Raw genomic sequence first — 42,865 nt, 5'->3', positions numbered from 1 at the left:
CACCCGCTCCGTGCCCTTCGCAGCGCCCTATTTTTTTTTTGGGTGTCCCGTTTTGTGATGTCCCTTTTTTGGATTTCGGGCGCGTAGCGCGCCCGAAATCCACACACGGGGTTTCGGCCCGGAAGCCGCCGCGCGGCGCTGACACCGGCCAGGTTCAGGGCGATCGTTCGGTTGCAGGCGTCCGGGGCTGGGTCGGGGAGGCTGGCGGTGGTCGCCGGGTGGGCCGGGGTGGTCGTCGGGTGGGCTGGGAGGCCGGAGTGGGCGCCGGGTGGGCTGGTGAGGCCGGGCATGGGTTAGGGTGCGGGTGTGATTCCGGTCGAGGCTGTCGCTGCCGCCTATGCGCGGTGGATCACGCCTGACCTGCCGCTCTACGGTAACGATCACGACCGGGCCGACTTCGCTCCCTGACCGGCGCTGCATCAGCGTCCTGTCCCCCCCTCACCCCGGGAGCGATCTGTCATGTCCACCACGTCCTCCGGCCTTCGGGCGGTGTTGCGCGCGCCGTTCGTACGCCGGCTTCTCGTCTTCAGCCAGATCGGCCGTCTGCCGATGGCTGCCGCGCCGCTCGCCCTGCTGCTGTTCGCCCGTGAGGAACACGGGCTCACCCTCGCCGGCCTGGTCGTGGCCGCCTACACGGCCGGGATGGCGGTGAGCGCACCCCTGCTCGCACGGGTGGTCGACCGCTGGCGGCAGCCGCCGGTGCTGTGGGGGTCGGCGGCGCTGTCCGGGATCGGGTTCGTGGCCGTCGCCGCCAGCGGGCACAGCGTGCCGGTCATGCTGGCCGGCGCGGTCTGCGCCGGCTTCGGGACGCCGCCGCTGGAAGCGTGCCTGCGGGCCCTGTGGCCGAACCTGGTTCCGCCCGACCGGGTCGCCGCCGCCTATTCGCTGGACCTGGCGGTGCAGGAGGTCATCTACGTGACCGGTCCGCTCGTGACGCTCGCCGCCGTCGGCGTCGCCGGCCCGTCCGCCGGGCTCCTCGCCGCCGCGGTGCTGCAGCTCGCCGGCGTGGCCGGGTTCGCCCTGACCCCGGTGGTGCGGACGTGGCGTGGTGAGGCGGGGGTGCGGCACTGGGCGGGGCCGTTGCGCGTACCCCGGTTCGTCGTGATCGTGGCCGGGGTGATCTGTGCGGGAGCGGCGATCGGAAGCCTGCCCGTCGTGGTGACCGGCTACGCCGAAGCGGCCGGAGACCGTTCGCTGAGCGGCTGGCTCCTGGCCGCGCAGGCGGCCGGAGCGCTGGCCGGTGGCCTGCTGTACACCCGCGCCACGCCGGGTGGCCCCACCGGGCTCCCACTGACGGCGGCCGCGCTGGCGGCCGGGTTCGTGCCGTTGTTGCTGGTCCCCGATCCGGCCCTGATGGCGGTGCTGCTCGCGGTCGCCGGGGTGTCGTTGCCGCCGCTGCTGACCGCGGTGTTCCTGGCCGCCGACCGGCTCACCCCGTCCGGCACCGCCGTCGAGGCCTTCGCCTGGATCATCACCGCCTTCACGGTGGGCAGCGCGGCGGGCGCCGCGCTGACCGGGCCCCTGGTCGCCGAGAGCATCCGCCACGGCTTCGCCTTCGCCCCGATCGCCGGCCTGCTGTCGGTGATCGCGATGCTGGCCGCCACCCTCACCCGCCGGGACCGCATCCCCGATCCGGCTCGGGGACGGGGGCTGGAGACCGGCGTCTGACCTGGATCGCCGCCTGACCGGAAATTCCCGGTTCGCCTTCGCGGAAGCATTCCGGGGGCCGAAGCTGTCCGGAGGGGGTGGTCCGATGGCGCGGAGGACGGGTTGGGCCGACCTGCCGGTCATGGGCAAGGTGCTGTGCGCGGTCCTGGTGGCCGCGCTGGCCGCGGCGCTGGCCGGCGGGATCGGCATCGCCAAGCTCGCCGCCGTCGACGACGCGGGCGGCGGCATCTACGAGCGGAACCTGCTGCCGATGACCAGGCTGGCGGAGATCGACGGGCTCGTCAACGAGGTCCGGTCGACGATCCTGCGGCATGTGGTCAGCGCCGACCTGGCCGGGAAGTCGAGGCTGGGCCAGGAGATCACCGGTTTTCGGGACGAACTGGATGAGATCTGGGCGGAGTACACGGCCGGTCCGGGGGACGCCGCCGAGGAGGCCGCGCGGCAGGAGTTCAGGGCGGCGCTCGACGAGATGTACGCGATCGCCGACGACGAGATGCTCCCGGCGAGCCGTTCCCAGCAGACCGCCCGGGCGGCGGCCGTCGAGGCGGAGGCGGCGCGGGCCGGTCAGCTGGGCAAGGGGTTCGCCGTGGTGGCCGGCGAGGTGAAGGAGCTGGCGCAGCAGACCGCGCAGGCGACCGAGGAGATCACCGCCCGGATCGGGGCGATCCAGCGGTCCAGCTCGGCGGCGGCCACCGCGATCGGGGAGATCACCGAGGTGATCGGGCTGATCGGGGACTACACGACGACGATCGCCTCAGCGGTGGAGGAACAGACCGCGACCACGGCCGAGATGAGCCGGTCGGTGGCGGACGCGGCCGGCAACAGCGAGGAGGTGGCACTGACCGTCTCGGGGGTGGCCGATGTGGCGACGTCGACGGCGGAGGGCGCCCGGACCACTCGGCAGGCGGCGGACGAACTGACCCGGCTGGCCTCCGAGCTGACCGGCATAGTCGGAGAATTCCGACATTAACCCCGATCCAAGGGTACGGGTGACAAGCTCACCGAGTCCGGTGCCGTCACCATCTCCATGATCCCGGTCGCGTCGACCGGGTGCGCCAACAGGTAACCCTGCGCGTACTCGCACCCGAGTTCGGCGAGCACGGCCAGGTCGGCGCGGTTGTCGACGCCCTCGGCCAGCGACGCCATGCCGAGCGCGTGCGCCATCCCGATCATGGCGTCGGCGAGTGCGCGGCGGGCCGGGTCGGTGGCGATCCCCTTCACGAACGTGTGGTCGATCTTGACGACGTCCCAGGCGTGGTCGGCCACGCGGGCCATCGACGAGTAGCCGGTCCCGAAGTCGTCGACGGCGATCCGCACACCGGCCCGGCGCAGCGAGCCGAGCGCGGCCTCGACGGTCTCCGGCAGGGCCAGGCCGAGTTCGGTGAGCTCCAGGGCGAGCGCGGACGGCGGGGTGCCGGTGCGCTCCAGGGCGGCGAGCACCACGTCGGCGGTGCCGGCCTCCAGCTGGCGGGGGGACAGGTTGACCGAGACCGGCATCCACCGGCCGGTGCGGTTGTACCAGGCGCGCTGCTCGTGCAGGGACTGGTCGAGGACCACGGCGAACAGTTGGCCGACCGTACCGGTGGTCTCGGCGACCGGCACGAACGCGCTCGGCGGCAGGATCCCGTCGGTGGGGTGCTGCCAGCGGGCCAGCGCCTCGACCGAGCTGAGGCTGCCGTCGCCGACCCGGAAGACCGGCTGGTAGACGCAGAACAGTTCGCCCGGGTGGGTCAGGGCACGACGGAAGTCCGCCTCCCGCCGCAGTCGCCGCGCGGCCTCGGTACGGCTGTGCGTGTCGAACCGGACCATCCGCCCCCGCCCGGCGGCCTTGGCCTGGTACATGGCGGTGTCCGCGTCCTGCAGCAGGCTCTCGGCGTCGGCGTTGAGCCGGCCGGTGGTGCGCAGACCGATCGACAGGGAGGCGAAGAAGTCGCTGCCGTCGCTGAGCCGCACCGGCCGGCCCAGATGCTCGGCGACCCGGTCGGCGACGGCTTCCGCCTCCTGGTCGGTGACGGCCGGCATCAGGATGACGAACTCGTCCCCGCCGAGCCGGCAGACCACGTCCCCGGTCCGGACCGCGCCGCGCAGCCGCTCGGCGATGGTGACGAGCAGGTGGTCGCCGGCGTCGTGGCCGAGGCTGTCGTTGACGTTCTTGAAATGGTCGAGGTCGCAGAAGAGCACGCCCACCCGGGTCGTCGCGTCGGCCGGCAGGGAGGCCAGGGCCAGGGCGAGCCGGTCCATCAGCAGGGCCCGGTTGGCCAGTCCGGTGAGCGCGTCGTGACCGATCCGGCGGGACAGGTCGTGGATCGGGCCGAGCAGCCGCAGCGCCACCAGGGCCATCGACACCCAGGCGCCGGCGACCATGGGCAGGCCGGACCCGGGCTCCCAGAACAGGTGCAGGGTGGGCAGCAGCAGGGCCGCGCCGAAGAGGGTGAGCGCTCGCGTCACGGTGAGTGTGGTGACCGTGGACCGGCGGGGCGTGGTGTAGACCATCGACGGGTGCAGGCCGGCCGTGGCGATCAGGATGGGCATCGCCATCCAGCCCAGGTCGATGAGTTTGCCCTCGGCGTACGTGCCGGTGAGGCTCTGGTGGGTGTAGAGGGCGTCCGACACGAACCAGGCGATGAGGCCGGTGAGCAGCCACCGCACGCCGGGGGCCCGTAGTTCCACGCCGAGCGCCACGGCGAGGGCGCAGTAGAGCACGACGAGGGTGGCGGCGGGCGAGGCGACCGCGAGGAACCGGGCGAGCGGGGTGCCGCCCGCGGTGACCAGCGGGTCGACCACGAGCAGCCAGGCGATGCCGGCGAACGGGGCGAGGATGACCGCCGAGTCGAGGAACGCGGTCCGCCCGGAGCGGGCCGCGAGCAGCGCCGCCCCGGCCGCGATGGCCAGGTGGGCGAGCAGGTAGAAGCCGTCGGCCGCGGACGGGAAGGGCGCCTGCACCCCGCGGGCGGTGTAGCCGGCGAAGATGATGTCACCGATCCCGGACAACGCCAGCCCGGCGGCGATGATCTGCCAGCCGAGCCGTCGCTGTGGCGCGTTGCGGGTGAGTCCGACCCAGGTGGCGATGGGCGCCGTGCAGTTCAGGATCACGTACACCCAGCGGGTGGCGGCGTTGAACGGGATGACCACATACGCCAGCGCCGCGACGGACGCGAGCGTGAGGTAGATCCACCACAGGTGGCGGAGGAACCCGCTCATACGCATGCCGGAGGTATCGGCGGCGCGGGGGCCCACCGAAGGAAACCCGGGTGATCACGGGACCGCGGCCGGGCCACCGAGCTCAGCCCGGCGGGCGCGGCACGGGCTGGACCGGGCGGCGCGGCCGCGGGGGACTGCGGGGCGGAGCCGTTGCTTCCGGGGACGGCTCAGCCCGTACCGGAAAAGGGGTTTCTCAGGTCAGTGACTGCCAGGCCGTGATCAGCGACTGGCGGAAGGCGGCGGCCTGTTCGTCGGTGAGTTTCGCGCGCAGGCGGTCTTCGAGGGCGCGCACGTCGGCGGCGACCGCGGCGAGCAGGGCGCGGCCGTCGGCGGTGAGGCGGATGAGCAGCTCGCGGCGGTTGCCGGAGTTGCGTTCGCGGCGGATCAGGCCGCGTGTCTCCAGGGCCCGGACCATGTCGGCCATCGACTGGGCGGTGACGAACGAGTCGCGGGCGAGCTGGGCCGCGGAGAGGCCGTCGTGGCGTTCCAGGACGGTGAGCGCCGTGTACTGCAGGGCGGTGACGCCGGCCGGGCGGACCAGGTCGTCGAGGTTCGCCCGAACCGCGAGCTCGAGCTGTTTCACCAGGTAGAGCAGGGATGGGCCGGTCGCCATGGCGGGGGTTCCTCTCGCAGGTGCCGCCAGATTACCCCGTTGACAGGAAACCTGATCGTCATCGAGACTCGCGATAAACAGGAATCCTGCTGATTGTGCCCGTCCGAGCGTCTGTGAGAGGTTGAAGAGCATGGATCTGAGCGGGAGGGTCGCCATCGTGACCGGCAGCGGCCGGGGCCTCGGTCTCGCCTACGCCGAGGCGCTCGCGGCGGCGGGTGCGTCGGTCGTGGTCAACGACGTGGACCAGGCGGTCGTCGACGCGGCGGTCGCCGCGGTCGGCGGCGGCGCGGTCGGTGTGGCGGCGGCCGTCGGCGACACCGCGAGCGCCGGCCGGCTCGTCGCCGCCGCCGTCGAGACGTTCGGCAGGCTCGACGTGCTGATCACCAACGCCGGCATCCTGCGCGACCGGGTGCTGTGGAAGATGACCGACGACGACTTCGACGCGGTCGTCCGCGTGCACCTGCGCGGCACCTTCACCTGCGCCCGGGCCGCCGCCGTCCGGATGCGCGAGCAGGGCGACGGCGGGCGGCTCATCCTGATCGGCTCCCCGGCCGGGCAACGCGGCAACTTCGGTCAGACCAACTACGCGGCGGCCAAGGCCGGCATCGCCGCCATGGCCCGCACCTGGGCTCTGGAACTGGCCCGCAGCGCGATCACCGTCAACGCGGTCATCCCGGTCGCCGCCACCGAGATGACCAAGACCATCCCGGCGTTCGGCCCGGCCATCGAGGAGGCCGAGCGCACCGGGCGGCCGTTGCCGGCCTGGATGCGGCACGACGAGGGCCTCGGCACCGTCGAGGACGTCACCGGCCTGATCACCTTCCTCGCCTCGGACGCCTCCAAGGACATCACCGGCCAGGCGATCGGCATCGGCGGCGACAGACTCACCCTCTGGGCGCACCCGAGCGAGAAACACATCGCGTACGCCGAAGGCGGCTGGACCGCCGAGGCGATCGCCTCCTCCTGGGACTTCCCGCCGGAGACCTACGGCATCCCGGCGCCGCGGCGATGAACCTCGGCGAGATCACCGCCATCGACGTGCACACGCACGCCGAAGTGGGCCGGGACGGGCGCACCTCGCTGAGTCCCGCCCTGCTCGGGGCGTCCGCCGACTACTTCAAGGCGCACGGCCACCGGCAGCCCACCATCGACGAGACGGCCGCCTACTACCGGGAGCGGCGGATGGCGGCGGTCGTCTTCACCGTCGACGCCGAACACGCCACCGGCCACCCGGCCATCCCGAACGAGGAGATCGCCGAGGACTGCGCTGCCCACCCGGACGTGCTCATCCCGTTCGGCGGCATCGACCCGTACAAGGGCAAGTCCGGCGCCCGCGAGGCCCGCCGCCTGGTCGAGCACTACGGCGTGAAGGGTTTCAAGTTCCACCCCAGCATCCAGGGCTTCGCGCCGGACGACCCGATCGCCTACCCGCTCTACGAGACGATCGAGGAACTCGGCGCGGTCGCCCTCTTCCACACCGGGCAGACCGGCATCGGCGCCCGGGTCCGCGGCGGAGGCGGAATCCGTCTCAAGTACTCCAACCCGATGCTGGTCGACGACGTCGCCGTCGACTTCCCCGACCTGCGGATCATCCTGGCACACCCGTCGTTCCCGTGGCAGGACGAGGCCCTCGCCGTCGCCACCCACAAGGAACACGTCCACATCGACCTGTCCGGCTGGTCACCGAAGTACTTCCCGCCCCAGCTCGTCCGGTACGCGAACAGCCTGCTGCAGGACAAGATGCTGTTCGGCTCCGACTACCCGGTGATCACCCCGGACCGCTGGCTCGCCGATTTCGAGACGCTCGACATCAAGGACACCGTCCGCCCCAAGATCCTCAAAGCCAACGCCGCACGCCTACTGTTCCGGGAGAACGCATGACCACCACCGTGAACGGCCTCGACGGCCTCAAGTCCCTCGTCGGCACGGACCTCGGCCGCAGCGAGTGGCTGGAGATCACCCAGCAGCGGGTGAACACGTTCGCCGACGCCACCGACGACCACCAGTGGATCCACGTCGACGTCGAGAAGGCCGAGCGGGGCCCGTTCGGCGCCCCGATCGCCCACGGCTACCTCACCCTCTCCCTGGTCATCCCGCTCTTCACCCGGCTGCTGCGGGTCGAGGGCATCACCATGGGCGTCAACTACGGCCTGGAGAAGGTGCGCTTCCCCAGCCCGGTCAAGGTCGGCGCGAAGATCCGGCTGGCGGCGACCGTGGTCAGCGTCGAGGACGTGCCCGGCAACGGCGTGCAGAGCGTCTTCGACTTCATCGTCGAGGTCGACGGCCAGGACAAGCCCGCCTGCATCGCCCGCCCGGTCTACCGCCACTACGCGTAGAGGAGACGTCATGCGCAACGCGGGGCTGGGGTCCTGGCCGGCCCGGCGGGCGGCCATGTCGCCCACCCGCACCGCCCTGATCTTCGAGGAGCGGCACACCACCTACGCCGAACTGCATGACCGCGCCTCACGCCTGGCCACGGCCCTGCGCGCCGCCGGGGTCCGGCCCGGTGACCGGGTGGCCTACCTCGGACCGAACCATCCGTCCTTCGCCGAGACCATGTTCGCCACCTGGATGCTCGGCGCGATCTTCGTGCCGCTCAACTTCCGGCTCACTCCGCCGGAGATCGAGTATCAGCTCCGGCACAGCGGCGCGGTCGCGCTGATCCACGCCCGGCCGGTCGCCGCGCCGGTCACCATCAAGATCGACATTGCCGGGTACGAGTCCCGGTTGCGCGAGCCCGCGGAATTCGACGAGCCGGTCACGCTCGACGACGTGGCCTGCATCCTCTACACCTCCGGCACCACCGGCCACCCCAAAGGGGCCGTGCTCACCCACGGCAACCTGGTGTGGAACTGCTACAACCTGCTCGTCTGCGTCGACGTGGCAGGTGACGAGGTCACCCTGCTCAGCGCCCCGCTCTTCCACGTGGCCGCGCTCAACCAGTGCCTGCTGCCCACCTTCCTCAAAGGTGGCGCCTCGGTCATCATGCCCGGCTGGGACGTCGACGGCTGCTTCGACGCCATCGAACGGCATGGCGTGACCTGGATGTTCGGTGTCTCCACCATGTTCGCCGGCCTCTGCCGGTCGCCCCGCTGGCCGGACGCCGACCTGTCGTCGGTGCGCTGTCTGATGACCGGCGGCGCGGCCGTTCCGGAAGCCCTGATCCGCACCTACCAGGAACGCGGGCTCGCCTTCTGCCAGGGCTACGGCATGACCGAGACGGCGCCCGGCGCCACCTTCCTGGAAGCCCGGGAGAGCCGCGACCACGTCGGCTCGGCCGGCCTGCCGGTCTTCTTCACCGACGTCCGCTGCGTCCGGCCCGACCTCTCCCCGGCCCCGCCCGGCGAACCCGGCGAGGTCCTGGTCCGCGGCCCGAACGTCACCCCCGGCTACTGGAACGACCCGGCCGCCATCGCCGCCGCCTTCACCGACGGTGACTGGTTCCGTTCCGGCGACCTGGCCGTCGTCGGACCGGACGGCCACTACCGCATCGTCGACCGCACCAAGGACATGTACATCTCCGGCGGCGAGAACGTCTACCCCGCCGAGGTCGAGGCGGCCATCTTCGAACACCCCGGCGTCGCCGAGGCCGCCGTCGTCGGCGTCCCCGACGAGAAATGGGGCGAGGTGGGCCGCGCCTTCGTCGTCCCGGCCGCCGGCGCCACCCTCACCCCGGCCGACATCCCCGCCCACCTGACCGGCCGCCTCGCCAAATTCAAGATCCCGGTGTACGTGGACGTCGTCTCCGACCTGCCCCGGACCGGCTCCGGCAAGGTCCGCAAGGGCCCCCTCCGCGACCTGCCCCCGCCTAACCCCACGCGGCGGTGACGAGGGCGGGCAGGACGGTCGCGGCGGCGCCGTGCAGGTTGATGCCGGCGACCGCGTCCAGTGGGGTGGGCTGCGGGTTCACCTGGATCACCGTGGCGCCGAACATGGCGGCCACCTTCGGGATCTCGGCGGCCGGGTAGACCAGGCCGGACGTGCCGATCGTCAGCAGCACGTCGCACTCGGTGGCCTCCTGGACGGCGGCCTCCAGGACCGGCTCCGGCAGGGCCTCACCGAACCACACGACACCCGGGCGCACCGGGCCGGAACAGTGCTCGCAGCGCGGCGGGGCCAGCCGGCGGCCCTCGGCGGGCTCCGCGCCGCCGGTCAGCGGGGCCGGGCGGGCACACGACGCGCAGCGCGGCGCGAACAGGCTGCCGTGCAGGTGCAGCGGGGCCGCCGAACCGGCTCGTTCGTGCAGGTCGTCGACGTTCTGGGTGACGACCGCGCAGCGCGGGGCGCGGGCCTCGACGGTGGCGACCGCCTCGTGCCCCGGGTTCGGCCGCACTCCGCTGATCACCGTGCGGCGCCACTCGTACCACCCCCACACCAGGTCGGGGTCGTCCTCGAAGGCCTGCGGGGTGGCGAGCGCCTGAGGGTCGTAGCGCTCCCAGAGGCCGGTCAGCGCGTCCCGGAAGGTGGGCACCCCGCTCTCCGCCGAGATCCCCGCGCCGGTGAACACCACCACCCGCCGTGCCTGGGCGAGGACCTTCGCGGCCTCACGCACGTCCACCATTCGATCCCCCAGCCGTCCGAACGTTTCACCAGCACGGACGAGTGTCGCATCACCGGGGGAGCGGATGGGTCGTTGACCTGTGGAGAGTCGCGTGGAGGTGTCGCCGTATGTCCGAAGTGGGATGCCGTTGAGCAACGACCCCACCGAGCCGCCCCGCCACGACCGGACCCGCCGTCTGCGCGCGGCCGGCGACCGTCTGCTCACCGTGGTCGGCGAGTGGACCGCGCCGGGACCGCAACGTCCGGAGTGGTCGGAGTCGAGCCTGAGCACCCTGGTCGGCGCGGTCACCGCGGCCGCCGGGTTCCTCTTCCTGCTGGCCATGATGATCATCTGGTTCGCCCGCGGCTGAGGCCGGCCGCGTTCAGGCGTACGCGGAGAGGAACCCGTCGAGGCAGCGCTCGGCGTTCGCGGTGATCGTCAGGGCCGGGTTGGCCAGGCAAGCCGACCCGGGCAGCAGAGCGCCGTCGACACAGAACAGGTTCGGATAGCCGGCGACCCGGCCGGTGAAGTCGGTGGCGCGTCCCATCACCAGTCCACCCAGTGGGTGATACGTGTTGCGTGACCCCAGCCCCATCCCGGTGTTGCGGTCGTAGGTGGGCAGCCCGGTCAGCATCGACCCCTTCGACCCCTCGGTACGCCACCACAGCCGGGTCGCCAAATCCCGTCCCGCCTTGTCGCCGGCGGTCTGCATCTCGGCGTACGGCCAGTGCACCTTCCCGGCGCCGGTGGCCGCGTCGTACCGGATCTCGCCGCGTTCCGGCGTCAGGGTGGTGATCAGGTGGGCGGTGGCCGACGGCAGCCACGACGGGATCGGGGCGGACTCCCAGGCCATGGCGGCCCGCGCGTACGGGTTCGAGTCGTCGAAGAACCGCACGTTCCCCGGTCCGCCCTGCGCGTGCCCGACGGTCTTGCGCAGGTTGAGCCGGGCGATCAGGAAGTCCCCGTTGTTGCCCCACCCCTTGCCGACCTCGGTGCTGGTGAGCCGGGGGAGACGGCCGCGCGCCCGGGAGGTGAGCAGCAGCGACGTGCTGCCCAGGGACCCGGCCGCCAGGAAGACGAACTCGGCCGCGAACGTCCGGGTGGCCAGCACACCACCGCGCTCGTCGATCTGCCGGCAGACCGCCTCGATCGTCGGGGAGCCGGAGACCTCCCGCAACTCGGTCACCTCGTGCAGCGGCAGGATCCGGGCGTGCCCGGTCTGCTCGGCCCAGGCCAGGTAACCGTGGTCGACACTGTTCTTCGCGCCCGAGTTGCTGCCGAACGGCCCCTCGCCGATCGTGTGGCAGGCCGGCGCCCGCCCCGCCAGTTCGTCGCGGATGACGTCCCAGTTCACGCCGAACGGCACCGGCACCGGTGTCCGCCCGAACTCGGCGATGTAGTCCAGCCACGCGCGCGCTCCGGCGTACCGTGCATGGTCTTGAATGTCGGCGGGGATGGGCGAGGCGCCGATGTTCTGCCGGGCGCGCGGCCAGTAGACGTCCTCGAACTCGGTGTAGGACAGCTCGGCCGGGTAGACCGACTCCCAGTCGGCGCGGCGCGGCTGGGGCAGGAACATGCCGATGACCAGCGAACCGCCGCCCACCCCGGCCCCGCACATCACCTGGATGCCGTCGCCCACGTGCTTCTGGATGAGCCCGGCGCCGCGCTCGATCGGCTTGCTGACGTCGAGCCCGAGCGGCGGCCGGTCGGCGAACCACGCGCACCGCCAGTCCGGGGCGCCGATCGTGCAGAACGTGTTCCCGGAACCGTCCAGGTCCCAGCGCCGCCCGCGTTCCAGGACCGTCACCTCCATGCCGGCCCGCGCCAGCCGGTACGCGGCCACCGCCCCGCCGAAGCCGCTGCCGATGACCAGCGCGGCCCGCCCCTGGAGGTTCCTCCGGGCCAGGCCGGGCAGAAAGGCGCCGGCGGCGCCCGCTTGCAGAAGAGTCCGGCGTTTCATGGCTGCCTCCCGACCACCCACATGGAGAAGAACTGCGATCCGCCCCCGTACGCGTGACCGAGCGCCGTCGCGGCACCCGCCACCTGGTGTTCGCCCGCCCGTCCCATCACCTGCATGGCCGCCTCGGCGAACCGCAGCAGCCCGGACGCGCCGATCGGGTTCGAGCAGAGGACGCCACCGGACGGGTTGACCGGCAGCGCCCCACCGAGCCGGGTCTCCCCGGACTCGACCAGCTTCCAGCCCTGCCCCGGCCCGACGAACCCCACGTTCTCCAGCCACATCGGCTCGAACCAGGAGAACGGCACGTACAGCTCGGCGACGTCGATCTCCGCGAGCGGGTCCTCGATGCCGGCCGCCTTGAAGACCGCCCGTGCCGCGGTGGCGCCGGCACGCGGATTGACGTGATCCTTACCCGCGTAGAACGTCGGCTCCGTCCGCATCGCGGTGGCCCGGATCCACGCCACCTCACGAGACGACGCCTCGGCGGCCGCCTGATCGCCGATCACCACCGCACAGGCGCCGTCCGACGAGGGACACGTCTCGTCGTACCGGATGGGATCCCACAGCATCGGGGACCGCCGCACCGACTCGACCGTGATGTCCGGCTGCCGCAGATGCGCGTAGGGGTTGCGGGCGCCGTTGCGCCGGTCCTTCACCGCGACCAGCGCGCCGATGTGATCCGGGGCGCCGCTCTTGCGGATGTAGGACCGGATGTGCGGTGCGAAATAGCCGCCCGCCCCGGCCGTGATCGGCGCGCTGAACGGCGGCTGGATCGACAGCGCCCACATGGCGTTCGACTCCGACTGCTTCTCGAACGCCACCGCCAGCACCCGCCGGTGCGCCCCGGCCCGGATCAGGCTGGTCGCCACGATCGCCGTCGCCCCACCGACCGACCCGGCCGTGTGCACCCGCAGCAGCGGCTTCCCGGCCGCGCCGATCGCGTCCGCCAGGAACAGCTCGGGCATCATCACGCCCTCGAACAGGTCCGGCGCCTTGCCCAGCACCACCGCGTCGATCTGATCCCAGCTCGTCTCCGCGTCGGCCAGCGCCCGGTCGATCGCCTCCCGGCACAGCCCCGCCATCGACACGTCGGTGCGCCGGGTCCGGTGCTCGGTCTGCCCGGTTCCGAGAACAGCGGCCCTGCGCATCACGCCTCCATCGCACAGACGAGGTTCTGCTGCAACGCCGGGCCGCTCGTGGCGTGCCCGGCCGCGGTCCGCGCCCGCCCCGACATCACCTCGACGGCGGCCGCCCCGATCCGCGACAGCCCGGCCGAGAACATCGCGTTCGCACCGAACGGCAGGTAGGCGCCCGCCCGCACCACCCGCCGCAGAAGCAGCTCCTGATGGGTGAACGGGGCGTGCAGCGCGGCCACGTCCACCGGCGCGGTGAGGCCCGCGTCCCGGGCCGCGGCGACCGCCGACGGCACCGTCGTCAGATCCCGCTCACCGAGCCCCTGCGGATCCACGGAATGCGCGAAACCGGAGATCCAGGCGGGACGCTCCCGCAGGCCGCGGGCACGATCCCGCGAGGCCAGGACCATCGCCGCGGCGCCGTCGGCGACCTCCGCCACGTCGTGCTCCCGCAACGGACAGGAGACGTACGGTCCGTCGGCGCGTCTCCCGGCGACCCCGGCCATGTCGTCCTCGGTGAACAGTCCCGCGTCCAGCGCGAGCCGGGCCTGCAACGCCGCGACGCTCACCGCGTCCGGCCACAGCGGCGCCACCGTGTACGGATCCAGCTGCAACGACAGCACCCGGAACAGATCGCCGGCGGTGCCCTTGCCGAACCCGTAGACCAGGGCCGTCTCCGCCTCCCCGGCCAGGATCTTGAGGTACGCCTCGTACAGCGCCCACGCCGCGTCCATCTCCACGTGCGACTCGCTGATCGGCGGCACCGCCCCGATCGCGTCCACCGCGCTGACGAACGAGAACGCCCGCCCGGCCAGGTAGTCCGACGACCCGGAGCACCAGAAGTCCACGTCGCGGCGAGCCAGGCCGGCGTCGGCGAGGGCGGCCGTGATCACCGGGACCAGCGTCTCCACCCCGCTCGTCGTGAGCGACCGGTCCGCCCCCGCGAACCCGACGACCGCAACCTCGCTCATGGCGACGCCGGAGCGAAGCGGAGGGGGCGACATGAGCTCAAACCTGAGCCTGATGATTCGCTCGCAAGCTCGCTCACAGGTGCTCCGCGTAGGACTCGTAGGGGGCGTCCGGTTCGCCGGACGGTTCGAAATGGTCGATGTTCTCCGGGGTGGTCGACCACGCCGACCGGTCCCGCCACACCGCCGCCACCCGCATCCCCATCCGCACGTCCCCGGCCGCGACGCCCAGGATCAGATGCGAGATCGGGATGTCGGCGCCGTCCAGCAGCACCTGCGCCACCACGTACGGCGGGGTCAGCCGCTGGCCCGCGAACGGCACGTTGACCACGCAGAACGTGGTGACCATCCCACGGTCGGACACCTCGGCCACCTCGTCCGGGGCGACGCCGTCGGCGGGGCAGACGCGCGGGGGCACGTACACCTTCCGGCAGGCCGGGCAGCGCTGGCCGATGATCCGCCCTTCGGCGAGGGCCCGCAGGTAGCGGTCCTCCTCGGCGGACGTGGTGTGCGTGTAGTGCAACCGGATCGGCGTCGTCATGATCGTCACCGGTTCGCCTTCGAGGGGCGGATCCGGCATCGCGGCCTCACCCGGCTCGAAACACTCGATGTCCCTGATGTGCCCGGCCGGCGAGGCGGCCCAGCGTGCCCGCACCCGCATGCCGGTGTGCAGGCCCTCCGCGTCGACCGCGTGCAACAGCGGCGTGTCCGCCCCGTCGAGCCGGATCAGCGCCCACCCGAACGGCCGGTCCAGCGGCTGCCCCTCGATCGGCCGCGCGGTCCACGTCCAGCTCACCACGGTCCCGGAGGGTGACACCTCGACCAGGTCGGTGACCGGCTCGTGGGTGACCGGGTCGAACTCCAGCGGCGGCACGTGCACCCGCCCGTCGGAGGTCCGCGCGCCCAGGATCCGCCGCTCGCGCAGCCCCGCCATGAACCGGCCCAGCACCGGGCCCAGCGAGCGCGTGTAGTCGAAGGCGATCGTCAGCGGCGCGGCGAGAGTGTCCACGCCAGTGAGTGAAACACGTTCCAATATTGGCGGGCAAGGAGCGTCTCTAGATGCTTTCTCATCGATGGAACCAGTTATAGAGTCGGGCCATGACGGGCATCGGGATGTGGACCATCGCGGCCGAGCAGCCTCAGCTTGCGGCCATCGTGGACCCGGACGGGCGCACTCTCACCTACGGCGAGCTCGCCGCCGAGGCCGACCGGATCGGGCGCGGCCTGCGTGACGCCGGCCTGGAAGCCGGCGACACCATCGCGCTGCTGCTGCCCAACGGCGCCGACATCCTCACCGCCTACTTCGCGGCCGCCCAGATCGGGCTGCACGTCGTCCCGCTGAACCGGCATCTCACCGCCGCCGAACTCGGCTACATCCTGCGCGACTGCGGCGCCCGCGCCTTCATCGCGCACCCACGCTTCGCCGACGCGGCCCGCGACGCCGGCGGCCACGTGGAACACCGCTACGCGACCGGCGACATCCCCGGCTTCCTGCCGCTGGCCACCCTGGGCGCGGGCGGATCAGGAAGACCCTCCCCGCGTACGCTCGGCGCGCTCATGGTCTACACGTCCGGCACGTCGGGACGGCCCAAAGGGGTACGCCGCCCGCTGCTCGGCCTCGACCCCGACCAGGTGCCGCCGGTGTCCCTGTGGTTCTTCGGCCTGTTCGGGCTGCGCCCCTTCGACGGTCACGTGCATCTGTGCTGCTCACCGCTCTACCACACGGCCGTGATGAACTTCGCGATCATCTCCGTCCAGTTCGGGCACACCGTCGTCGTGATGGACCACTGGGACGCGGAGGAGTTCCTCCGGCTCGTCCAGGAACACCGGGTCACCCACAGCCACATGGTGCCCACCCAGTTCCGGCGGCTGCTCGCCCTCCCGGCGCACGTGCGGCAGCCGTACGACGTGTCCTCGATGCGGGCGATGATCCACGGCGCGGCGCCCTGCCCCCAGCCGGTCAAACGGGACATGCTCGACTGGTTCGGCCCGGTCGTCATCGAGTACTACGGGGCCTCCGAGGGCGGCGGCACCCTGATCACCGCCGCCGAATGGCTGCAACGCCCCGGCTCGGTCGGCCGCGCCTGGCCCGGCTCGCGGGTGCGCGTGCTCGACGACGACGGCAAGGACCGGCCGCCCGGCGAACCCGGCACCGTCTACCTCCAGATGGGCGACTTCACCTTCGAATACCACGGCGACGCCGAGAAGACCCGCGCCTCCTGGCGGGACCGGATGTTCACCGTCGGCGACATCGGCTACCTCGACGACGACGGTTACCTGTACCTGTGCGACCGGGCCGCCGACGTCATCATCACCGGCGGCGTGAACGTCTACCCCGCCGAGATCGAGAACGAACTGGCCGTCCACCCGGCGGTCGCGGACGCCGCCGTCTTCGGGATCCCGCACGACGAATGGGGCGAGGAGATCAAAGCCGTGGTCCTGCCGGCGCCCGGCATCGAGCCCGGGCCCGCCCTCACCACCGAACTGCTCGCCTTCCTGACCGGGCGGCTGGCCCGCTTCAAACTGCCCCGCACCGTCGACTACGTCACCGAACTGCCCCGCGACCCCAACGGCAAGCTCTACAAACGTCACCTCCGCGACCCGTACTGGGCCGGCCGCGATCGCGCCATCTAACCCCCGGCCGGCTCCCAGCGCCCTCTCGGGCGCCCCAAGGCAGCTCTGACACAGAGCTCTGGGCAAGACCGGCGAAGCGACCCGGCCGGCCGCGATGGCTCCCCGGCGATCGCTGCTGACGCTGCCCCGTGAACTCCGGCGAGTGGCACCGGCCGGCCGTCGCACGCAACCGCCACCACGTTCACCGGCTGCCCTCGACCCCGAAGTTCTGCAGCTCCCACTCCTTGGTGCCGAACGGCGCCGCGGTGTAGTCGAGCACGCGCGGCAGCTCCTGGGTGCGCTCCTGGCCCTGGCAGCGGACGCAGGAACGGATTTCCCGTTCGGGGGGACGGGACACGGATCTCGGCCATCTGTGTTCGGCAGACGTGACACCCGCAACGGGTGTCGTCACACCCACTACGGGTGTCGTGTTCTCCGAGCACACATCGCCCTGCACGCCGGCTCTCCGCCCACCGGACGACAGGACGCCAGGACGGCGGGACGCCAGGACGGCGGGACGCCAGGACGGCAGGACGGCGGGGCGGCGGGGCGGCGGGGCGGCGGGGCGACGGGGCGACGGGGCGACGGGGCGACGCTCCCGCAGCCGGCTGACAGGCCGGGCGGGCGGCACCGGGTTCGGCACGGCAGTGACCTCGCGTGGCGTGGCAGGTCAGCCCGGCGGCCGCGGCGCCGGGCCCGGCCCGGCAGTGAGCTCGCGTGGCGCTCAACGGGACGGGGTGGTTGCCGGGGCGGTCCGCCGCGTACCGGATCAGATGCCTTTGAACTGGGGTTTTCGTTTCTCGATGAAAGCGCGCGGGCCTTCCTTGGCGTCCTCGGACAGGAAGACGCGTGTGCCGATGCGGGATTCGAGCGTGAAGGCCTCGTTCTCCGGCAGGCCCTCGGTCTCGCGGATGGTGCGCAGGATGGCCTGGACGGCGACGGGGCCGTTCGCGGCGATCATCCCGGCGATCTCCAGGGCCTTCGGCAGCGCCTGGCCGTCCGGGACGACGTGGCCGATCAGGCCGGCGTCGCGGGCCTCGGCGGCGGTCAGGTGGCGGCCGGTGAGCAGCAGGTCGGCGGCGACCGTGTACGGCAGTTGGCGCGGCAACCGCACCGCCGAACCGCCGAGCGGGAACAGCCCCCACCGGGCCTCGGAGACGCCGAAGCGGGCGCTCTCGCCGGCCACCCGCACGTCGGTGGCCTGGAGGATCTCGGTGCCGCCGGCGACGGCCGGGCCCTCGACGGCGGCGACCAGCGGTTTGGTGAGGCGCCGGCCTTTGAGCAGCGCGTCGATGCGGGACAGGTCGGCGCCGTCGGCCCGGAAGCCGTCGCCGGGATGGTCGGCGGTCATGGCACGCAGGTCGGCGCCCGCGCAGAACGCGCCGCCCGCGCCGGTGAGGATCGCGACGCGGATCGACGGGTCGGTGTCGACGCGGTCCCAGGCGTCGCGCATCACCGCCATCATCGCGGGAGAGAGCGCGTTGCGGACCTCCGGCCGGTTCATGGTCACGATCAGGATCGGTCCGCGCTGTTCGACGAGAGCGTCCACCCGGTTTCCCTCCCAGTGCCAAAGCCTTGCTCCGGAACGATAACAGGTTCTACTTTGCGTTGATGGCGGCCAATATTGCGGACCTTTTCGAGCACGCGGTCGACGCCTTCGGAGACCGTGTCGCGGTGGCCTGCGGCGAGCGTGAGATCACCTACGCGGAGCTGGAGGAGAACGCCAACCGCTTGGCCCACTTCCTGCGAAGTCGAGGAGTGGGCAAGGGCGCCCACGTCGGGCTGTACGCGGGCAACTCGATCGAGGCCCTGGTGGCCATGATCGCCGTGTACAAGCTGCGTGCCGTGGTCGTCAACGTCAACTATCGATATGTGGAGAACGAGTTACAGTACCTGTTCGAGGACGCCTCCCTGACCGCGCTCGTTCACGACCGCGGATTCGGGGCGTTGGTCCGGGCCGTCGGCGGCGGCCTGCACACCACGGTCGCCCTGCCGGACGGCACCGGCGCCGACATCCCGGGCGTCTCCTACGCCGACGCCATCGCCGCCGGCAAACCCGACCGGGACTTCGAACCCCGCGAAGGCGACGACATCTACCTGCTCTACACCGGCGGCACCACCGGCTATCCGAAAGGCGTCATCTGGCGGCACGAGGACGTCTGGCGGGTCCTCGGCGGCGGCATCGACTTCATGTCCGGCATCCCGCTCGACGACGAGTGGGCCCAGTCCCGGCGCGGCGCCGAGATGCCGCCGATGGTGCGGCTCTGCCTGGCCCCGCTCATCCACGGCAACGCCCAATGGGCCGCCCTCGCAGCCCTCTTCGGCGGCGACACCGTCGTCTTCCTGCCGCACTTCGACCCCGACGAGGTGTGGCGGATCATCGAACGCCACCGGGTGAACGTGGTCGTCCTGATCGGCGACGCGATGGCCCGGCCGATCATCGAGGCGTACCTGGCCGGCGACTACGACGGCTCCTCGCTGGTGGCGATCTCGTCCAGTGCCGCGCTGTTCTCGCCGTCGGTGAAACGGCAGTACCTCGACGCCCTGCCGAACGTCATGGTCACCGACGCGATCGGCTCGTCGGAGACCGGATTCGCCGGCATCGGCATCGTCGCCGACGTGGAAGGCGGCGCCGTCGACGGACCGCGGGTCATGCCCGGCCCGGACACCATCGTCATCGACGAGTACGGCAGGAAGGCCCCGCCCGGTGTCATCGGACGGCTGGCCCGCGGCGGGCACGTGCCACTCGGCTACTACAAGGACCCGGAGAAGACGGCCGCGCTGCTCACCGAGGTGGACGGGGTCCGCTACGCGATACCCGGCGACCTCGCCCGGATCGAGGACGACGGCACCCTCACCCTGCTCGGCCGCGGCAACACGTGCGTCAACACCGGCGGCGAGAAGGTCTTCCCCGAAGAGGTCGAGGGCGCCCTCAAAGCCCACCCCGACGTGTTCGACGCCCTGGTCATCGGCGCCCCCGACGACCTGCTCGGCCAGAAGGTCGTCGCCCTCGTGCAGACCCGCCCCGGCGCGACCCTCGATCTCGGTGACCTGGAGACCCACGTCCGGCAGCGCGTCGCCGGCTACAAGGTGCCGCGCCGGATCTGGGTGGTCGACGGGATCCGGCGCACCATCAGCGGCAAGGCCGACTACCGGTGGGCGCACGCCTACGCGAAGGAGCATCATGCGGACTGACCTCTGCGACCTGCTCGGCGTCGAGCACCCGATCGTCGGGTTCAGCCCGTCCGAACACGTCGTCGCGGCCATCAGCCGGGCCGGCGGGCTCGGGGTGCTCGGCTGCGTCCGGTTCAACGACGCCGCCGAACTCGACACCGTCCTCACCTGGCTCGACGAGAACACCGGCGGCCGTCCCTACGGCGTCGACGTGGTCATGCCCGGCAAGGTGCCCACCGAAGGCGCGCCCGCCGACCTCGGGGAACTGATCCCTTCCGGACATCGGGACTTCGTCGAACGTACCCTGCAACGCCTCGGTGTGCCCCCGCTCGGCGCCGCCTCCGACTCACCCGGCGTCCTCGGCTGGCTGCACTCGGTCGCCCGCAGCCACGTCGAGGTCGCCCTGCGGCATCCGGTCCGGCTGATCGCCAACGCACTCGGCCCGCCGCCCGCGGACGTCATCGCCCAGGCCCACGACCGTGGCCTGCTCGTCGCCGCGCTCGCCGGGCGCGCCGACCACGCCCGCGGCCATGTGGCGGCCGGCGTCGACATCGTGGTCGCCCAAGGCTACGAGGCCGGCGGTCACACCGGGGAGATCGCCAGCATGGTGCTGGTCCCGGAGATCGTCGACGCGGTCGGCGTGCCGGTGCTGGCGGCCGGCGGCATCGGCAGCGGGCGCCAGATCGCCGCCGCCCTCGCCCTCGGCGCCCGCGGCGTGTGGATGGGCTCCGTCTGGCTCGGCACCAGCGAATACCGCAGCAGCCCGGCGCTGCGCGAAGCCCTCCTCACCGCGGGCTCCGGCGACACCGTGCGCAGCCGCGTCTACTCCGGCAAACCGGCCCGCCTGCTCCGCAACCGCTGGACCGACGCTTGGTCGGAAACGGACGCGCCCGCCCCGCTGCCGATGCCGTTGCAGAACCTGCTCGTCTCCGAGGCCCACGACCGCCTGATGGCGTCCGGCGACCCGACCGTCGTGCCGATGCCGGTCGGCCAGATCGTCGGCCGGATGAACGAGGTCCGCCCGGTCGCGGCCGTCCTCTCCGACCTGGTCACCGAAACCGACGAGACACTACAGAAAATTCACAAACTGCTCTGATCCGGTACGCGGTGGACCCCCACCGCAGAATCCGGACAGTCCCCGGAAGCGCCCCGCGAGCCAGGCGGCCCGTCACGGCCGTGCCGCGCCCGCCGGGCTGGAGCGGGACTTCCCGCGGCCTTCGGCCGCGCGCGGCGATCAGTCCGTGCCCGCGCCGGGGCCGCCGCCGGCAGGTCGCAGGGTCCCCGGCCGGCCGTCGGGGCTGTCTCAGCCGCGTTGAGGCGGCGCTGGCGGCAGGCTGGGTTGTGGCTGGTTGTGAGGGCTGTCTCGGGCGGGTTGAGGCAGCCCTCACGACCAGCTGGAGTGGATCACGATGCGGTGGTCCAGTCGGGGTCGCGGCCGATGAAGGCGATCAGCCGGGTCTGGGGGTCGGCGTCGGCGGAGACGGGGACCTTGGGGCCGTACTGGCCGGAGGCGCGGAGCATCTCGTCGACCGGTTCCATGCCGGCCAGCAGGATGGCGCAGTACCCGGGGTCGAGCGTTTCGTCCTGCCCGGTGGCCCGGGCCAGGTCCCAGGTGTGCATGAAGACGTCGGTCGTGTAGAAGCGGTCGATCGCCTGGTCCAGCGGGAGCTCGCCGATGTGCGGGTTGTTCAGCAGGCGTTCGGGGGTCTTCGGGTCGTCCAGCACGGCCTGGACCGCGGCCTGGTGCGACTGCCAGGCGGCGACCGGGTCGGTGTCCACCGACGGGGCCGGTGGCAGGGTGACGTCCGAGCCGGAGGCCAGGAATCCGGGGAGCCACTCGATCAGGTGGCGGACCACGTCACGGGCGGTCCAGCCGGCGACCGGCGCGGGCGCGTCCCAGCGCTGTGCTCCGGTGACCCGGGCGGTGAAGGCGGCGGCGATCGTGCGGTGCCGCTCGGCGGGAGACAGTTCGGCAAGCGTCATCCTGGGCGTCCTCTCTCGATCTGCGAGCTTTCAACCTATCAGTTGAAACGGTGCCGTGGGGAAGTTCGCGCCGTGCCCTTCCGGCTGTTTCGCCGGTCGGGGGGTGAGCCCGGCGCGGCGGATCAGCCCGGTGGGCGCGGCACGTGCTCGCGTCCCGCCCGGCTCGCGGTGCGCCGCGGGACGCTCCCGATGTGGTGGGGCGGGGAACGGCGTACCAGGAAGGGGTTATCGCAGGATCGCGGTGGCGACCGCCTCGGTGGCCCATTTCTCCCACTGCTCGGGCGTCCAGCCGCGCACGGCCGTGAACAGGTGGTAGACCTCCGGGCTGACCATGCAGAAGACGATGTCGGCGGCCTGCTCGACCGTGAGGTCCGTGCGGAGGGCCCGCTTGCCGGACAGCTGCCGGGCGACGGAGAGCTGCGCCGTGTACCGCTGGTCCTGGTTGGCACGCCACTGCGCGGCCATCTCCGGGTCGCTGCCGGCCGCGTCCCGGACCACCGTCATGATCGGGGCCACCCGGCCGAAGATCTCGCGGGCGTTGCGCAGCCAGATCTCCAGCGCACGCCGTCCGTCCGGCTCCTGTTCGATGCGCCGGACCCAGTCGCGGTCGAGAAGCGGCACCGGCTCGTCGTCGCCGACCGCCAGCACGTCGACGAGCTCCTTGAGTACGGTCGCCTTGTTGCCGAAGTGGAAGTACAACGTCTGGACCGCCACGTCCGCGCTCCTGGCGATCTGGCCGAGCGTGGTGGCCGCGTAACCCTGCTCGGCGAACAGCGCCCCGGCCCGGTCGATGATCCGGCGCCGGGTGGCCCGTGCCTGCTCGGCCCGGCGCGTGCCAGGTTCGCGGTTCCGCTTGACACCCTCGTTCATTCGCTGGAGCCTACTCTAGTGAGTTACTAGAGCTCACTCTAGCCAAAACGTGCCGGGGAGTGTCATGGACGCGCTGGTCAACGGCTTTCACCACATCAAACTGCCCGTCACCGACGTGGAGCGCAGCCGGGATTGGTATGCACGGGTGCTGGGCCTGGAGACACACATCGAGTTCGTCGAGAAGGGTGAACTGATGGGGGTGGCGATGCGCGACCCGGACGGAAGCGTCGACGTGGCGCTGCGCCGCGACGCCGTCCGCGCGGCCGCGATGACCGGCTTCGACGCGGTCGCCCTGCGTGTGCCCACGCCGGCGGCCCTGGACGAGTGGCAGCGGCGCCTCGGCGAGCTCGGGGAGCCGCACGACGGGATCGTCACCGGCCACGCCGGCCGCGTCCTCGTCGGCCTGCGCGATCCCGACGGCATCGAGGTGCGCCTCTACCTGCCGGCCGAGAAGGGATGACCAGATGAGCTTCGACGGCACGGGATATCTGCTGGGCCCGGACGACGGGCCGCAATGGTGGCTGCTGGACACCCGGATGAACATCAAGGCCGCCACCGGGGCGTTCACCCTCATCGAGTGGTCCGCGCCGGAGGGGTTCGGCCCGCCGCCGCACATCCACGGCCTCGAGGACGAGGCGTTCTACATCCTGGACGGGGAGATCGACATCGAATGCGGTGACAAGCGCTTCACGGCCGGGCCCGGAGACTTCGCGTTGCTGCCGCGCGGGATCCCGCACGGCTTCGTCGTCACTCGCGGGCCGGTGCGCGGGCTGCAGATCACCACGCCGTCCGGGTTCGAGGAGTTCGTCGCCGAGGCGGGGCGTCCCGCCACCCGGCCCGGCCTTCCTGAACCGTCGGTGCCGGACATCCCGCTCCTGATCGCGGCCGGGCAGCGTCTCGGACATCAGATCGTCGGGCCGCCGCCCGGGCCGCCGTCTCCGGGCCGTTCCTGATCCGCATCGGTTGTCGCCGGGTCCCCCGACGGTGTTCACTTTCGGGCCGGGTCGCGGGAAAACGCGCTCCCACCCGGGGCCGGGCGGATGATGAGAAGCGGTATCCGTCGTCGCTCGTTGGAGCTGACATGCTGACCATTCGGAGATCGCTCGCCCTGCTCGCCGCCGCGCTGTGCGTGACCTCCCTCCCGGGCGTGCCGGCCGCGGCCCGGCCCGCCGGGTCCGGCGAGGAGGCCTCGGCCGGGACGCCACCTGCCATGACCGTCGTGCAGCGGGCGGGCGGCGAGTCCCCCGCCGGCGTGCGCGGACCGATTCCGGACGAGGCCCTGCTCGGCCCCGCCGACCTGGGCGGTGTCACCCCCTTGCAGGTGGACCGCGACAGCTGGCCGCGACTGCGCCCACCGCGGCCGTGCGAGGGCGGCTATCCCGAGCCGGTCGCCGACCGCGCCGTCACCGCGGTCATCGAGGTGAACAAGGCGCCGAACGCGGTGATGGAGTACCTCGCCGTGCACCGTCCCGGCGACGCCCGCCGCTACCTGCGGGAACTCCGCGACGTCCTGAAAGTCTGCAAGGGCACCGCCTGGCGGATCGAGGCCACCGGCGTCGCCGGCCCGGACTCGCTGCTGCTGCGTTACAGCGACACCTTCGAACACGTCGACGAGTGGATCACCCACCACACCTACCTGGTGATCGCCCGCTCCGGCCGCGCCGTGGTGCTGGTCGCCGACGCCGGCTGGGAGACCGACAGCGGCGACCCCGCGCTGGCCCGCGAACTGATCATCCCCGCGCTGCGACGGGCGGCTGCCCTTCACTGAACTGGGTCCGGTACAGCTGCTCATACCGCCCACCGGCGGCCAGCAGTTCCGGATGGGTGCCGCGCTCCACGACCCGCCCGTCCTCGACGACCAGGATCTGGTCGGCGGCCCGGACCGTGGACAGCCGGTGGGCGATCACCACCGCGGTGCGCCCGGACAGCGCCTCCCCGAGCGCCGCCTGCACCGCCGCCTCGGACGTCGAGTCGAGATGGGCGGTCGCCTCGTCCAGCACCACCACCCGTGGCCGGGCCAGCAGCAGCCGGGCGATGGTCAGCCGCTGCCGCTCCCCGCCGGACAGCCGGTAGCCGCGCTCGCCGATGACCGTGTCCAGCCCGTCCGGCAGCGACTCGATCAGGTCGGCGATGTGGGCGCGGCGCAGCACGTCCCACAACTCCTCCTCGGTGGCGGACGGCCGGGCCAGCAGCAGGTTGGCGCGCACCGACTCGTGGAACAGGTGACCGTCCTGCGTGACCATGCCGAGGGTCTGCCGCAGCGAGGTGGCGCTCAGGTCGCGCACGTCGACCCCGCCGAGGCGGACCGCGCCGGACTCGGTGTCATACAGCCGCGGCAGCAGGCTCGCCATCGTCGACTTGCCGGCCCCGGACGATCCGACGAGGGCCACCATCTGTCCTGGCTCGGCCCGGAACGAGATGCCGTGCAGCACCTCCTCGCCGCCGCGGCTGTCCAGCGTCGCCACCTCCTCCAGCGAGGCCAGCGACACCTTGTCGGCCGACGGATAGGCGAACCGCACGTCGTCGAACTCCACGGCCACCGGACCGTCCGGCACCGGGCGGGCGTCCGGCTTCTCCTCGATCAGCGGTTTCAGGTCGAGCACCTCGAAGACCCGCTCGAAGCTGACCAGCGCGCTCATCACCTCGACGCGAGCGCTGGCCAGCGAGGTGAGCGGGGCGTACAGCCGGGTGAGCAGGATGGCCAGCGCCACCACCTCGCCCGGGTCCATCTGGCCGCGCAGCGCGTAGAGGCCGCCCAGCCCATACACCAGCGCGATCGCCACCGCCGACACCGACGTGAGCGCGGTCAGGAACGTCCACTGCGCCATCGCCGTGCGCACGCCGATGTCACGCACCCGGCTGGCCCGCGCCGCGAACTCGGCCGACTCGGCAGCCGGATTGCCGTAGAGCTTGACCAGCGTCGCGCCGGGCGCCGAGAACCGCTCGGTCATCTGCGTGTTCATCGCCGCGTTGTGCTCGGCGGCCTCCCGCTCCAGACCGGCCAGCCGCCCGCCGACCCGCCGGGCGGGCAGCACGAACACCGGCAGCAGCAGCAACGACAGCACGGTGATCTGCCAGGACAGCCCGATCATGACGACCAGCGTGAGCGTGAGCGCCACCAGGTTGCCGACCACACCGGACAGTGTGTCGCTGAACGCGTGCTGCGCCCCGATCACGTCGTTGTTCAGCCGGCTGACCAGCGCGCCCGTCCGCGTCCGCGTGAAGAACGCCACCGGCATCCGCTGCACGTGGTCGAACACCATGGTCCGCAGGTCGAGGATCAGCCCCTCGCCGATGCGGGCCGAGAACCACCGCTGCGCCAGCCCGAGCCCCGCCTCCAGCAGCGCGATCACCGCGATCGCCACGGCCAGGGCGAGCACCAGGGAGTAGTCCCGGCCCTCGACGATGGCGTCGACCACCTGCCCGGCCAGCACCGGCACGGCCACCGCGAGGACCGCCGTCACCACGCTGAGCACCAGGAAGCCGGTCAACTTACGCCGGTGTGGGCGGGCCAACGCCAGGATGCGCCGTAACGTCGCCCGGGAGAACGCCCGCTTGTCCTCCCGCTGATTCATCTGGTGGTACATCGAATTCCAGGCCGCGAACTCCATGCTCATGTCCCGAACCTCCCACCTGACCCAAGGTTGAGGTCAACCCGATTTCCGTCGATGATGCGCCCGGGGTATGACATTTCAAGCCACCGCGCAGCGTGGTCCGGGCGGCCGGCTGATCCGCCGCTAGCGGCCCGCCGATCCGATAACGGGTGGATCGAGGCGACGGCTCACCGGCCGAGCGCGTCCGCCAGATGGTCCAGATCGGTCACCACCAGGTCGAACCGATGGGCGTAGCCGGCGAGGTCACCGGTGCTGCCGCCGGACCGGTCGACGTAGGCGGTGCGGAATCCGTGTTGTGCCGCGGCATCCAGGTCCCAGTCATGGGCGGCGACGAACAGGGTTCGCCCAGGATCGAGATCGAGGGTGCCGATCGCGTGCCGGTACATGCGCGGGTCCGGCTTGTACGCCCCCACGCTCTCGCCGGAGATCAGGGTCGTCCAGCGCAGACCGCTCTGCGCCGACATGGCGAAAGCCTGGCCGCAGCCGGCATTGGTGAGCGCGACCAGGGCCCGCCCCCGCGCCAGCCGTTCGAGCGCCGGCGCCGTGTCGGGAAAGGGCTCCAGGCGGTAACCGAAGCGGGCCAGCTCATCGAACCGGTCCGGGGGCAGTTCCGTGCCGTCGGCCCGCAGCAGGTCCGTCAGCGCCGACCGGTAGAACGCCGCCGGCGGTTGGTACGGCGCACGTCCGGCCGTCACCTCCGCGACAGCCGCGTCCACCCGGGCCGCCCATCGGTCGCCCAGCATGCTCAGGTCGACACCGAGGTCCGAGCCCACCGAGCGCAGCGCGGCGGTTCGCGTCCCGTCCTCGTCGAGCAGGGTGCCGACGACGTCGAACACCAACGTGGTCGCGGCCGTCGCGGGGTCACGAAGCTGCATGGATCCCGACCTTAAGCGGACCGGCGCCGGGCCGCCAGCCGACGGCGCGGCCGTGCCGGCCCGGTGCTCGGTGTACCGGGCCGGGCCACGCTTGCCAACGGCCGCGTGGAGATCGAGGAGCGGAACCGTGTCCCAGCAATCGGTTCATCCCGTTTGTTCGAGGACTATCACGGCGCGGCCGGTGAGGGATCCGGCGGCCAGTTTCGCGTAGGCCTGGTCGATCTCGTCGAAGCCGAACTCCTCCACCTGGTTGCGGATCAGGCCGGCTTCGGCGAGGGCGATGACCTCCCGGGCGTCGGCGATCGTGGAGCCCTGGAAGGTGAACACCTCGCCGTCGCGGGGCAGTGAGGAGAACCAGGGACCGGTCAGGCGGCCGCCGGCCGAGCCGATGAGGCCGAAGGCGCCGCCGGGGCGGAGCGTGGCGATGCCGGCGGTGATCGTCGTGTCGGTTCCCACGAAGTCCAGCATCACGTCCACGTCGGACAGTCCGGACAGTCCGATGGCCGTCCGGTGGGCGCCGACCTCGGCGGCGTAGGAGAGCCGCGGCGCGGAGATGTCGACCGCCACGACGGTCGCCGCGGTCAGCACCCGCAGGAACTGGACCGCGAACGCCCCCAGCCCACCGGCGCCGACGACGACGGCGGTGCCGCCGGGGTGCAGCCGGGTCAGGGCGCGCCGTACCGCGTGGTAGGCGGTCGCCCCGGCGTCGGTGAGCGGTCCGGCGTGCCGCGGATCGAGCGAGCCGAGCGGCAGCAGCGCCCGCGGGTCGTCGACCAGCACGTAGTCGGCGAGGCCACCGTCCCGGCCGTACCCGCGCCCGGCCGCCCCGTACGGGCAGCCGCTCTCCTGCCCGCGCACGCAGTACCGGCAGGTCCCGCACGACGACGGTGACACGAGGGCGACCGGTTCCCCGGTGTCCACCCGCCATCCGGCGGTCTCGTGGCCGAGCGTGAACGGCATCCGCCAGCCGAGCGACGCGCCGGCCGCCGCCGGGATCCGCCGCATCGTGAGGTCGGAGCGGCACAGTCCGCATCCGGCGACCCGGACCAGCGTCTCACCGGCGCCGGGGCGGGGCTCGGGTTCCGGCACGGTGACGGCCCGGGGAGGGGCGCCCCATTCGGTCATCCGGTACGCGCGCATGCGGTCCAGAGTGAAACCCGTTCTCGTGCCACGTCAATGGGAGATTGACCTAAAACTAGAACGAGTTCTATCGTTGGCGTGTGCTGACGACACCGTTCGCGGAAGCGATCCAGGAGGCCGAGAGGGTCATCACCACGGCCCCGCACGTCCGCGACGAGCAGGATCTCGTCGAGGGCTACGACTACCTGGCCGGCAGCATCCGCGCCTCGGTGCAGATGGCCTGGGCCTACCAGCGCGACTTTCCCTACTTCGTCCGCTCCACCGGGCCGTACACGAAGATGGGTCTGGACAATCCGGACACCCTCTACTTCCACGCCTGGCTGCGCGACGACGCCGAATACATCGTGACCGGCCGGCGCGGCAGCACCGTCGACCTGAGCTTCCAGATCCTCGACGGCGACTACTCACCGCTCGCCGTGCCGGGCAGCACCGCCGCCTTCGACGACCGGGAGATCCGGACCGAGCCGGACGGCACCTTCCGGATGTTCCTCGGCCCCGGCCTGCCCGGCGCCGGGATGCTCGTGGTCCGCGAGGTCTTCAGCGACTGGGCCACCGAACAGCCCGGCGTGCTGCGCATCCAGCGTGCGGACCGGATCGGTGCGGCCCCACCGCCGCCCACGCTGGACGCGCTCACCAAACGGTACGGCGTGGCCGGCAAGATCCTGATCAGCCGCCTGCGGACCTTCCTCGCGTTCGCCGAGCGGTTCTACCTGAACCTGCCGGTCAACACGCTCACCCCACCCCGCTCCACCCCGGGCGGCCTGACCACCCAGTTCTCCTCGGTGGGCCACTACGACCTGGACGACGACCAGGCCATGGTCATCACCGTCCCGGCCGGCGACGCCCCCTACCAGGGCGTTCAGCTCGGCAGCATGTGGTATGTCTCGCTCGACTACATCAACCACCAGACCAGCCTCACCCGCGACCAGGCCAGGATCGACCCGGACGGCATGATCCGGTACGTGGTGAGCGAACGGAACCCGGGCGTCGCCAACTGGCTGGAGCGCACCGGGCACCGCCGCGGCTACGTGCAACTGCGCTGGCAGCGGCTGTCCCGCGAGCTCACCGCCGAGGACGGCCCGCGAGTGGACATCGTGGCCGTCGACGACCTGCCGAAACGGTTGCCGCACCACCGGCCGGTCGGCCCGGAGGCGTGGCGGGAGCGGATCGCCGCCCGGCAGGCCGCCGTCGCGGCCCGGATGCTGGGCTGAGCGATGCTTCTCGACGGCCGGGTGGTGCTCGTCGCCGGGGTCGGCCCCGGACTCGGCCAGGCGGTCGCGCTCCGCGCCGCTCAGGAGGGCGCCGACGTCGTGCTCGCGGCCCGTACCGAGTCGACGCTCACCGAACTGGCCGCCAAGATCGGCGGCCGGGCGCTGGCCGTGCCCACCGACCTCACCGACGACGCGGCCGTCCAGCGGCTGGCCGACCGGGCGCTGGCCCGATTCGGCCGGATCGACGCGCTGGTGCACAACGCGTTCGTGATGCCGCCGATGCGCAGCCTCCGCAAAGTCGATCTCGCGGAGCTGCAGGACGGGCTGAACGGCAACGTCGGAACCGCGCTCCGGACGATCCGCCTGATGAGCCCGGCGCTGATCGAGACACGTGGCTGCGTGGTGGTCGTCAACTCGGCGGTGCTGCGACACTCGCGGCACCCGTTCGGGCCCTACAAGATCGCCAAGGCCGCGCTGCTGGCGGCCACCCAGAACCTGGCCGGCGAACTCGGCCCGAAAGGGGTCCGGGTCAACTCGGTGGCCCCCGGCTGGATCTGGGCGGACACCCTGCGCGCCTGGTTCGAGTTCCAGGCCGCCCAGCGTGGCGTCCCGGCCCGGCAGATCTACGAGGAGGTCGCCGCCGGCACCGACCTGCGCCGCCTGCCGGAACCCGGCGAGGTCGCCGACGCCATCCTGTTCCTCGCCTCCGACCTGGCCCGCGGCATCACCGGGGCCTGCCTCGACGTCAACTGCGGGGAGTTCCACCATTGAGCATCTCTCAACCCGGCATCGGCCCGGACCCGCTGACCGGCAACGGGCGGCCGGGACCGCGCCACGCTGCGAAGACCACCGGCGAACGCACCGACGTCGGCACCGTCGAGGACCTGCACGCCTCGGCGACCCGGCTGACCGGGCTCGACGACTTCGGGGACGGTGACGACCATCGGGCCGCGCTGTCGGTGCTGCTCTCCGCGTACGCCACAGAAGCGAGCCTGACCCCGGCGGGCAGCAAGCGGACCCGTGGCCTGTTGCGCGCCTCGCTGGTCTCCCGCCTGCTGGCGGAAGCCGCGTGGCGGCGGTTTCCGGAGCACGCCGGCGTGACGCTGCCGAACCCGGTCTTCATCACCGGACTGCCCCGCACCGGCACCACGGCCCTGCACCGGATGCTCGCCGCCGACCCCGCCCACCAGGGCCCTGAGCTGTGGCTCACCGAGGTCCCGCAGCCGCGCCCGCCCCGCGAGACCTGGCCGGACGATCCCGTCTACGGCACCCTGCGTGAGGCCTACCGGAGCGCCGGGCTGGACGGCGTGCACCACATGGGCCCGGAGCAGGTGGAGGAGTGCTGGCGGCTGCTCTGCCAGTCGATGACCTCGGTGTCCTTCGAATGCACCGCCCACATCCCGTCGTACTCGCGGTGGCTGGCCGGCCACGACTGGACGCCCGCCTACCGCCGGCACCGCCGCAACCTGCAGCTCATCGGCCTGCACGACCAGCACCGGCGATGGGTGCTGAAGAACCCCAGCCACCTGTTCGCGCTCGACGCCCTGCTCACCGTCTACCCGGACGCCACGATCATCCAGACGCACCGGGATCCGCGGACCGCGATCGCCTCGGTGTGCAGCCTCAACGCCCGCGCCTCGGCCGGCTGGTCCACGGTCTTCGACGGCACGGTCGTCGGAAAGACACAGCTCGCACTGTGGTCACGCGGGCTGCGACGCTTCCGCGCCGACCGCGCCCGCCACGATCCGGCCCGGTTCGTCGACGTGCGCTACGAGGACTTCGTCGCGTCCCCGCAGCGCACCGTCGAAGCGATCTACGACCGTCTGGGGGTCAAGCTCACCGGCCCGGCGCGCGCCGCGATGAAAACCATGCGAGGTACGGGCGAACGCGCACACACCTACCAGTTGTCCGATTTCGGCCTGACCCCCGGCGACGTCGACCGTGCCTTCCCCGACTAGGCGGGCTCCACCGGCATCCACAGTTCACAGGTGGCGGTGCTGAAGTCGGCGGCCCGGTCCAGGATCGCCACGATCGACGGGCCCGGCCGCAGCCGCCACGGGTTCGACGGGAACCAGTCGGTGGCGGTCGCCGCCCACGCCGTCTGCAACGCCTCCGGGTACGGCCCGGACGTGTGGAACACCGCCCACCGCCCGGCCGGCACCTCGACGGCGTCCAGATCGCCCGGCACGGCGGTGTCCTCCGAGATCGCGGCCCCGTGCAGGTAGGTCAGTTCGGTGCCCTCCTCGGCGTCCGGGCTCACGTCGTCGGTGACCTGCAGCAGCCCGGCCGGCTCGGTGTCGCTCAGCTCCTTGAGACGCTGGTGTGCCTCGGGTGGCAGTCCGGCGATGTGCTGCTGGATGTGCGGGTTGACGCCGGAGTAGATCAGCGGGACCCGGGCGGCGTGCCCGACCAGGCGGAAAGCGGGGCGGTCGACGATACGGGTGTCCATGGGGGTGCTCCCTTCGACGGTCAGGCGGAACCTGAGCTGCGGTTGTGTACGGAGGGGACCACCGTTGCGGCGCACCTCACCGGGCGAGGCGCCGTGCACCGCCCGGAACGCCCGGCCGAACGCCTCGGCCGAGCCGTATCCGTGCCGGACCGCGACGCTCAGCAGATCGTCGCCGCGGATCACGTCGGCGGCCGCCACGGTCATCCGGCGCCGGCGCACGTACTCCGACAGCGGCATCCCGGCCAGCGACGAGAACATCCGGCGCAGGTGGTACTCGGTGGTGCCGAGCGACTTCGCCACCCGGGCGACGTCCAGGTCACCGTGCTCCTGCTCGACCAGTTCGGTGAGACGGTTCAGCGCTGCGATCACGAGGTCCTCCTTCCGCCTCCAAGACTGGCCGCCGGAGGGCCGGCCGCGCCCGATCGTTCGAGCCCGATCCGATCATCCGCCGCTCACCCTAGGGTGGGTGCCGTGGATCGAAAGCCGCCGCTGTTCCTGCTCGATCTCGACGGGGTGCTGAACCCGTTCGCCGCCCCCGTCTGCCCCGACGGCCACCTGGAGCGGGTCTTCTTCGAAGGCGAGGCCCCGGTGCGCTACTGCCCGGCGCACGCCGACTGGATCCGTGAGCTCGCCGCCGCCGGGGAACTGTGGTGGGCCACCGGCTGGGGCGCCTACGCCAACGACCTCTACCTGCCCGTCCTCGGCGTCGGCCCGTTGCCGGTCGTCGAGTTCCCGCCGGTCCCGTTCGAGCCGGAGCTCAAGGTGCCGGCCGTCGACGCGGTGGCCGGGGACCGCCCCGCCGCCTGGATCGACGACAACCACACCCCGGCGGGCGTGCGCTGGGCCGCCGCCCGCCCGGCGCCCACCCTGCTGGTCTCCATCGACCCGGCGATCGGGTGGACCCGCGCCGACGTCGACCGTGTCCTCACCTGGGCCCGCGACCCGTACGGCGACCACTGACGCCGGGCGGCGCTCACCGGCACGGGGCCGGGCCGGGCGGGCCGGGTTCGCGGCGTTCCCGGCCCGGCCGGCCCGGACGTCACCGGCCGGACCACCCGCTCACGCCCGGCGGGCGCGGCACGGTCGGGAGTCGCGGTGAGCTCGCGGGTCTTCCACGGCGGGTGCGGGCAGGCGTACCGGGAAGGGTCTTCATTCGGCTCTGAGGGCGACGGCCGCCGGGGAGCGGGCCGCCCATCCGGCCGGGACCAGCGCGCCGGTCGCGGCCAGCAGGATGCCCGCGGCGCCGAGCGCGACCAGTTCGGCCGGGCGGTAGACGTCCAGGACCGGCGGCGGCAGGGTGAGGCCCGCCGCGCCGCCCATGATCGGCAGGCTCCAGCCGTGCAGCAGACGGCCGAGAGGCACGGCCAGCGCGCCACCGGCCGCGCCGATCAGCAGCGTCGAGCTGACCACCATGAGGCGCACCTGGCCGGGGGTCATGCCAAGCGATTTGAGGACACCGATCTCGTGGACGCGTTCCCGGGTCTCCAGGACGACGGTGTTCAGGACGCCCAGCGCAGCGACCGCGGTGAGCAACTGGGTGAGCGTGGCGATCAGCGCGATCATCGCGGTGACCACCTCGTTCTCCTGGGTGTCCGCGCTGACCTGGGCGTGCGCGCCGAGGTCGCCGAACGCGGTGTTCAGCGCGGTGGCGTAGGCGTGCGGGTCGGTGCCGGGCGTGAGGCTCACCTCGAAACCGCGCAGGGGGAGCGAGTCGCCGAGCCCGGCCGCATCCATGATCATGATGGCGGTGGAGCCGTTGCTGAACACCTCGCCGACGATGCGCACGGTCGTGCGGCCGCTCCCGGTGCTCACGGTCAGTTCGTCGCCGACCCGTACGCCGTAGCTGCTGAGCAGCCGCGCCCCGGCGACCGCCTCGCCGGGCTGCTGGTACCAGCGGCCGGAGAGCAACGGATACCCGGTCCACGAGGCGTCGCCGCGGTAGGCACGGACGCTCAGCGGCAGTGCCGAACCCGGGACCCGGGCGTCCGTCTCGTGGGCGGCGGCCACCGCGGCGGTCCCCGGCTGCGCCTCGATGATCTTCTGAACGGCCTCCGGGTCGACGGCCCCCGGCGGCCCGTGCGCACCGGTGGCGACCACGATGGGCGCCTCCTCGACCCGGTTGCCGGCGTCGGCGACCTCCGACAGCGACAGTGACAGCCCGGCCGCGAACACCACCGTGGTCACGCCGAGCAGGATGGCCACCATCGTCACGGTGGTGCGGACCGGCCGGGCGAACGGGCTCGCCAGTCCGAAACTGATCGGGCGGGGGAGTGGCAGGGCAGCGACCGCCCGGCGGACCCGGAAGCCACGGTCGCCGCGCGGAGCCCGGCCCACGGTGATCGCCCTGGTGGCGGAGAGCCGCCCGGCGCGCAGCGCCGGCCCGGCCGCGGCCAGTCCGGCCAGCAGCGTCAGCCCGAACAGCACGAGCACGTCGGCCCACCACGGCACGCTCGGCGTGGCGATCACCGTGTACGCGGTGTTCGCCCCGGCAAGCAACGGGATCGACAGCAACCGGCCGGCCACCACGCCGAGCAGGCAGGCGGGGACCGCGACCAGCAGGATCTGCCCGGCGTACGCGGCGACCACCTGACCCGGCGTGAAGCCGAGGGCCTTGCGGACCCCGATCGTGCGGTACCCGGCGACCACCGCCCCGGCCACCACGTTCACCACGATCAGCGTGGACATGACCAGCCCGAGCACGGCGAACGCCACCACGAACGGCACCATCGGCTTGAGCCGCCCCTCGACCTGCACCTTGACCAGGTGATACCGGGTCGAGCCGGTCATCTGGGGCAGGTCCAGGCCGGCCGACGGGTCGCCGAGCCGGTACAGCACCTGCTGCTCGGCACCGCCGAGCACCTCGGACTGGCCGGGCCACACCCAGGCGGCCGCGGTCGCGGTGACCGACGAGGCGACGCCGACCACCTCGAGTTCGACGCCGCGGACGGTGACCCGGTCGCCGGTCTTCCAACTGGTCCCGGCCGTGACCACGGACAGGACGATCTGGCCCGGGCCGGTGAGCCACCGCCCGGCGGTCAGCTCCAGCCGGTCCACGGCCGGGTTCTGCTCGGACCGGCCGACGATCGCGCCGGACGGCCGCTGCCGGCCGCCCCGGAACAGCGGGGCCTCGATCACCGGGTACGGCCCGGCCTTCGCGGTCACGGCCGGATCGTCGAAGGCGGTCGCCGACGGCGTGAAGACAGCCGTCACGTGTGCGCCGTGCTGCCTGCTGAACGCGCGGTCGAACGGCGCGTCCGAGGCGATCAGCAGGCCCGCGGCCAGCAGCGTGGTCGCCGCGGACAGCAGGACGACGGTGAACACCACGAGACTCTGCAGGCGGCGGCCGCGGGCGCCGGCCACCGCCGCCCTCAGCACGGCGCTCACGCCGTCACCCGGCCGTCGCGGACCTCGACCGTACGGGTGGCGCAGCGTTTCGCCAGGTCGTGATCGTGGGTTACGAGCAGCACCGTTTGACCGTCCCGGTTCAGCTCCCGCAGCAGGCCGGCCACCTGTTCGCCGGTGGCGGCGTCCACCGCTCCGGTCGGCTCGTCGGCGAGCAGCAGCGGCGGCCGGTTGATCAGTGCCCGGGCGATCGCCACCCGCTGCCGTTCCCCGCCGGACAGCTGCGCCGGGTAGGCGTCCGCCCGCCCGGCCACCCCGAGCGTCTCCAGCAGCTCCGCCGCCCGTGCCCGCCCCGCCCGCCGCCCCAGCCCGGCCAGGTCGGCGGGGACGAGCACGTTGTCGCGGGCGGTCAGATCGTCGATCAGGTGGAAGAACTGGAACACGATCCCGACACCGGAGCGCCGGAATCGCGCGAGGGCCTTCTCGGACAGCCGGTTCAGGGTCGTGCCGGCCACCTCGACGTCGCCCGAGGTCGGCCGGTCCAGCCCGGCGACCAGGTTGAGCAGGGTGGACTTGCCGCTGCCGGACGGTCCCATCACGGCCACCGCCTCACCCTCGGCGACGGTCAGGTCGACACCGTCGAGAGCGGGTGGTCCGGCCTGGTCGTACCGTTTGGACACCGCGCGCAGGCGGATCAGATCGGTCATGCCGGCCGACGCTAGGAGCCCGGACGGCCGGGCACATCGGGCACGCGATCGACGGGTCATCCGAGCGATGTAGGCGGTGTGATTGATGCGTGCCGTTCCCGGGCGGCGGCAGAATGGGCCCGTGCGGGAGAAGTGGCTGGACGGCATCCTGGTCGCGGCGCTCACCATCGCCGCGATCACACTCACCGGCGACGTCCCCGACGGGCCGGCCCAGATGCGGTTCGACGTTCCGGGCGGCGGATTCTTCCCGACCCCCGAGCCGGAGACGCCGCCCGTTCTCAACCTGCTGATCACGCTGCCGCTGCTGCTCCGGCGTCGCTGGCCGGTCGCCTGCTTCGCGGTCCAGTTCGCCTCTCTGATCAGCATCGACATCGAGGGCAACGTGGCCAACCTGGCGGCCGTGCTGATCGGGGCGTACGCGGTGGCCCTGCACGGCCGCTCGGTCCCGCTGTCGATGGGGGTGCTGCTGTCCGCCGGGGTGGCCACCGCCGCGACCCGCGACCAGACCTGGCCCCGGGTGCCCGGCTGGGCCGGCGTCTTCGTCATCCTGGTGCCGATCGGTCTGCTCGGCGTGGCCGTCCGCGCCGCCCGCAGCCGCGCCCTCGCCTCCGAGCAGCGTGCCGAGGCCCTGGTGCGGGAGCAGCGCACCGCCACCCGGCTGGCCGTCGCCGATGAACGCGCCCGGATCGCCCGCGAGCTGCACGACGTGGTGAGCCACCACGTCAGCGTCATGACCATCCAGGCGGGCGCGGCCGGGAAGGTCCTGGACCGGGATCCGGAGCTGGCCCGGGGCGCGCTCGCCGCCATCGAGAACGGCGGCCGGGAGACCATGGCCGAGCTGCGGCACCTGCTCGGTGTGCTCAACCCGGACGCCGGCCTGCTGGAACCACAGCCGGGCCTGGAGTCGCTGGAGAGCCTGGTCGGTGGGGTGCGCAACGCCGGGCAGCCGGTCACCCTCACCTGCACGGTCGGCGCTCTCCCGCACGGGCTCGGGCTGACCGTCTACCGGGTCGTGCAGGAGGCTCTCACCAACGCGATGCGCCACGCCCCCGGCGCGGCCACCACGGTGACCCTGTCCAGCGGGAACGCCACCCTGTTCGTGGAGGTCGTCAACGCACCGGGCAAGCACTCCGGCGAGCCAGGTGGGGGCACCGGGTTGCTGGGGCTGGCCGAACGGCTGCGCGTCTACGACGGCACGCTGGAGACCGGCGAGTGCCCGGACGGCGGTTTCCGGGTGGCGGCCCGCATCCCGCTCGCGCAGAGTATGGCGTCATGACCCGAGTGGTGATCGCCGACGATCAGGCGCTGGTGCGGACCGGTTTCACGATGATCCTGGAGTCGGCCGGCATCGAGGTGGCCGGGCACGCCGGCAACGGTCAGGAGGCGATCACCGCGACCCGTAGCCACCGGCCCGACGTGGTGCTCATGGACATCCGCATGCCGGAGATGGACGGCCTGGAGGCGACCCGCCGGATTCTGGCCGACGCGCCGCGCACCGCTGAGGGCGATCCGGTCCGGGTGGTCATCCTCACCACCTTCGACCTCGACCGGTACGTCTACGCGGCCCTCACCGCCGGGGCCAGCGGATTCCTGCTCAAGGACGTCACGCCGGACCACCTGATCCACGCCGTACGGCTGGTCCGCTCCGGGGACGCCCTGCTCGCCCCGGCGATCACCCGGCGGCTGGTGGAACGCTTCGCCCGCAGCGGGCCCGGCCACTCCGCCCTGCACCGCGACCTGGCCACCCTCACTCCACGCGAGCGGGAGGTTCTGGTGCTGCTCGCCGGTGGCCTGAGCAATCCGGAGCTGGCCACGGCGCTGCACCTGAGCGAGGCCACGGTGAAGACCCACATCACCCGGATCCTGACCAAACTCCAGCTGCGTGACCGGGTGCAGGCGGTGGTCGCCGCCTACGAGACCGGGCTGGTCACTCCGGGCGGAGGCTCCTCGGGGCGTGTGTAGAGGACCTCGCGGGCCTGCTCGGCGGCGCGCATCATGGTCTCGCTGATGAACTCGCTGTAACGCGCGATGTTCTCCAACCGGACGGCGGCCGGGGTGCCCGCGCCGAGGACGGTGACGCCCTGCCGCGCGGTCTCGGCGACCTGGGCCGCGCCCCGCGCGCTGGCGACGGTCGACTGATACCACACTCCGCTGTCGACGAGGTAGCGCTCGCGGCGGCGATCGTCCCGGACGCGGCGGATCAGGCCCTGCCCCTCCAGGAACGCGACCGCCTTGGACACCGAGGCCGGGCTGATCTGGAGCTGCTGGACCAGCTCGGCCGCGGTGAGGCTGCCCTCGTCGGTGACGAACAGCGCGGTCAGCACCCGGGCCACCATCTTCGCCACGCCCTGTTGCATGAACAGGGTGGTGAGGGTCTCGCCGAACTCCCGGACCGCCTCGGCGTCGCGCCCGTGCCGGGCGATGGGCGTGCCTTGAGCGCGCGGCGGCGCCGGGTTGCGGCGATGGGCGCGGCGCTCGGTGGCCCGGTGCGCCAGATCGGCGCGATAGCCGGCCGGCCCGCCGTTGCGCATCACCTCGCGTGTGATCGTCGAGGTGGGCCGGTCGAGACGGCGGGCGATCTCCGCGTAGGCGAGGCTGTCGGCCAGCCCGAGCGCGATCTGCTGACGTTCCTGCTGGGTGAGTCTGCCGCCCGGCACCGCGATCTCCCTCCGAAGTCTTCCTGACGCACGTCAGCGTAGCGTTCAACTCACCCTATTGCAACGCAGTCATTGCATTAACCGTACGCTCGTTGCAACGAAATACTGTCTCTGACCTGCTAGTTTCCGAGTTAAGTGCAACAAGCTTGTTGCCTGATCCATGAACGCAACGTAGCGTTTCCTGTATCGGAAACGACGAGCCCACCAGGAGAGCATGATGCACACGTTCGACACCACCACCGCCGTCACCGCCGTCCTGAACATCCCGGCCGGCCGCATCCAGGTCATCGCCGCCGACCGCTCCGACGCCACCGTCGACGTCCGCCCGATCGACGCCGGCAAGAGCCGCGACGTGAAGGCGGCCGAGCAGACCACCGTCGAGTTCACCGACGGGGTCCTGCGCGTCACCGGCCCGGCCGTGAAGAACCAGCTGCTCGGCGCGTCCGGCGCCGTCGAGGTGACCCTCCAGGTACCGGCCGGCTCCCGGGTCGAGGCGGACTCGTCCGCCGCCGAGTTCCGCGGCGTGGGCCGGCTCGGCGACGTCGCCGCCAAGGGCCTGCACGGCACCGTCAAGATCGACGAGGCCGGCAGCGTGGCGGTGGACGCCCTCGGCGCCGACGTCACCATCGGCCGGCTCACCGGATCGGCGGAGATCAGCACGCAGAAGGGCGACATCACCGTCGTCGAGGCCACCGGCGGCACCGTCGTGCTGACCGCCCAGATGGGCAACGTGACCGTCGGCGCGGCCCGGGGCGTCTCCGCCACCCTCGACGCGGGCACCGGCTACGGCCGCGTCCACAACGCCCTCATGAACACCGAGGGCGCCTCGGCTCCCCTCACCGTCAAGGCCACCACCCAGCACGGCGACATCACCGCCCGTAGCCTCTGACCAGGGAAGAGAGAAGCAGATGACCACTGGATGATCGACGTCGGCGACCCGGCCCCGTGCTCCGCCTCAACGGGTGGTTCGCGACCAGGGGTACCGGTGGCGGGTCGTCTCCGGCCGGGACGCGGGCTTCCGGCACATCACCTACCAGGGCGCGGCCACCGAACTAACTCGGAAGTAGACCTACTTCCTCCCGATTAGGGCCGCTTCGCGCAGCGAAGCGGCAGAGACTCAGCCCGGCGGCCGCGGCACGGGCTGGACCGCCGGCACGCCCGCGCCGCACGGACGGAACAGCCCGGACTGGAACGGGACGACCCCACGCGTACCGAAGAAGTCATGGCTTTCTGGCGAACAACACGTAGGCATCGCGGGGATCCTCACCGATCCGCTCTGACCTGCGGCGGCGTGCTGAGAACCCGGCGTGTGGAGTTGCGGTGCGAATCGAGCCCGAGCTCTACACGCCGGGCCTACTGTCCCCGAGGAAGTCGACACCGGTTGCGGGTGTGGCCACACCCGCAACGGGTGTCGACTTTCCTGTTCGGAATACCGGTCGCAGTGGGCGTCAGGGTCTCGGAAGGTAGGGCTTCTCGCCCGCGGCGAGGCGTCCCCTTCGAATTGCTGCCGGACCGGCGGGCCCGGACCGGGGCCCGGACCGGGGGCCCGGACCGGCGGGCCCAAGGCGTCCAGGGCGGCGGGCCCGGACCGGTGGCGGCTCCCGGCGTCACAGCGATACCGGAAAGCCGGGGCTTGCCTAGGTTCGCCAGACGTGGAAGGTCTGCTGGAGGCGCCAGCCGGTGGGGTCGCGGGCCTCGTTGCGCCAGCGGAACGTGTCGGGTTCGAGGTCGGAGAAGGTCCAGCGGAGGTCACCGCCGTCGAGGACGATGCCGTCGGCGGTGGGCGTCGCGATGAAGCTGTGCACGCGGCGGCGGCCCGGGCCGATCCAGGTGGAGCGCCAGGCGCCCGGACCGGCCGACGGGTCGGGGAAGCGGACGCTGACGCCGTGCTCCACGCCCGGCAGGATCCACACGTCGGTGGTGGCGTGACCGCCGAGGGCGTAGCCGAAATGCCACTCGCCGCGGCGGACCGTGGTGGAGCCGTCCGATTCATACTCGGTGCAGTCGAGCGTCCACGAGCCGGTGAAGCGGCCGAACAAGCTGAGGTCGGCGCCGGGCGCGGGCCCGTCGGCGAGGAACGGCAGATCGGTCATCCGGCCGACGGTAGCGGGCGTGGTCAGCCGGCGACAGTGGATTTCAGCGGCTCGATGAACTTCTCGGCGAAGCGGTGCAGGGCGTCGCGTTTCTCCTGGACCGGGGCGTCGGCGTGACGCCACGGCATGACGATCGCGTCGGTCACGCCGATCTCCGCCTGCTGCCGGAACCCGTCGAGGCCGCGCCGGTCGACGCAGACGGCCTGGATCTCGAACGGCGTGTCCGCGCGGCCGTACGACGCCCGCAACCGGCGCAGCCGGACGATCGTGTCCCGCAGCTCGTCGAACCGCATCATCGCCGACGACCAGCCGTCACCGATGCGGGCCGCCCGGCGCAGCGCCGGATCGGAGTGGCCACCGATGTAGACCGGCACCGGCTTGCGGGGCGCCGGGCTCATCCGCAGCTTGCCGAACGAGAAATGCTTCCCGTCGTACTCCACCATGCCGCCGCCGAGGATCAGCCGCAGCACCTCGATCGCCTCGTCGGCGCGGGCGCCCCGGTCGCGGAACGGCGCTCCGCACCACAGCGACTCCTCCGGCGACCAGCCGAGCCCCACCCCGAGGCCGAACCGGTCGCCGGTGAGCGCCGCGACCGTGCCGATCTGCCGGGCCAGCAGCAGCGGGTTGCGCGGGTCCAGTTTCAGCACCTGGGTGTAGAAGCGGATCCGGCTGGTCACCGCGCCCATCGCCCCGGCCGCGACCATCGGGTCCGGCCACGGCGTGTCCGCGTCCCAGAAGCGGCTGCCGTCCGGCGTGTACGGGTACGCCGCCGACACCTGCTCGGAGTAGAACAGCGAGTCCGGCAGCGCGATCGAGTCGAAGCCGCACTCCTCGGCGGTCCGGGCGAGTTCGGTGAGCTGGCCGAGCGGGCTCAGCGCGATCCCCAGGGTGAACTTCACTGCTGCATCTCCTCGGCGAGGGCCACGAGTTGGGCGGTGGCGCCGCCGAGCGCGAACTCGTTCGCCTCGGCGGCCAGGAAGTAGCGGTGCAACGGATAGTCCATGTCGATGCCGACGCCGCCGTGCACGTGAACCGCGGTGTGCAGCACCCGGTGCCCGGCCTCGGCGGCCCAGAACCCGGCGGTCGCCACCTCGGCGGGCTCCGGGCGGCACACCGCCTGCCACAGCGCCAGGCGCAGCGCCTCCACGTCGATCCACGCGTCGGCGAGCCGCTGCGACACCGCCTGGAACGCGCCGATCGGGCGGCCGAACTGGACGCGCCCGCGGGCGTACCCGGCGGTCATCTCCAGCGCCCGCTCGACCACACCGAGCTGGTGGGCGGCCGTCCCGACGACCCGTCGCGACCGTAGCCACGCCTCCGGGACCTCCAGATCAGCGAGCAGCTCCGCGCCGAATCCGGCCGCCGCCGCCTGCTCGCCGGAACCGAAGACCGCGACCGCCGACGCGTTCACCACGATGGCCGGCAGGTAGGGGACGTCGGATGCGTGCCGTCCCAGTTCGATCAGGACGGCGCACTGTTCGGGCAGCCCGTAGCCCTCGCCGCCGGCTCGTTTCGGCAGTGCCGCCGTCAGCACCCCGGCCTCGGCCAGCGCCGGCCACAGCGGGCGGCCGGACTCGCACAGGTCCCGGGTCAGTCCGGCCAGCTCCCGGGCCTCGCCGCTCAACTCGAAGTCCATGATCCGTCCCCCTCAGCGCCGGACCGGCAGGCCCAGGGCGCCCGCCGCGATGATGTCGCGCTGCACCTCGTTGGTCCCGCCGCCGAAGGTGAGGATCAGCGACGCCCGGTACATGGCCTCGATCCGGCCGGCCAGCACCGCTCCCGGCTCACCGGCGCGGATCGTGGCGGCCGGGCCGATGATCTCCATGAGCAGCCGGTACGCCTCGATCGCCAGCTCGGTGCCGTACACCTTCCCGGCGGACGCGCGGGTCGCGGCGGGCGCGCCCTCGGAGACGCAGACCCGCCAGTTCAAGAGCTTCAGGGCTTCGGTACGCGCGTGCACGCGCGCCAGATGCAGCCGGACCCATTCCCGTTCGATCGCCCCGGTCCGCCGCGCCCACTCGCCGACCTCCCGCAGGGCCCGTTGCAGTGGCGCC

The 42,865-nt window shown here is 72.3% G+C and carries 41 protein-coding genes and 2 pseudogenes (1 of these 43 running past the window's edge); 20 read left to right on the top strand and 23 right to left on the bottom strand.

The genetic code is table 11. From position 1 onward, the window contains the following. Positions 1-459: 459 nt before the first annotated feature. Positions 460-1,668: an MFS transporter gene (locus AB0I88_RS20365; RefSeq protein WP_361026425.1), complete on the top strand. Its 1,209-nt coding sequence runs from the start codon at positions 460-462 to the stop codon at positions 1,666-1,668. A gap of 85 nt (positions 1,669-1,753) precedes the next feature. Further along, positions 1,754-2,638 carry an MCP four helix bundle domain-containing protein gene (locus AB0I88_RS20360; RefSeq protein WP_361026422.1) on the top strand — a complete coding sequence of 295 codons (885 nt, stop codon included), beginning with the start codon at positions 1,754-1,756 and terminating at the stop codon, positions 2,636-2,638. Here the strand turns inward: AB0I88_RS20360 and AB0I88_RS20355 are convergent. Then, positions 2,635-4,875 carry a bifunctional diguanylate cyclase/phosphodiesterase gene (locus tag AB0I88_RS20355; RefSeq protein WP_361026419.1) on the bottom strand — a complete coding sequence of 747 codons (2,241 nt, stop codon included), beginning with the start codon at positions 4,873-4,875 and terminating at the stop codon, positions 2,635-2,637. The two genes, AB0I88_RS20360 and AB0I88_RS20355, sit on opposite strands and share 4 nt — an antisense overlap. A 187-nt stretch (positions 4,876-5,062) precedes the next feature. Beyond that, positions 5,063-5,482: a MarR family transcriptional regulator gene (locus AB0I88_RS20350; protein WP_361026416.1), complete on the bottom strand. Its 420-nt coding sequence runs from the start codon at positions 5,480-5,482 to the stop codon at positions 5,063-5,065. Positions 5,483-5,612: 130 nt separating this feature from the next. Here AB0I88_RS20350 and AB0I88_RS20345 point away from each other — a divergent pair, with 130 nt between their 5' ends. Genes AB0I88_RS20345 through AB0I88_RS20330 form a run of 4 tightly spaced genes read left to right on the top strand, consistent with a single transcriptional unit; the run spans position 5,613 to position 9,310 of the window. Continuing rightward, positions 5,613-6,494 carry an SDR family oxidoreductase gene (locus AB0I88_RS20345; protein ID WP_361026413.1) on the top strand — a complete coding sequence of 294 codons (882 nt, stop codon included), beginning with the start codon at positions 5,613-5,615 and terminating at the stop codon, positions 6,492-6,494. Beyond that, entirely contained in the window at positions 6,491-7,363 is an 873-nt protein-coding gene (locus tag AB0I88_RS20340; protein WP_361026410.1) for an amidohydrolase family protein, read from the top strand. Before AB0I88_RS20345 ends, AB0I88_RS20340 begins: the two co-directional genes overlap by 4 nt. Beyond that, positions 7,360-7,818, top strand: a complete 459-nt coding sequence (locus AB0I88_RS20335; protein WP_361026407.1) for a MaoC family dehydratase — start codon at positions 7,360-7,362, stop codon at positions 7,816-7,818. The genes AB0I88_RS20340 and AB0I88_RS20335 overlap by 4 nt, the downstream gene beginning before the upstream one ends. A 10-nt stretch (positions 7,819-7,828) precedes the next feature. Next, complete coding sequence (locus AB0I88_RS20330) at positions 7,829-9,310, top strand: long-chain fatty acid--CoA ligase (RefSeq protein ID WP_361026404.1); 1,482 nt, start codon at positions 7,829-7,831, stop codon at positions 9,308-9,310. Here the strand turns inward: AB0I88_RS20330 and AB0I88_RS20325 are convergent. Next, positions 9,291-10,043, bottom strand: coding sequence for an NAD-dependent deacylase (locus AB0I88_RS20325; RefSeq protein ID WP_361026401.1), 753 nt, complete (start codon positions 10,041-10,043; stop codon positions 9,291-9,293). The genes AB0I88_RS20330 and AB0I88_RS20325 overlap by 20 nt on opposite strands. A 127-nt stretch (positions 10,044-10,170) precedes the next feature. Between AB0I88_RS20325 and AB0I88_RS20320 the strand changes: the two genes are divergently transcribed. After that, a complete protein-coding gene (locus tag AB0I88_RS20320; protein ID WP_361026398.1) occupies positions 10,171-10,392 on the top strand; it encodes a hypothetical protein in 222 nt (73 codons plus the stop codon). Positions 10,393-10,404: 12 nt separating this feature from the next. Here the strand turns inward: AB0I88_RS20320 and AB0I88_RS20315 are convergent, their stop codons facing one another. The 4 genes from AB0I88_RS20315 to AB0I88_RS20300 form a co-directional block, all read right to left on the bottom strand. Beyond that, positions 10,405-11,982 carry a GMC oxidoreductase gene (locus AB0I88_RS20315; RefSeq protein ID WP_361026395.1) on the bottom strand — a complete coding sequence of 526 codons (1,578 nt, stop codon included), beginning with the start codon at positions 11,980-11,982 and terminating at the stop codon, positions 10,405-10,407. Continuing rightward, positions 11,979-13,130 (bottom strand): thiolase domain-containing protein, encoded by a 1,152-nt coding sequence (locus AB0I88_RS20310; RefSeq protein ID WP_361026392.1) that lies wholly within the window; start codon positions 13,128-13,130, stop codon positions 11,979-11,981. The genes AB0I88_RS20315 and AB0I88_RS20310 overlap by 4 nt, the downstream gene beginning before the upstream one ends. Next, positions 13,130-14,086 carry a lipid-transfer protein gene (locus AB0I88_RS20305; protein ID WP_361026389.1) on the bottom strand — a complete coding sequence of 319 codons (957 nt, stop codon included), beginning with the start codon at positions 14,084-14,086 and terminating at the stop codon, positions 13,130-13,132. Before AB0I88_RS20305 ends, AB0I88_RS20310 begins: the two co-directional genes overlap by 1 nt. A gap of 73 nt (positions 14,087-14,159) precedes the next feature. Next, positions 14,160-15,119 carry an OB-fold domain-containing protein gene (locus AB0I88_RS20300; protein WP_361026434.1) on the bottom strand — a complete coding sequence of 320 codons (960 nt, stop codon included), beginning with the start codon at positions 15,117-15,119 and terminating at the stop codon, positions 14,160-14,162. A gap of 62 nt (positions 15,120-15,181) precedes the next feature. On the opposite strand from AB0I88_RS20300, the gene AB0I88_RS20295 reads away from it, so the two are divergent. Continuing rightward, complete coding sequence (locus AB0I88_RS20295; RefSeq protein WP_361026386.1) at positions 15,182-16,717, top strand: acyl-CoA synthetase; 1,536 nt, start codon at positions 15,182-15,184, stop codon at positions 16,715-16,717. 181 nt (positions 16,718-16,898) lie between these two features. On the opposite strand, the gene AB0I88_RS20290 is transcribed toward AB0I88_RS20295, so the two are convergent. Further along, a complete protein-coding gene (locus AB0I88_RS20290) occupies positions 16,899-17,054 on the bottom strand; it encodes a hypothetical protein (protein WP_361026383.1) in 156 nt (51 codons plus the stop codon). A gap of 411 nt (positions 17,055-17,465) precedes the next feature. Continuing rightward, positions 17,466-18,245 carry a crotonase/enoyl-CoA hydratase family protein gene (locus AB0I88_RS20285; RefSeq protein WP_361026380.1) on the bottom strand — a complete coding sequence of 260 codons (780 nt, stop codon included), beginning with the start codon at positions 18,243-18,245 and terminating at the stop codon, positions 17,466-17,468. Positions 18,246-18,307: 62 nt separating this feature from the next. Between AB0I88_RS20285 and AB0I88_RS20280 the strand changes: the two genes are divergently transcribed. After that, the gene (locus tag AB0I88_RS20280; RefSeq protein ID WP_361026377.1) at positions 18,308-19,891 is read left to right on the top strand and encodes an acyl-CoA synthetase; all 1,584 of its coding nucleotides are present in this window, start codon (positions 18,308-18,310) and stop codon (positions 19,889-19,891) included. Then, positions 19,881-20,966, top strand: coding sequence for a nitronate monooxygenase family protein (locus AB0I88_RS20275; RefSeq protein ID WP_361026374.1), 1,086 nt, complete (start codon positions 19,881-19,883; stop codon positions 20,964-20,966). Before AB0I88_RS20280 ends, AB0I88_RS20275 begins: the two co-directional genes overlap by 11 nt. 308 nt (positions 20,967-21,274) lie before the next feature. Here the strand turns inward: AB0I88_RS20275 and AB0I88_RS20270 are convergent, their stop codons facing one another. Together AB0I88_RS20270 and AB0I88_RS20265 are read right to left on the bottom strand one after the other, a co-directional pair. Beyond that, complete coding sequence (locus AB0I88_RS20270) at positions 21,275-21,853, bottom strand: TIGR03086 family metal-binding protein (RefSeq protein ID WP_361026371.1); 579 nt, start codon at positions 21,851-21,853, stop codon at positions 21,275-21,277. A 225-nt stretch (positions 21,854-22,078) separates the two neighbouring features. Further along, positions 22,079-22,723 carry a helix-turn-helix domain-containing protein gene (locus AB0I88_RS20265; protein ID WP_361026368.1) on the bottom strand — a complete coding sequence of 215 codons (645 nt, stop codon included), beginning with the start codon at positions 22,721-22,723 and terminating at the stop codon, positions 22,079-22,081. A 64-nt stretch (positions 22,724-22,787) separates the two neighbouring features. On the opposite strand from AB0I88_RS20265, the gene AB0I88_RS20260 reads away from it, so the two are divergent. The 3 genes from AB0I88_RS20260 (at position 22,788) to AB0I88_RS20250 (ending at position 24,491) form a co-directional block, all read left to right on the top strand. Continuing rightward, positions 22,788-23,183 (top strand): VOC family protein, encoded by a 396-nt coding sequence (locus AB0I88_RS20260; RefSeq protein WP_361026365.1) that lies wholly within the window; start codon positions 22,788-22,790, stop codon positions 23,181-23,183. A gap of 4 nt (positions 23,184-23,187) precedes the next feature. Next, complete coding sequence (locus tag AB0I88_RS20255; RefSeq protein WP_361026362.1) at positions 23,188-23,676, top strand: cupin domain-containing protein; 489 nt, start codon at positions 23,188-23,190, stop codon at positions 23,674-23,676. 128 nt (positions 23,677-23,804) lie between these two features. After that, positions 23,805-24,491, top strand: a complete 687-nt coding sequence (locus AB0I88_RS20250) for a hypothetical protein (protein WP_361026359.1) — start codon at positions 23,805-23,807, stop codon at positions 24,489-24,491. Here AB0I88_RS20250 and AB0I88_RS20245 read toward each other — a convergent pair. The 3 genes from AB0I88_RS20245 to AB0I88_RS20235 form a co-directional block, all read right to left on the bottom strand. Continuing rightward, positions 24,454-26,340, bottom strand: coding sequence for an ABC transporter ATP-binding protein (locus AB0I88_RS20245; RefSeq protein WP_361026356.1), 1,887 nt, complete (start codon positions 26,338-26,340; stop codon positions 24,454-24,456). The genes AB0I88_RS20250 and AB0I88_RS20245 overlap by 38 nt on opposite strands. A gap of 164 nt (positions 26,341-26,504) precedes the next feature. Continuing rightward, positions 26,505-27,212 (bottom strand): haloacid dehalogenase type II, encoded by a 708-nt coding sequence (locus AB0I88_RS20240; RefSeq protein ID WP_361026353.1) that lies wholly within the window; start codon positions 27,210-27,212, stop codon positions 26,505-26,507. Positions 27,213-27,356: 144 nt separating this feature from the next. Further along, the gene (locus AB0I88_RS20235) at positions 27,357-28,352 is read right to left on the bottom strand and encodes an alcohol dehydrogenase catalytic domain-containing protein (RefSeq protein ID WP_361026350.1); all 996 of its coding nucleotides are present in this window, start codon (positions 28,350-28,352) and stop codon (positions 27,357-27,359) included. 80 nt (positions 28,353-28,432) lie between these two features. On the opposite strand from AB0I88_RS20235, the gene AB0I88_RS20230 reads away from it, so the two are divergent. The 3 genes from AB0I88_RS20230 to AB0I88_RS20220 are packed head-to-tail and all read left to right on the top strand — an operon-like array spanning position 28,433 to position 31,521. After that, positions 28,433-29,563 (top strand): hypothetical protein, encoded by a 1,131-nt coding sequence (locus tag AB0I88_RS20230; protein WP_361026347.1) that lies wholly within the window; start codon positions 28,433-28,435, stop codon positions 29,561-29,563. 3 nt (positions 29,564-29,566) lie between these two features. After that, positions 29,567-30,334, top strand: a complete 768-nt coding sequence (locus AB0I88_RS20225; RefSeq protein WP_361026344.1) for an SDR family oxidoreductase — start codon at positions 29,567-29,569, stop codon at positions 30,332-30,334. A 32-nt stretch (positions 30,335-30,366) separates the two neighbouring features. Next, positions 30,367-31,521, top strand: a complete 1,155-nt coding sequence (locus tag AB0I88_RS20220) for a sulfotransferase (RefSeq protein WP_361026431.1) — start codon at positions 30,367-30,369, stop codon at positions 31,519-31,521. Here the strand turns inward: AB0I88_RS20220 and AB0I88_RS20215 are convergent. Next, a complete protein-coding gene (locus AB0I88_RS20215) occupies positions 31,518-32,381 on the bottom strand; it encodes a GyrI-like domain-containing protein (RefSeq protein ID WP_361026341.1) in 864 nt (287 codons plus the stop codon). The genes AB0I88_RS20220 and AB0I88_RS20215 overlap by 4 nt on opposite strands. 102 nt (positions 32,382-32,483) lie before the next feature. Here AB0I88_RS20215 and AB0I88_RS20210 point away from each other — a divergent pair, with 102 nt between their 5' ends. Continuing rightward, positions 32,484-32,972 (top strand): hypothetical protein, encoded by a 489-nt coding sequence (locus AB0I88_RS20210; RefSeq protein WP_361026338.1) that lies wholly within the window; start codon positions 32,484-32,486, stop codon positions 32,970-32,972. A 189-nt stretch (positions 32,973-33,161) separates the two neighbouring features. On the opposite strand, the gene AB0I88_RS20205 is transcribed toward AB0I88_RS20210, so the two are convergent. Together AB0I88_RS20205 and AB0I88_RS20200 are read right to left on the bottom strand one after the other, a co-directional pair. Beyond that, a complete protein-coding gene (locus AB0I88_RS20205) occupies positions 33,162-35,396 on the bottom strand; it encodes an ABC transporter permease (RefSeq protein WP_361026335.1) in 2,235 nt (744 codons plus the stop codon). After that, complete coding sequence (locus AB0I88_RS20200; protein WP_361026332.1) at positions 35,393-36,061, bottom strand: ABC transporter ATP-binding protein; 669 nt, start codon at positions 36,059-36,061, stop codon at positions 35,393-35,395. Before AB0I88_RS20200 ends, AB0I88_RS20205 begins: the two co-directional genes overlap by 4 nt. A gap of 121 nt (positions 36,062-36,182) precedes the next feature. Here AB0I88_RS20200 and AB0I88_RS20195 point away from each other — a divergent pair, with 121 nt between their 5' ends. Continuing rightward, positions 36,183-37,337, top strand: coding sequence for a histidine kinase (locus AB0I88_RS20195; RefSeq protein WP_361026329.1), 1,155 nt, complete (start codon positions 36,183-36,185; stop codon positions 37,335-37,337). Then, positions 37,334-38,023, top strand: coding sequence for a response regulator transcription factor (locus tag AB0I88_RS20190; RefSeq protein ID WP_361026326.1), 690 nt, complete (start codon positions 37,334-37,336; stop codon positions 38,021-38,023). The genes AB0I88_RS20195 and AB0I88_RS20190 overlap by 4 nt, the downstream gene beginning before the upstream one ends. On the opposite strand, the pseudogene AB0I88_RS20185 reads toward AB0I88_RS20190, so the two are convergent. Continuing rightward, positions 37,972-38,367, bottom strand: a pseudogene (locus AB0I88_RS20185) (MarR family transcriptional regulator); the annotation flags it as partial. The gene AB0I88_RS20190 and the pseudogene AB0I88_RS20185 sit on opposite strands and share 52 nt — an antisense overlap. Positions 38,368-38,520: 153 nt before the next feature. After that, a pseudogene (locus AB0I88_RS20180) lies at positions 38,521-38,718 on the bottom strand (helix-turn-helix domain-containing protein); the annotation flags it as partial. A gap of 217 nt (positions 38,719-38,935) precedes the next feature. On the opposite strand from AB0I88_RS20180, the gene AB0I88_RS20175 reads away from it, so the two are divergent. Beyond that, the gene (locus AB0I88_RS20175; RefSeq protein ID WP_361026323.1) at positions 38,936-39,607 is read left to right on the top strand and encodes a DUF4097 family beta strand repeat-containing protein; all 672 of its coding nucleotides are present in this window, start codon (positions 38,936-38,938) and stop codon (positions 39,605-39,607) included. Positions 39,608-40,355: 748 nt separating this feature from the next. Here AB0I88_RS20175 and AB0I88_RS20170 read toward each other — a convergent pair. The 4 genes in view from AB0I88_RS20170 to AB0I88_RS20155 are tightly spaced (at most 23 nt apart) and all read right to left on the bottom strand, a layout consistent with a single transcriptional unit that may run on beyond the window. After that, a complete protein-coding gene (locus AB0I88_RS20170) occupies positions 40,356-40,811 on the bottom strand; it encodes a hypothetical protein (RefSeq protein ID WP_361026320.1) in 456 nt (151 codons plus the stop codon). A 23-nt stretch (positions 40,812-40,834) separates the two neighbouring features. Continuing rightward, positions 40,835-41,710: a TIGR03619 family F420-dependent LLM class oxidoreductase gene (locus tag AB0I88_RS20165; RefSeq protein WP_361026317.1), complete on the bottom strand. Its 876-nt coding sequence runs from the start codon at positions 41,708-41,710 to the stop codon at positions 40,835-40,837. Further along, positions 41,707-42,447 (bottom strand): acyl-CoA dehydrogenase family protein, encoded by a 741-nt coding sequence (locus tag AB0I88_RS20160; RefSeq protein ID WP_361026314.1) that lies wholly within the window; start codon positions 42,445-42,447, stop codon positions 41,707-41,709. The genes AB0I88_RS20165 and AB0I88_RS20160 overlap by 4 nt, the downstream gene beginning before the upstream one ends. A 12-nt stretch (positions 42,448-42,459) precedes the next feature. Next, positions 42,460-42,865: the final stretch of an acyl-CoA dehydrogenase family protein gene (locus AB0I88_RS20155; RefSeq protein WP_361026311.1), read on the bottom strand. The gene runs 680 nt beyond the window's last position; only the last 406 of its 1,086 coding nucleotides appear in the window; its start codon lies beyond the right edge, outside the window; its stop codon occupies positions 42,460-42,462.

The sequence above is a fragment of the Actinoplanes sp. NPDC049802 genome, from assembly GCF_040656595.1.
Lineage (GTDB): Bacteria > Actinomycetota > Actinomycetes > Mycobacteriales > Micromonosporaceae > Actinoplanes.
This window is presented reverse-complemented; position numbering and strand designations above follow the sequence as displayed.

Bases quoted from the DNA above. Each gene is read 5' to 3' on its own strand.
- AB0I88_RS20325 (WP_361026401.1), bottom strand. From the start codon at position 10,043: ATGGTGGACGTGCGTGAGGCCGCGAAGGTCCTCGCCCAGGCACGGCGG.
- AB0I88_RS20310 (WP_361026392.1), bottom strand. From the start codon at position 13,130: ATGCGCAGGGCCGCTGTTCTCGGAACCGGGCAGACCGAGCACCGGACC.
- AB0I88_RS20365 (WP_361026425.1), top strand. From the start codon at position 460: ATGTCCACCACGTCCTCCGGCCTTCGGGCGGTGTTGCGCGCGCCGTTC.
- AB0I88_RS20225 (WP_361026344.1), top strand. From the start codon at position 29,567: ATGCTTCTCGACGGCCGGGTGGTGCTCGTCGCCGGGGTCGGCCCCGGA.
- AB0I88_RS20295 (WP_361026386.1), top strand. From the start codon at position 15,182: ATGACGGGCATCGGGATGTGGACCATCGCGGCCGAGCAGCCTCAGCTT.
- AB0I88_RS20235 (WP_361026350.1), bottom strand. From the start codon at position 28,352: ATGCGCGCGTACCGGATGACCGAATGGGGCGCCCCTCCCCGGGCCGTC.
- AB0I88_RS20250 (WP_361026359.1), top strand. From the start codon at position 23,805: ATGCTGACCATTCGGAGATCGCTCGCCCTGCTCGCCGCCGCGCTGTGC.
- AB0I88_RS20170 (WP_361026320.1), bottom strand. From the start codon at position 40,811: ATGACCGATCTGCCGTTCCTCGCCGACGGGCCCGCGCCCGGCGCCGAC.
- AB0I88_RS20280 (WP_361026377.1), top strand. From the start codon at position 18,308: ATGGCGGCCAATATTGCGGACCTTTTCGAGCACGCGGTCGACGCCTTC.
- AB0I88_RS20175 (WP_361026323.1), top strand. From the start codon at position 38,936: ATGCACACGTTCGACACCACCACCGCCGTCACCGCCGTCCTGAACATC.
- AB0I88_RS20255 (WP_361026362.1), top strand. From the start codon at position 23,188: ATGAGCTTCGACGGCACGGGATATCTGCTGGGCCCGGACGACGGGCCG.
- AB0I88_RS20270 (WP_361026371.1), bottom strand. From the start codon at position 21,853: ATGACGCTTGCCGAACTGTCTCCCGCCGAGCGGCACCGCACGATCGCC.
- AB0I88_RS20160 (WP_361026314.1), bottom strand. From the start codon at position 42,447: ATGGACTTCGAGTTGAGCGGCGAGGCCCGGGAGCTGGCCGGACTGACC.
- AB0I88_RS20200 (WP_361026332.1), bottom strand. From the start codon at position 36,061: ATGACCGATCTGATCCGCCTGCGCGCGGTGTCCAAACGGTACGACCAG.
- AB0I88_RS20245 (WP_361026356.1), bottom strand. From the start codon at position 26,340: ATGAGCATGGAGTTCGCGGCCTGGAATTCGATGTACCACCAGATGAAT.
- AB0I88_RS20315 (WP_361026395.1), bottom strand. From the start codon at position 11,982: ATGAAACGCCGGACTCTTCTGCAAGCGGGCGCCGCCGGCGCCTTTCTG.
- AB0I88_RS20190 (WP_361026326.1), top strand. From the start codon at position 37,334: ATGACCCGAGTGGTGATCGCCGACGATCAGGCGCTGGTGCGGACCGGT.
- AB0I88_RS20335 (WP_361026407.1), top strand. From the start codon at position 7,360: ATGACCACCACCGTGAACGGCCTCGACGGCCTCAAGTCCCTCGTCGGC.
- AB0I88_RS20265 (WP_361026368.1), bottom strand. From the start codon at position 22,723: ATGAACGAGGGTGTCAAGCGGAACCGCGAACCTGGCACGCGCCGGGCC.
- AB0I88_RS20360 (WP_361026422.1), top strand. From the start codon at position 1,754: ATGGCGCGGAGGACGGGTTGGGCCGACCTGCCGGTCATGGGCAAGGTG.
- AB0I88_RS20275 (WP_361026374.1), top strand. From the start codon at position 19,881: ATGCGGACTGACCTCTGCGACCTGCTCGGCGTCGAGCACCCGATCGTC.
- AB0I88_RS20240 (WP_361026353.1), bottom strand. From the start codon at position 27,212: ATGCAGCTTCGTGACCCCGCGACGGCCGCGACCACGTTGGTGTTCGAC.
- AB0I88_RS20305 (WP_361026389.1), bottom strand. From the start codon at position 14,086: ATGAGCGAGGTTGCGGTCGTCGGGTTCGCGGGGGCGGACCGGTCGCTC.
- AB0I88_RS20355 (WP_361026419.1), bottom strand. From the start codon at position 4,875: ATGCGTATGAGCGGGTTCCTCCGCCACCTGTGGTGGATCTACCTCACG.
- AB0I88_RS20260 (WP_361026365.1), top strand. From the start codon at position 22,788: ATGGACGCGCTGGTCAACGGCTTTCACCACATCAAACTGCCCGTCACC.
- AB0I88_RS20345 (WP_361026413.1), top strand. From the start codon at position 5,613: ATGGATCTGAGCGGGAGGGTCGCCATCGTGACCGGCAGCGGCCGGGGC.
- AB0I88_RS20350 (WP_361026416.1), bottom strand. From the start codon at position 5,482: ATGGCGACCGGCCCATCCCTGCTCTACCTGGTGAAACAGCTCGAGCTC.
- AB0I88_RS20330 (WP_361026404.1), top strand. From the start codon at position 7,829: ATGCGCAACGCGGGGCTGGGGTCCTGGCCGGCCCGGCGGGCGGCCATG.
- AB0I88_RS20340 (WP_361026410.1), top strand. From the start codon at position 6,491: ATGAACCTCGGCGAGATCACCGCCATCGACGTGCACACGCACGCCGAA.